This window comes from Bradyrhizobium sp. WSM2793 (assembly GCF_000379585.1).
Taxonomy (GTDB): Bacteria; Pseudomonadota; Alphaproteobacteria; order Rhizobiales; family Xanthobacteraceae; genus Bradyrhizobium.
This window is the reverse complement of sequence record NZ_KB902770.1, coordinates 1-53,530: the sequence shown is the minus strand read 5'-3', so window position 1 is coordinate 53,530 and position 53,530 is coordinate 1. Positions and strand designations below refer to the sequence as shown.

The 53,530-nt window shown below is 65.2% G+C and carries 60 protein-coding genes and 2 tRNA genes (1 of these 62 cut by a window edge); 35 read left to right on the top strand and 27 right to left on the bottom strand.

What is annotated here, in order from left to right:
- The 3 genes from A3AS_RS0105285 to A3AS_RS0105275 all read left to right on the top strand — a co-directional run.
- Positions 1-360: the 3' portion of a hypothetical protein gene (locus A3AS_RS0105285; RefSeq protein WP_018316553.1), read on the top strand. The gene continues 246 nt to the left of window position 1, outside the view; 360 of the gene's 606 nt are visible here — the last part of the coding sequence; the start codon falls outside the window, past its left edge; the stop codon is at positions 358-360.
- 131 nt (positions 361-491) lie between these two features.
- On the top strand, positions 492-1,232 hold the full coding sequence (locus A3AS_RS0105280; RefSeq protein ID WP_018316552.1) for a metallophosphoesterase: 741 nt from the start codon (positions 492-494) through the stop codon (positions 1,230-1,232).
- A gap of 6 nt (positions 1,233-1,238) precedes the next feature.
- Positions 1,239-2,678 (top strand): bifunctional serine/threonine-protein kinase/universal stress protein, encoded by a 1,440-nt coding sequence (locus tag A3AS_RS0105275; RefSeq protein ID WP_018316551.1) that lies wholly within the window; start codon positions 1,239-1,241, stop codon positions 2,676-2,678.
- A 24-nt stretch (positions 2,679-2,702) separates the two neighbouring features.
- Here the strand turns inward: A3AS_RS0105275 and A3AS_RS0105270 are convergent, their stop codons facing one another.
- The 4 genes from A3AS_RS0105270 to rpe form a co-directional block, all read right to left on the bottom strand.
- The gene (locus A3AS_RS0105270; RefSeq protein ID WP_018316550.1) at positions 2,703-2,894 is read right to left on the bottom strand and encodes a hypothetical protein; all 192 of its coding nucleotides are present in this window, start codon (positions 2,892-2,894) and stop codon (positions 2,703-2,705) included.
- 209 nt (positions 2,895-3,103) lie between these two features.
- A complete protein-coding gene (locus A3AS_RS48155; protein ID WP_177237224.1) occupies positions 3,104-3,244 on the bottom strand; it encodes a hypothetical protein in 141 nt (46 codons plus the stop codon).
- A 90-nt stretch (positions 3,245-3,334) separates the two neighbouring features.
- On the bottom strand, positions 3,335-3,922 hold the full coding sequence (locus tag A3AS_RS0105260; RefSeq protein ID WP_018316547.1) for a hypothetical protein: 588 nt from the start codon (positions 3,920-3,922) through the stop codon (positions 3,335-3,337).
- Positions 3,923-3,969: 47 nt separating this feature from the next.
- Complete coding sequence (gene rpe, locus A3AS_RS0105255) at positions 3,970-4,671, bottom strand: ribulose-phosphate 3-epimerase (RefSeq protein ID WP_018316546.1); 702 nt, start codon at positions 4,669-4,671, stop codon at positions 3,970-3,972.
- Positions 4,672-4,926: 255 nt separating this feature from the next.
- Between rpe and A3AS_RS0105250 the strand changes: the two genes are divergently transcribed.
- Entirely contained in the window at positions 4,927-5,700 is a 774-nt protein-coding gene (locus tag A3AS_RS0105250) for an EF-hand domain-containing protein (RefSeq protein WP_018316545.1), read from the top strand.
- A 12-nt stretch (positions 5,701-5,712) separates the two neighbouring features.
- Here the strand turns inward: A3AS_RS0105250 and A3AS_RS0105245 are convergent, their stop codons facing one another.
- Genes A3AS_RS0105245 through A3AS_RS0105235 form a run of 3 tightly spaced genes read right to left on the bottom strand, consistent with a single transcriptional unit; the run spans position 5,713 to position 9,837 of the window.
- On the bottom strand, positions 5,713-5,925 hold the full coding sequence (locus A3AS_RS0105245; RefSeq protein ID WP_018316544.1) for a KTSC domain-containing protein: 213 nt from the start codon (positions 5,923-5,925) through the stop codon (positions 5,713-5,715).
- Between the two features lie 50 nt (positions 5,926-5,975).
- Positions 5,976-6,971, bottom strand: coding sequence for a P1 family peptidase (locus A3AS_RS0105240; RefSeq protein ID WP_018316543.1), 996 nt, complete (start codon positions 6,969-6,971; stop codon positions 5,976-5,978).
- 58 nt (positions 6,972-7,029) lie between these two features.
- Complete coding sequence (locus A3AS_RS0105235; protein ID WP_018316542.1) at positions 7,030-9,837, bottom strand: PAS domain S-box protein; 2,808 nt, start codon at positions 9,835-9,837, stop codon at positions 7,030-7,032.
- Between the two features lie 244 nt (positions 9,838-10,081).
- Here A3AS_RS0105235 and A3AS_RS0105230 point away from each other — a divergent pair, with 244 nt between their 5' ends.
- Positions 10,082-10,468, top strand: coding sequence for a response regulator (locus A3AS_RS0105230; RefSeq protein WP_018316541.1), 387 nt, complete (start codon positions 10,082-10,084; stop codon positions 10,466-10,468).
- An 81-nt stretch (positions 10,469-10,549) separates the two neighbouring features.
- Here A3AS_RS0105230 and A3AS_RS0105225 read toward each other — a convergent pair whose 3' ends face one another.
- From A3AS_RS0105225 to A3AS_RS0105205, 5 genes are all read right to left on the bottom strand, one after another.
- The gene (locus tag A3AS_RS0105225) at positions 10,550-11,668 is read right to left on the bottom strand and encodes a branched-chain amino acid ABC transporter substrate-binding protein (RefSeq protein ID WP_018316540.1); all 1,119 of its coding nucleotides are present in this window, start codon (positions 11,666-11,668) and stop codon (positions 10,550-10,552) included.
- A gap of 161 nt (positions 11,669-11,829) precedes the next feature.
- A complete protein-coding gene (locus A3AS_RS0105220; RefSeq protein WP_026201689.1) occupies positions 11,830-12,573 on the bottom strand; it encodes an ABC transporter ATP-binding protein in 744 nt (247 codons plus the stop codon).
- Positions 12,570-13,403: an ABC transporter ATP-binding protein gene (locus A3AS_RS0105215; protein WP_018316538.1), complete on the bottom strand. Its 834-nt coding sequence runs from the start codon at positions 13,401-13,403 to the stop codon at positions 12,570-12,572. Before A3AS_RS0105215 ends, A3AS_RS0105220 begins: the two co-directional genes overlap by 4 nt.
- A complete protein-coding gene (gene livM / locus A3AS_RS0105210; protein WP_018316537.1) occupies positions 13,400-14,719 on the bottom strand; it encodes a high-affinity branched-chain amino acid ABC transporter permease LivM in 1,320 nt (439 codons plus the stop codon). Before livM ends, A3AS_RS0105215 begins: the two co-directional genes overlap by 4 nt.
- A gap of 9 nt (positions 14,720-14,728) precedes the next feature.
- Complete coding sequence (locus A3AS_RS0105205; RefSeq protein ID WP_018316536.1) at positions 14,729-15,646, bottom strand: branched-chain amino acid ABC transporter permease; 918 nt, start codon at positions 15,644-15,646, stop codon at positions 14,729-14,731.
- Between the two features lie 275 nt (positions 15,647-15,921).
- Between A3AS_RS0105205 and A3AS_RS48150 the strand changes: the two genes are divergently transcribed.
- Together A3AS_RS48150 and A3AS_RS0105195 are read left to right on the top strand one after the other, a co-directional pair.
- Entirely contained in the window at positions 15,922-16,104 is a 183-nt protein-coding gene (locus tag A3AS_RS48150; protein ID WP_018316535.1) for a hypothetical protein, read from the top strand.
- Positions 16,105-16,406: 302 nt separating this feature from the next.
- Entirely contained in the window at positions 16,407-16,943 is a 537-nt protein-coding gene (locus A3AS_RS0105195; protein ID WP_026201688.1) for a hypothetical protein, read from the top strand.
- Here A3AS_RS0105195 and A3AS_RS0105190 read toward each other — a convergent pair.
- Genes A3AS_RS0105190 through A3AS_RS0105180 form a run of 3 tightly spaced genes read right to left on the bottom strand, consistent with a single transcriptional unit; the run spans position 16,905 to position 19,484 of the window.
- Positions 16,905-17,297, bottom strand: coding sequence for a carboxymuconolactone decarboxylase family protein (locus A3AS_RS0105190; RefSeq protein ID WP_018316533.1), 393 nt, complete (start codon positions 17,295-17,297; stop codon positions 16,905-16,907). The two genes, A3AS_RS0105195 and A3AS_RS0105190, sit on opposite strands and share 39 nt — an antisense overlap.
- Positions 17,298-17,317: 20 nt before the next feature.
- Positions 17,318-18,100, bottom strand: coding sequence for a 3-oxoadipate enol-lactonase (gene pcaD, locus A3AS_RS0105185; RefSeq protein ID WP_018316532.1), 783 nt, complete (start codon positions 18,098-18,100; stop codon positions 17,318-17,320).
- A gap of 28 nt (positions 18,101-18,128) precedes the next feature.
- Complete coding sequence (locus A3AS_RS0105180) at positions 18,129-19,484, bottom strand: 3-carboxy-cis,cis-muconate cycloisomerase (RefSeq protein ID WP_018316531.1); 1,356 nt, start codon at positions 19,482-19,484, stop codon at positions 18,129-18,131.
- Between the two features lie 172 nt (positions 19,485-19,656).
- Here A3AS_RS0105180 and A3AS_RS0105175 point away from each other — a divergent pair, with 172 nt between their 5' ends.
- The 11 genes from A3AS_RS0105175 to adhP all read left to right on the top strand — a co-directional run bounded on the left by A3AS_RS0105175 (position 19,657) and on the right by adhP (position 28,822).
- On the top strand, positions 19,657-20,103 hold the full coding sequence (locus A3AS_RS0105175) for a carbon monoxide dehydrogenase subunit G (RefSeq protein ID WP_018316530.1): 447 nt from the start codon (positions 19,657-19,659) through the stop codon (positions 20,101-20,103).
- A 134-nt stretch (positions 20,104-20,237) separates the two neighbouring features.
- Positions 20,238-20,723 (top strand): (2Fe-2S)-binding protein, encoded by a 486-nt coding sequence (locus A3AS_RS0105170; protein WP_026201687.1) that lies wholly within the window; start codon positions 20,238-20,240, stop codon positions 20,721-20,723.
- 27 nt (positions 20,724-20,750) lie between these two features.
- Positions 20,751-21,557: a xanthine dehydrogenase family protein subunit M gene (locus A3AS_RS0105165; protein WP_018316528.1), complete on the top strand. Its 807-nt coding sequence runs from the start codon at positions 20,751-20,753 to the stop codon at positions 21,555-21,557.
- Positions 21,558-21,617: 60 nt separating this feature from the next.
- Positions 21,618-22,541: a MoxR family ATPase gene (locus tag A3AS_RS0105160; RefSeq protein WP_018316527.1), complete on the top strand. Its 924-nt coding sequence runs from the start codon at positions 21,618-21,620 to the stop codon at positions 22,539-22,541.
- Positions 22,542-22,687: 146 nt separating this feature from the next.
- Positions 22,688-23,890, top strand: coding sequence for a VWA domain-containing protein (locus tag A3AS_RS0105155; protein ID WP_018316526.1), 1,203 nt, complete (start codon positions 22,688-22,690; stop codon positions 23,888-23,890).
- Positions 23,891-23,900: 10 nt separating this feature from the next.
- Positions 23,901-24,224: an XdhC family protein gene (locus A3AS_RS0105150; RefSeq protein WP_007602422.1), complete on the top strand. Its 324-nt coding sequence runs from the start codon at positions 23,901-23,903 to the stop codon at positions 24,222-24,224.
- Positions 24,225-24,226: 2 nt separating this feature from the next.
- Positions 24,227-24,928, top strand: coding sequence for an XdhC family protein (locus tag A3AS_RS0105145; RefSeq protein WP_018316525.1), 702 nt, complete (start codon positions 24,227-24,229; stop codon positions 24,926-24,928).
- Positions 24,925-26,529: an NTP transferase domain-containing protein gene (locus tag A3AS_RS0105140; protein ID WP_018316524.1), complete on the top strand. Its 1,605-nt coding sequence runs from the start codon at positions 24,925-24,927 to the stop codon at positions 26,527-26,529. The genes A3AS_RS0105145 and A3AS_RS0105140 overlap by 4 nt, the downstream gene beginning before the upstream one ends.
- A gap of 248 nt (positions 26,530-26,777) precedes the next feature.
- Positions 26,778-27,167, top strand: a complete 390-nt coding sequence (locus A3AS_RS0105135) for a DUF4189 domain-containing protein (protein WP_018316523.1) — start codon at positions 26,778-26,780, stop codon at positions 27,165-27,167.
- An 82-nt stretch (positions 27,168-27,249) separates the two neighbouring features.
- Positions 27,250-27,660 carry a DUF2000 family protein gene (locus A3AS_RS0105130; RefSeq protein WP_018316522.1) on the top strand — a complete coding sequence of 137 codons (411 nt, stop codon included), beginning with the start codon at positions 27,250-27,252 and terminating at the stop codon, positions 27,658-27,660.
- Positions 27,661-27,796: 136 nt separating this feature from the next.
- Positions 27,797-28,822, top strand: a complete 1,026-nt coding sequence (gene adhP, locus A3AS_RS0105125) for an alcohol dehydrogenase AdhP (protein ID WP_018316521.1) — start codon at positions 27,797-27,799, stop codon at positions 28,820-28,822.
- 4 nt (positions 28,823-28,826) lie between these two features.
- Here adhP and A3AS_RS0105120 read toward each other — a convergent pair whose 3' ends face one another.
- Genes A3AS_RS0105120 through A3AS_RS0105110 form a run of 3 tightly spaced genes read right to left on the bottom strand, consistent with a single transcriptional unit; the run spans position 28,827 to position 30,058 of the window.
- Entirely contained in the window at positions 28,827-29,240 is a 414-nt protein-coding gene (locus A3AS_RS0105120; protein ID WP_018316520.1) for a GFA family protein, read from the bottom strand.
- 12 nt (positions 29,241-29,252) lie between these two features.
- Positions 29,253-29,726, bottom strand: a complete 474-nt coding sequence (locus A3AS_RS0105115) for an SRPBCC domain-containing protein (protein ID WP_018316519.1) — start codon at positions 29,724-29,726, stop codon at positions 29,253-29,255.
- Positions 29,723-30,058: a helix-turn-helix transcriptional regulator gene (locus A3AS_RS0105110; RefSeq protein WP_018316518.1), complete on the bottom strand. Its 336-nt coding sequence runs from the start codon at positions 30,056-30,058 to the stop codon at positions 29,723-29,725. Before A3AS_RS0105110 ends, A3AS_RS0105115 begins: the two co-directional genes overlap by 4 nt.
- 98 nt (positions 30,059-30,156) lie before the next feature.
- Here A3AS_RS0105110 and A3AS_RS0105105 point away from each other — a divergent pair, with 98 nt between their 5' ends.
- From A3AS_RS0105105 to A3AS_RS0105080, 7 genes are all read left to right on the top strand, one after another.
- Complete coding sequence (locus A3AS_RS0105105; protein ID WP_018316517.1) at positions 30,157-30,840, top strand: TetR/AcrR family transcriptional regulator; 684 nt, start codon at positions 30,157-30,159, stop codon at positions 30,838-30,840.
- Positions 30,837-31,625 carry an HlyD family secretion protein gene (locus A3AS_RS0105100; RefSeq protein ID WP_018316516.1) on the top strand — a complete coding sequence of 263 codons (789 nt, stop codon included), beginning with the start codon at positions 30,837-30,839 and terminating at the stop codon, positions 31,623-31,625. The genes A3AS_RS0105105 and A3AS_RS0105100 overlap by 4 nt, the downstream gene beginning before the upstream one ends.
- The gene (locus tag A3AS_RS0105095; protein ID WP_018316515.1) at positions 31,622-32,554 is read left to right on the top strand and encodes an ABC transporter ATP-binding protein; all 933 of its coding nucleotides are present in this window, start codon (positions 31,622-31,624) and stop codon (positions 32,552-32,554) included. Before A3AS_RS0105100 ends, A3AS_RS0105095 begins: the two co-directional genes overlap by 4 nt.
- Complete coding sequence (locus tag A3AS_RS0105090; RefSeq protein ID WP_018316514.1) at positions 32,551-33,714, top strand: ABC transporter permease; 1,164 nt, start codon at positions 32,551-32,553, stop codon at positions 33,712-33,714. Before A3AS_RS0105095 ends, A3AS_RS0105090 begins: the two co-directional genes overlap by 4 nt.
- Positions 33,715-33,744: 30 nt before the next feature.
- Entirely contained in the window at positions 33,745-35,052 is a 1,308-nt protein-coding gene (locus A3AS_RS0105085; protein ID WP_018316513.1) for an adenylate/guanylate cyclase domain-containing protein, read from the top strand.
- A gap of 145 nt (positions 35,053-35,197) precedes the next feature.
- Positions 35,198-35,413 carry a hypothetical protein gene (locus A3AS_RS44750; RefSeq protein ID WP_018316512.1) on the top strand — a complete coding sequence of 72 codons (216 nt, stop codon included), beginning with the start codon at positions 35,198-35,200 and terminating at the stop codon, positions 35,411-35,413.
- 194 nt (positions 35,414-35,607) lie between these two features.
- Entirely contained in the window at positions 35,608-36,522 is a 915-nt protein-coding gene (locus A3AS_RS0105080; RefSeq protein ID WP_018316511.1) for a PhzF family phenazine biosynthesis protein, read from the top strand.
- Positions 36,523-36,730: 208 nt separating this feature from the next.
- On the opposite strand, the gene A3AS_RS0105075 is transcribed toward A3AS_RS0105080, so the two are convergent.
- The 3 genes from A3AS_RS0105075 to A3AS_RS49765 are packed head-to-tail and all read right to left on the bottom strand — an operon-like array spanning position 36,731 to position 38,192.
- The gene (locus A3AS_RS0105075) at positions 36,731-37,192 is read right to left on the bottom strand and encodes a DUF488 family protein (RefSeq protein WP_018316510.1); all 462 of its coding nucleotides are present in this window, start codon (positions 37,190-37,192) and stop codon (positions 36,731-36,733) included.
- 8 nt (positions 37,193-37,200) lie between these two features.
- Entirely contained in the window at positions 37,201-38,037 is an 837-nt protein-coding gene (locus A3AS_RS0105070) for a DUF72 domain-containing protein (protein ID WP_018316509.1), read from the bottom strand.
- 23 nt (positions 38,038-38,060) lie between these two features.
- Positions 38,061-38,192, bottom strand: coding sequence for a hypothetical protein (locus tag A3AS_RS49765; RefSeq protein ID WP_256375077.1), 132 nt, complete (start codon positions 38,190-38,192; stop codon positions 38,061-38,063).
- On the opposite strand from A3AS_RS49765, the gene A3AS_RS0105065 reads away from it, so the two are divergent.
- The 4 genes from A3AS_RS0105065 to A3AS_RS0105050 all read left to right on the top strand — a co-directional run bounded on the left by A3AS_RS0105065 (position 38,140) and on the right by A3AS_RS0105050 (position 41,775).
- Positions 38,140-38,520, top strand: coding sequence for a hypothetical protein (locus A3AS_RS0105065; RefSeq protein ID WP_018316508.1), 381 nt, complete (start codon positions 38,140-38,142; stop codon positions 38,518-38,520). The two genes, A3AS_RS49765 and A3AS_RS0105065, sit on opposite strands and share 53 nt — an antisense overlap.
- A gap of 139 nt (positions 38,521-38,659) precedes the next feature.
- Positions 38,660-38,863, top strand: a complete 204-nt coding sequence (locus A3AS_RS0105060; protein WP_018316507.1) for a hypothetical protein — start codon at positions 38,660-38,662, stop codon at positions 38,861-38,863.
- Positions 38,864-39,132: 269 nt separating this feature from the next.
- The gene (locus A3AS_RS0105055) at positions 39,133-40,266 is read left to right on the top strand and encodes a glycosyltransferase family 2 protein (RefSeq protein ID WP_018316506.1); all 1,134 of its coding nucleotides are present in this window, start codon (positions 39,133-39,135) and stop codon (positions 40,264-40,266) included.
- A gap of 6 nt (positions 40,267-40,272) precedes the next feature.
- Positions 40,273-41,775, top strand: coding sequence for a glycosyltransferase family 39 protein (locus tag A3AS_RS0105050; RefSeq protein WP_018316505.1), 1,503 nt, complete (start codon positions 40,273-40,275; stop codon positions 41,773-41,775).
- A gap of 174 nt (positions 41,776-41,949) precedes the next feature.
- Here the strand turns inward: A3AS_RS0105050 and A3AS_RS0105045 are convergent, their stop codons facing one another.
- The gene (locus A3AS_RS0105045) at positions 41,950-43,836 is read right to left on the bottom strand and encodes a CHASE2 domain-containing protein (protein ID WP_018316504.1); all 1,887 of its coding nucleotides are present in this window, start codon (positions 43,834-43,836) and stop codon (positions 41,950-41,952) included.
- 76 nt (positions 43,837-43,912) lie between these two features.
- Positions 43,913-44,431 carry a FecR domain-containing protein gene (locus tag A3AS_RS0105040; RefSeq protein ID WP_018316503.1) on the bottom strand — a complete coding sequence of 173 codons (519 nt, stop codon included), beginning with the start codon at positions 44,429-44,431 and terminating at the stop codon, positions 43,913-43,915.
- A 663-nt stretch (positions 44,432-45,094) separates the two neighbouring features.
- Between A3AS_RS0105040 and A3AS_RS0105035 the strand changes: the two genes are divergently transcribed.
- The gene (locus A3AS_RS0105035) at positions 45,095-46,186 is read left to right on the top strand and encodes a DUF2778 domain-containing protein (protein ID WP_018316502.1); all 1,092 of its coding nucleotides are present in this window, start codon (positions 45,095-45,097) and stop codon (positions 46,184-46,186) included.
- A 30-nt stretch (positions 46,187-46,216) separates the two neighbouring features.
- Here the strand turns inward: A3AS_RS0105035 and A3AS_RS0105030 are convergent, their stop codons facing one another.
- The 3 genes from A3AS_RS0105030 to A3AS_RS0105020 all read right to left on the bottom strand — a co-directional run bounded on the left by A3AS_RS0105030 (position 46,217) and on the right by A3AS_RS0105020 (position 48,912).
- Positions 46,217-47,566, bottom strand: a complete 1,350-nt coding sequence (locus A3AS_RS0105030) for a caspase family protein (RefSeq protein WP_026201684.1) — start codon at positions 47,564-47,566, stop codon at positions 46,217-46,219.
- A gap of 111 nt (positions 47,567-47,677) precedes the next feature.
- The gene (locus A3AS_RS0105025) at positions 47,678-48,307 is read right to left on the bottom strand and encodes a glutathione S-transferase N-terminal domain-containing protein (RefSeq protein WP_018316500.1); all 630 of its coding nucleotides are present in this window, start codon (positions 48,305-48,307) and stop codon (positions 47,678-47,680) included.
- 11 nt (positions 48,308-48,318) lie between these two features.
- Positions 48,319-48,912, bottom strand: a complete 594-nt coding sequence (locus A3AS_RS0105020; RefSeq protein WP_018316499.1) for a cysteine hydrolase family protein — start codon at positions 48,910-48,912, stop codon at positions 48,319-48,321.
- A gap of 130 nt (positions 48,913-49,042) precedes the next feature.
- Here A3AS_RS0105020 and A3AS_RS0105015 point away from each other — a divergent pair, with 130 nt between their 5' ends.
- The 5 genes from A3AS_RS0105015 (at position 49,043) to lepB (ending at position 52,621) form a co-directional block, all read left to right on the top strand.
- Positions 49,043-49,882 carry a LysR family transcriptional regulator gene (locus A3AS_RS0105015; protein ID WP_018316498.1) on the top strand — a complete coding sequence of 280 codons (840 nt, stop codon included), beginning with the start codon at positions 49,043-49,045 and terminating at the stop codon, positions 49,880-49,882.
- Between the two features lie 188 nt (positions 49,883-50,070).
- Positions 50,071-50,142, top strand: a tRNA-Leu gene (locus A3AS_RS0105010).
- A 7-nt stretch (positions 50,143-50,149) separates the two neighbouring features.
- Positions 50,150-50,215 (top strand) — tRNA-Lys (locus A3AS_RS0105005).
- A gap of 331 nt (positions 50,216-50,546) precedes the next feature.
- Positions 50,547-51,710, top strand: coding sequence for a slipin family protein (locus A3AS_RS0105000; RefSeq protein WP_049814795.1), 1,164 nt, complete (start codon positions 50,547-50,549; stop codon positions 51,708-51,710).
- A gap of 161 nt (positions 51,711-51,871) precedes the next feature.
- Positions 51,872-52,621, top strand: coding sequence for a signal peptidase I (gene lepB, locus A3AS_RS0104995; protein ID WP_026201682.1), 750 nt, complete (start codon positions 51,872-51,874; stop codon positions 52,619-52,621).
- A 198-nt stretch (positions 52,622-52,819) separates the two neighbouring features.
- Here lepB and A3AS_RS0104990 read toward each other — a convergent pair.
- Positions 52,820-53,530: TCP-1/cpn60 chaperonin family protein (locus tag A3AS_RS0104990; RefSeq protein WP_018316496.1), on the bottom strand; the 711-nt coding region annotated here is incomplete at its 5' end.

Genomic DNA, 53,530 nt, shown 5'->3' with positions numbered 1-53,530 from the left:
CTTCAGGGTGACCCCGGCTCGATCTATCTGTGGGTCGAGCAGCTGGACGAGGACAATCGCCCGAGCGGCATTCCGCGCGCCTTCCGCGTCCCCTACGACGACAGGCTCGCCGACAAGACCCATGCCGCGGAGAACGAGATCGCTCTGGGACATCCGCAAGGCGGCCGCGCCGCCGATTTCGGCGGCGGCGATGGCAGCCTCATCGATATGGTCCGCGAATATGTGACGCCGAAGACCATTTTGGAGACCACCGGCGGCGATTCCTCGACCGGCGAATTCCTTGCCCCGCCGGCCGGCGCGCAAGGCGCCGTGTTCACGCCGATACCGCCGCCCCGGATGCCGCCAAAGGACGAGCAATAGGCCCTTCGTCATCGCCGCAGGATCATCACCGCAAGGCTGCGCTGGTAAACGGCGCGGCGCTGGCGCATGGTTTTGACCTCCCTCAATTTGGCCTTACCGGCCTTCAATACGAATTGGAGGGTGGAGGGTGCGTGCTCCTAGCTGTCTTTTCGGATATCCATGGCAACAGACAGGCCTTCGAGGCCTGCCTGAAGGCCGCCCGCGCGAGGGGCGCGGAGCGGTTCGTCCTGCTTGGCGATTTCGTCGGCTATGGCGCCGATCCGGAATGGGTGGTGGATACCGCGATGGAGCTCGTTGCCCAGGGTGCGATCGCCGTCCGCGGCAATCACGACCAGGCGGTCAATTCCTCGACGGAGACCATGAACGCCGAGGCGCAAATCGCGATCGAATGGACCCGCGGCCGGCTTGATACCGCGCAGCGGCGGTTCCTGACCGAACTGCCGATGCTGGTGGAGGATAGCGATCGTCTCTTCGTGCATTCGGAAGCCTCCAGCCCCCAGCGCTGGCACTATGTCCGCTCGACGGTGGACGCCGCCAAGAGCCTGATCGCGACGCCCGCTCATGTTACGTTTTGCGGCCACATCCATCGTCCCGCGCTCTATTCGATGTCGGTGACGGCCAAGATGACGAGCTTCGTGCCGAAGACCGACGTTCCGGTGCAGCTTCTGCGCGGCCGGCAATGGCTCGCCGTGCTCGGCTCGGTCGGCCAGCCCCGCGACGGCGATCCGTCGGCAGCCTTCGTCTTGTTCGACACCGAGACGTGCCAGATCACCTACTGCCGCGCGCCCTATGACATCGGGACCGCGGCGGACAGGATTCGCGACAACGGCCTGCCGCACTGGCTCGCCGATCGGCTCTCGCAGGGGCGCTAGAGGCCGATGCCGAAGCCCCTGGTCAAATCCGGTGCGGTGATCGATGGTTACACCATCGGTGAATGCGTTCATGCCGGCGGCATGGCGACGTTGTGGACGGTCACCCATCCCGGCATCGACATGCCTTTGCTGATGAAGATCCCGCGGGTGTCGGAGGGCGAGGACCCTGCCGCGATCGTCTCCTTCGAGATGGAGATGATGATCCTGCCGCGGCTGGCGGGTCCGCACGTCCCGGCCTGTTTCGGCACCGGCGATTTCGCGCACCAGGCCTATGTCGTGATCGAGCGCATCGGCGGCACCACGCTCTACAAGCGGCTGCCTGACCTGCCGTTGCCCTACGACGAAGCGCGGCAGCTCGTCGCCAAGATCGCGACCGCGCTTGCCGATCTCCACCGCCAGAACGTGATCCATCACGACATCAAGCCGAGCAGCATCATGTTCCGCGAAACCGGCGAGGCGGTGCTGATCGACTACGGCCTGTCGCATCACAACCACCTGCCGGATCTTCTGCAGGAGGAATTCCGCCTGCCTTACGGCACCGCGCCCTACATGGCGCCCGAGCGGCTGTCAGGGGTGCGCGACGATCCGCGCAGTGATCTGTTTTCGCTCGGCGTGCTGCTCTATTTCTTCACGACTGGCGAACGGCCGTTCGGCGAGGGCGAGACGATGGGCGCGATGCGGCGCCGGCTGTGGCGCGATCCGTATCCGCCGCGAAGCTTGCGCACCGACTACCCGCTCTGGCTTCAGGAAATAGTGTTGCGGTGTCTCGAGATCGAGCCGGTATGGCGCTATCCGACGGCATCCCAACTCGCCTTCGATCTCGTCCATCCGGACCAGGTCAAGCTCACCGCGCGCTCGGAGCGGGTGAAACGCGACCCAATCGGCGTCGCATGGCGTCGCCGCTTCAACCAGGGTGTCATGGCGCCGCGCGCGAAATCGGATGTCGCCGCCCAGATCGCATCGAGCCCCATCCTCGCCGTCGCGCTCGACACCGTGGAAGGCGCACCGGAGCTGAACGAGGCGCTGCGCGTGACCACCGAGCGCATCCTTGCCACCTTGCCGTCAGCACGGCTTGCCTGCGTCAACGTGCTCAAGCTGAACCGGATCGCGATCGACCGTACCCTGGACGAGCAGGGGTCCAACAAGCATATCGACCGCCTGGTCGCGCTCAGGCATTGGGCGACGCCGCTCAAGCTGGATGAGAGCCGGCTGTCGGCTCATGTGCTGGAGGCGGTCGATCCCGCCGCCGCGATCCTGGAGTTCGCCGAGGTCAACCAGGTCGACCACGTCATCATCGGCGCGCGGCAGAGCTCGTTCAGGCGCACGCTGCTCGGCAGCGTCTCGGCCAAGGTGGCTTCGGAAGCGGCCTGCACCGTCACCGTGGTGCGGCCGCCGCGGATGGCTGGGGACGCCGGCGAGCCCAATGCCGGCGAAGTGCCGGGATAGGCCGCCTGTCGACTTGAGGCTGGATCAGGCCGCGTGGACGGAGTGAACGGTGCGCTTGCGGCGGATCGGCCAACAGAATTGCGGGCCGGGCTCGCCGTGATCCGGACTGCCGCCGAAATATTGGATGATCTCGCGGCAGGGCTCGCAATTGAACAGGTTACGCGACGCGGATGCCTTGGTCATTTCCTTGAGGCAGTTCGGGCAGTGCGGTTTCATGGGAGGTGGTCCGGAAAAGAGTGTCTCAGTGTCGGCGCCGCGAAGGAAACGAATGATCGAGGTCCGAACAGTCGAACCCGGCATCGTCGTCTAGCCCGCCATCGGCTCGCTCGAGGCGGCCGAAGAATAGTCGAGGCCCGGATGCGGGCGGCGCGGGATCCGGCACCTGCGCTTCGGCTGGCGCTTCACGAGTGCGATCTGCATGGACGTCAGCCCCTGTCGCGGGCGCGACGGATGTTGCGGGCCGAACGGGCCGGAGCCTCGACCGGGCCGGCCGACGGACCGAGCACGACAAACGCACTGAAACCAATCCACAACGCCACGCCAGTCCAAACCAGGGTCGTCGTCATGATGTGCTCCCGCGAAAACAGGCAGGAATCACTTGCAGTGATTTGCACGAATCAGTGAAGTCCGGATGAGTACGGACGAAGGCTACAATTTTAAGCTTTACCCGTAGAAGCCGCAATTCTTTCCAGGTGCGACCGGCTTACTTTGCCGGTGCGCGCATGATCGAGGATATCCCGGATGCGCCGTGCGTCTCGAACGCAGCGAAACCCATAGCGCCCGGTGTAGTCGGTATCGGGCGAACGGGTCGAGCGCCCTGACGCAAAGTTGAGGTGGCCGACGCCGCCGCCGATGTCGAGGATTTCGAACACTGCATCCATGGCGTCGAACGAAGTAGCCGTCACGCTGCGTCTGCTCCAGGCCGTGCGCACGATCAGCGCGCGGTGGTCGGTGATCACATAAAGCGTCTGCAGGTCTTGCAGCAGCATCACGAACGGAGCTGCAACAATCCCAACTCCAAGCATCGCGAGAGGTTGGGTCGCTTGGTCGATCCAATCGTTCCTGACGGCGATGACGGTCAGCAACAACCAGGGAAATCCGATACACCAGAGAAATCGCCACATTGCCGCGCGGGCGATGCCGTCGGGCTGCCCCTGCCAGACAACTTGCTCTCCATCCTGAAGGGACTCGGCGAGAAGACGAAGCAGGCCGGCAGAAAACGGAGTGGCGCGGAGTTCATCCATCCCCGTTGGTCGCAGCGGCAGCAGCTCCGGTTCGGACAGCGATGGTCTCAGACCGCCTCGCCGCGTGCCCCCAGTGCTGCGTTGCGGATCGCGGCGATGTTGGCTTTGTACGAGTCCAGCGTGCCGCCCTTGAACACGGATGTGCCGGCGACGAAGGCGTTGGCGCCGGCCGCGGCGAGCGCGCCCGCAACTTCGGGGCCGACGCCGCCATCAACCTCGATGTCGATCGGGCGTCCGGCCGTCATCGCGCGGATGTCGCGGATTTTGCCGATCGCGGAAGGGATGAAGGCCTGGCCGCCGAAGCCGGGATTCACCGACATCACCAGTACGAGGTCGACGAGGTCGAGGACATATTCGAGCGTGCTGATCGGCGTGCCGGGATTGAGCGAGACGCCGGCCTTCTTGCCGAGCGCGCGGATCGCCTGGAGCGAGCGGTGCAAATGCGGACCGGCCTCCGCATGCACCGTGATGTGGTCGCAGCCGGCTTTCGCAAAGGCCTCGAGATAGGGGTCACAGGGCGAGATCATCAGGTGCGCGTCGAACACCTTCTTCGTGTGCGGGCGCATCGCCTTGATGACATCGGGGCCGTAGGAGATGTTCGGGACGAAGTGACCGTCCATCACGTCGAGATGGATCCAGTCCGCGCCGGCGGCGTCGACGCTGCGCACCTCCTCGCCGAGCCTGGAGAAGTCCGAGGCCAGGATCGAGGGCGCGATTGCCAGGGGGCGGGGGGCGAAGGCTTGGGTCATGGCGCGGTTTCCCGTGGCGGCCGAAAGAAGATTGGGCCTCGCCTAACATGGGCCTCCGCGGTCGGCAATGCAGGGCAGGTGTGCTTCCTGTGGGCGGAAATTTCTGCCGCGACCGGCATGATTTGCCGGTGTTCCCGGGCCGTCGAAGGTGCGGTGGCGGCGGATTTCATTGAACTTTTTGCGCTGGCACGACGCTTGCTGACGTTACCCGACAGAACATTGGCCGCGGCATGCCGCGTCGGTTGGAGTTGTGCAATGCTGTTAGCCCTTGGCGCCGTGTCCAGCGCGCTCGACGCGATCCAGTCGCTGACGAATTCGAAGTCGTCCTCGTCGACGCAGAAGGCCGGGTCGGCGCAGGGCGCGACCAATCCGTTCGCGATCGATAGCGGCAGCAGCAGCACGACCAGCGGCGCGACCTCGTCGGGCAATGCGGGGAGGTATCCGCAGATTTCGGCGGAGACGATGAACGCGCTGTTCGCGGCGCAGAGCCAATCGGCCGACGGCTCGGCTTCGTCGAACTCGACGTCCTCGACGTCGAAAGGTCGGGAAGCTGCACTGAAAGATCTGTTTTCGCGGATCGACGCGGATGGCGATGGCAAGATCACAAAATCAGAATTTGAGGACGCGCTCGGCGCCGGTGGCACCAATCTGGCGAAGGCCGACGAGGTGTTCTCGAAGATGGATGCGAACGCCGACGACAGCATCAACCTCGGCGAAATGACCAAGGCGCTGACGAGCGGCCGTCACGGCCACCATGCGCATGGCGCGGACGGTGCGGGCGATGCCTCCGGCAGTGGCTCGGGTTCTTCCTCGCCCAGCGGCGGATCGACCACGACCACGACGACCGCTGCCGACGGCTCGACCACGACGACCGTCACCTATGCCGACGGCTTCAAGATGTCGACGACGGTGCCGGGCGCCTCCAGCCCCCGCAATTCGGCTTACGATCTGTTCGCGCAGTTGATGCAGCAGCAAGGCGGGCAAGGCTCTTCGGCGGCTGCCGGTTCGTCGATGTCGATGAGCGTGTGAGCGGCATCCGAGTCAGCCGGCATATTCGTGCGTGATGTCACGATAGGCGTACCGGTCGCGGATCTCGTGGTTGAAGAACGCCCCCTTTAAGCGCGTTTCCCTGAACGCCGCGGCGACCTCGGGCGGAACATCCTCGTAGACATAGAGGCGTCCGCTAACGAAAGTCACCTTCAGCTCGCGCGTTTCCGGCGCATAGCGGAAGAAGCGGATCACGGACGACGGCATGGCGGTACACCTTGGCCCGCCAGGACAACGCCGTATCCGCCGTTTCGTTGCTAGCCGAACCGGTCCATCCAGGCCGGCTGCGCTCCCGGGAACGGTAGCCCGGCTGCGCTATAGACGCCGCGGGCGATTGCGCGCGCGACCACGTTGGCCGCGACGGTGCCGAGCTCGGTGAGGCCGACCAGCGGATCGATCGGCTTCTCACCGGTGGCGGCCGCAAACAGCACGTCGCCATCCGTCGGTGCATGCACCGGGTAGATCGCGCGGGCAAAGCCGGTGTGTGCGATCATCGCGAGCCGCTTGGCCTGGGGCTTGGTCAGCACCGCGTCGGTGACGACCGCGCCAATGGTAGTGTTCTCGCGCGCGTTCGCGGCAGGGCCGCCCTTGATGCGCATGCGGAGCATGTCGTCTGTGAATTTGTCCGGCAGGCCGCGTCCGCCGAACTCGCCGTTCACCTCGAACGGCGCCGCCCAGAACCAAGGTCCGTTGCCGACGGTGACGCTTCCCACCGCGTTGACGGCGACGATCGCGGCGACCTTGACGCCATCGGGCGTCACCGCCGAGGCCGAGCCGAGCCCGCCCTTGAGCGTTGCGGTGGTGGCACCGAGGCCGGCGCCGACGCTGCCGATCGCGAAGTCGGTGCCGGCGGCGGCCGCCGCGGCGTAGCCGAGGTCGCGATAGGGCGAGAACCGTCCCCAGGCCTTGTCGCCCCCATTGAGCAGATCGAACAGGATCGCGCCCGGCACGATCGGGATCAGTGCTTCCCGAACCCGGTGGCCGCGGCCTTGCTCGGCGAGCCAGGCCTGCACCCCGCCCCCGGTATCGAGGCCAAACGCGGAACCGCCGGACAGTGCGATCGCGTCGACGCGCTCGACGGTGTTGGCGAGATCGAGCAGTGCATCTTCGCGCGTGCCGGGTCCGCCGCCGCGGACGTCGATCGCCGCGACCGCCGGCTGGTCGAAGATGATCGCGGTCGTGCCGGAGGCCACTTTCGTATCTTCGGCATGGCCAACGCGGACGCCGGCAATATCGGTGAGCAGATTTTTCAAGGCGGCCTCATCGTTGAGTGCAATTCGCGATCTGCGATAGCGCAGAGAGGACGCAGGCTCAACTGGCGAGTGCCGTCCTGAGCATCTTGGCAAGCTCGGACTTGCGGTAGGGCTTTGCCAGCAGCAGCACGCCGGAATCGAGCCGGCCGTGGTGGACGATGGCGTTCTCGGTGTAGCCCGAGGTGAACAATGTCTTCAGGTCCGGACGGCGGCGGGCGGCTTCATCGGCAAGCTGGCGACCGTTCATGTTGCCCGGCATGATGATGTCGGTGAAGAGCAGGTCGATGGTCTTGTCGTTGTCGATGATGGTCAGGGCCTCCGCGCCGTTGGCGGCCTCGAGCGCGGTGTAGCCGAGGCTCTTGACCTGGGTCACCACATATTGCCGCACCAGTGCGTCGTCCTCGACGATCAGGATCTTCTCGTCGCCGCCGGTGACGGGCGCGTTCTGGAGTACTTCGATCTCGGTCTCCTGCACGCCGCTCGAGCGCGGCAGGTAGATCTTGACGCTCGTGCCATGGCCTTCCTCGCTGTAGATCTTGACGTGGCCACCGGACTGCTTGACGAAGCCGAACACCATGCTGAGCCCGAGCCCGGTGCCCTTGCCAACCTCCTTGGTGGTGAAGAAGGGGTCGAACACCCGGTCAATCAACTCCGGCGGAATTCCGGAGCCGGTGTCGCTGACCGCGATCATCACGTAACTGCCGGCGACCATGTCGGCATTCATGCTGGCATAGCCGTCGTCGAGGAAGACGTTGCGGGTTTCCAGCACCAGGGTGCCGCCATCGGGCATCGCGTCACGCGCGTTCAGCGCGAGGTTGAGGATCGCCGTGGAAAGCTGGCCGGGGTCGACCAGAGCCGGCCATGCATCCTCGGTGAGCTGCGGCATGATGGTGATCTGCTCGCCGAGGGTGGGGTGCAACAGCTTGGCGGCTTCCAGCGCCAGCGCATTGACGTCGATCTCGCGGGGCTGGAGCGGCTGCTTGCGGGCGAAGGCTAGTAGATGCTTGGTCAGCTGCGCGCCGCGCTCGGCGGCGTCGTCGATCAGCTTGGTGATCGCAGCCAGCTCGGGCCGGTCGGCGACCGCGTCCGACAAGATGCCGATCGTGCCGGTGATGACGGTCAGCACGTTGTTGAAGTCGTGGGCGACACCGCCGGTCAGCTGACCGATGGAATCCATTTTCTGGACCTGCCGGAACTGGGCTTCGGCGGCCTGCTTCTCGGTGAGATCCCGGCCGATGAAGAAGTGACGCTTCACCGGCTCGGACCAGGTGCCCATCCAGTTCAGCGTGACCTCGTGACCGTCGTAGTGATAGTAGCGCGCCTCGAAGCTGCGTTTGACCGCACCGCGCCGCGCCGCGCGCATCTCCTCCCGGGTTCTATCGAGGTCGTCGGGGTGGATGAACTCGGTGGCGCTGTGCCCGATCAGATCTTCCGGGTTGAAGCCGAGGATGTCCTTCACGCTGGGGCTGACCTGGATGAAATTGCCGAAACCGTCGGTGACCAGGATCAGGTCCTGCGAGGTCTCGAAGATGCGCTGGCGCTCCTCGATCTCGCGGCGAAGCTTTTCCCTGCTTTGCTTCTCCTCGGTGATGTCGTGAGCGATCTTGGAGGCGCCGATGATCTCGCCGCTCTCCGCCCGAAGTGGCGAGACGTTGAGGACGACGTCGAGCGCGCGACCATCCTTCCTGAGACGGACGGTCTCGTGCTGGGCAATCGACTCGTTGCTGCTGATGCGATTGAGAATGCTCCTGACTTCCGGCTTGCGGTCCTCAGGCACGATGATGTCGATCGGCTTGCCGACGGCCTCTGCGGCGGAATAGCCGAACAGGTGCTCGGCCGCACGGTTCCAGCCGGTGATGGCGCCGTTGAGCGACTGGGTGATGATGGCGTCGTTGGAGGATTCGACGACGGCGCCATACAGCGCGAGGCGCTTGCCATAGAAGTCGCGATCCGACGCCGATTGCTCGCGCAGCCTGCCGACGAGACCCACCGTCCGGGCCTGAAGGCGAACATTCTCGATCAGCAACACCGCCAGCACGAAGCTCGACGCGCAGAGGCCATAGAGACGGCCGGCGTAGAAACCGAGATCGAAGCGCACGACGTTGACGATCGCAGACAGCGCGATGTCGAACAGCCATGCGCACATCACGACCATGAGCCATATGTCGATCACCGAATGCGGGCGCCGGAACCACAGCGAAACGAGCGCGGCGAAGCTCAGCGACCAAACAAAAGACACGACCCCGATCATGGTCGGTGTGTATCGGCTGTCGCGGAGCAGGACCGGCAACAGATCGTGCTGGGCGGTGACGATCCAGGTGAAGGCAGCCATGGCCACGATGACGCCGAGCACGATGGCGTAGATCACGTTGCTTGTCGTGCCCCGGATCGTGGGGCCGCCGTCCTTTTCCTTCAGCCAGGCATAGCCCAGCACGAACAGCGGGAAGGCGCCGTGCCAGACCATGTAGAGCCAGACCGTGGTCTGACTGCCGGCGCCAAACAGCCCGGTCGGCGCGAACAGGCCCGGGAAGGTGAGGGCATGGACCAGCGCTGCCGCGGCGGTGAACAGGTAGCCGGTCGACAGCCACAACAGGGCGCGGGTCCGCAGCACCGAAAACTGCGACAGCAACAGCACTGCCGTGATGATGTCGCTCACCGCCAGGGCGGATTGATAGCTCGCAACGAAGGCCGGAACCGGCGACAGCTGGATACCTGCGAACGGAACGGCCAGGGCGAACAGGATCGAGGAGACGCCGACGATCCACATTGCCGCGGTCCGGTCGGCCGGTGCGGCCGGCAGCGTTGAAAGAAATGTGCTTCGGTCGATCGTAGGCACGTTCATCTCATGCAGACCCGTTTTGAGCATCTCCGCAGTTCCAAGATACGGCAGTCTTGATCTCCACGGTCCCCACGGTAGCCCGTTCTGGCGCGTGTCGTGAACTGTTGCAGTGACGACTCAACCGAAGGTTACAGCTTACTTAATTTTGGTGGGAGCGCGGAATAGGGATGGGTAAGATGCGCTTTACTGGGCGGTGTCATAATGCCCTGCCGCCGCGGCGGGTTCCAGGCTTGAATCATACGATTTGGATCAATCTGTGGGGGTTGTTCCCATGCCTCGTATTCTCATCATCGACGACCAGAAGGACGTGCGCGCGATGGTCGCGATCGTGCTTCGGGTCAACCGTTACGAGGTTGCCGAGGCCGACAGCGGTGCGGCGGGGCTGAAAACCTTCGCGGAAGGCTCCTTTGACGCGGCAATCGTCGATATCTTCCTTGGTGACACCAGCGGCGTCGACGTCATCGCGAGCCTGCGCGAGCGTGCGCCGGGACTTCCCATCATTGCGGTGTCCGGGATGACGACGCTCGATTTCCTGGACCAAGCGCCTCACCTCGCCAACGTGGTCTGCCTGCAAAAGCCGTTTCGGCCGAACGACCTCCTGCAAGCACTGCGGAAGGCCCAGGCTGCGGCCAGCGGCGAACTGCCTGCGGCCGTCTGAACCGCCCGCGAAAAGAAACGCCCCGGGCGAGCCGGGGCGTGGTGACGATCGTATGGCGGCCCGAGGGCGCGTCAAGCGGGCTTAGGTGCCGTTGCCCTTGATCTCGGCATAGTTGCCCTTCGCGTCCCATTTGTAGACGACGTAGTCGATCTGCTTGATATCGCCCTTGGCGTCATACTCGATCGGACCGATCACGGTGTCCCACTTGCCGGCCTTCATCGCCTCCATGACCTTCTTGGCGTCGGTGGTGCCGGCCTTCTTCGCCGCCTGCGACCACACCTGCATCGCCGCGTAGGTGTAGAGGGTGTAGCCCTCGGGGTCGATATTCTTGGCCTTGAAAGCCTCCACGATCTTCTTCGCGGTCGGCTTGTTGCGCGGATCGGGGCCGAAGGTGAACAACGTGCCTTCGCCGGCCGGGCCGGTGATGGAGGCGTACTCCTTGTCGGCGAGCGCGTCGCCGGCCATCAGCACGGTCTTGAGGCCCTGGTCGCGCATCTGACGCAGGATCAGGCCGCTCTCCTGATGGTACCCGCCGACATAGACGAGGTCGATGTTGTCACGCTTCAAGCGCGAGACGATCGCGTTGAAGTCCTTGTCGCCCTTGTTGTAGGACTCGTACATCTTCTCGGTGACGCCGGCTTTGTTGAGCGCCTTCTTGGTCTCGTCGGCAAGACCCTTGCCGTAGGTGGTCTTGTCGTTGAGGATCGCGATGTTCTTGCCCTTGTAGTTCTTGGCGATGTACTGCGCCGCGATCAGGCCCTGCTGATCGTCACGACCGCAGACGCGCGCCACGTTCCAGAGCTTGCGCTCGGTGAACAGCGGATTGGTCGAGGCCGGCGTGATCTGCAGCACGTTGCCGTCGGCATAGGCTTCGGAAGCCGGGATCGACGACGACGAGCAATAGTGCCCGGCCACGAACGGGATTTTCGCGCCGGCGATCTTTTCGGCGATCGAGCGCGCCTGCTTCGGGTCGCAGGCATCGTCCTCGACGGAAAGCGCGAGCTTCTTGCCGTTGACGCCGCCTGCGGCATTGATATCGGCCACGGCCATTTCGGCGCCGTTCTTCATCTGGCGGCCGAAGGCGGATTCGCCGCCGGTCATCGGGCCTGCGACTGCGACGGTGACATCCTGCGCGAACGCCGCGCTCGAAAGCGCGATCGACGCGCCGAATGCCAGACCGATGAGCTTCAGTGACTTCATGAGATACCTCGCGGGTGGTCGCCTGTGGAAGTTGCCGGGCGTGCCCGGTTCAAACCGGCGCCATTCTCGAATGAATTTACCGAGAAGTCACCGGCAAAATACGGGCATCGGCAGAGATATCTCGCCACACGGGGCCGCACGCGGGTCGGGCTGCCGGCCGGTCAGCCGTGCCGGCCGCCTTCCAGGTAGGCCGCGCGAATCTCGGGGCGCTGCAACAATTCGGCGCCGGTACCGGCCAGCGTGATCAGGCCATTGACCATGACATAGCCGCGATGGGCGAGCTTGAGGGCGTGGTTGGCGTTCTGCTCGACGATCAGGACGGTCAAGCCGTCCTGCCGGTTCAGGGTGCGGATCGCATCGAAGATCTGGCGCGCGATCAGCGGCGCAAGGCCAAGCGAGGGCTCGTCGAGCAGGAGCAGGCGGGGACGGCTCATCAAGGCGCGGCCGATCGCCAGCATCTGCTGCTCGCCGCCGGACAGCGTTCCGCCGCGCTGGGCGTAGCGTTCCTTCAGCCGCGGAAACAGCGTGAAGACGCGTTGCAGCGTCGCCTCGCGTTCGCCCTCGGTGCATTCGGTGGCATCCGCCCCCATCTGGAGGTTTTCCGCCACGCTCATGCGCGGGAAGACGCGGCGGCCCTCCGGCGATTGCGCAATGCGCAAATGCGCGATCTCGTGGGTGGGGACGTCGGTGATGTCGCGGCCTTCGTACAGGATCTGGCCGGCGCGGGCGCGCGGCTTGCCGAAGATCGTCATCATCAGCGTCGACTTGCCGGCGCCGTTGGCGCCGATCAGCGCCACGATCTCGCCGGCATTGATCTCGACGTCGACGCCCTTCAGCGCCTCGATCTTGCCGTAGGCGGCGCGCAAGCCCCGGATTGCGAGCAGAGGAGAGGGCGCCGCGGTCACGACCCGCCCTCCATCACGGCTGCCGCCTCTTCCTCGTCGGCGCCGAGATAGGCGGCGATCACCTTGGGATCGTCGCGGACCTCGCGCGGCGTGCCTTCGGCGATCTTGACGCCATGGTCCATCACCACGATGTGGTCGGAGATCTCCATCACCACCGACATGTCATGCTCGATCAGGAGGATCGAGGTGCCGAGCTCGTCGCGGATCGACAGCAGGAGCTCGCTCAAGGCTGCGCTCTCGCGCGCATTGAGGCCGGCAGCGGGCTCGTCCAGGCACAGAAGCGCGGGTTCGGTGCACATGGCGCGCGCGATCTCGAGCCGGCGCTGGTCGCCATAGGCGAAATTGCCGGCGGCATCGTCGGCGCGGTCGAGCAGATTGACCCGCTTGAGCCAGTCCGTGGCGAGATCAATGGCGCGCTTTTCGGCGTCGCGATAGCCGGGAGCGCCGATCAGGCCGAGGAAGGTGAAGCCGGAGGCGCGCATCAGTGCGTTGTGCTGCGCCACCATCAGGTTTTCCAGCGCGGTCATGCCGGGAAACAGCCGGATGTTCTGGAAGGTGCGAGCCACCTTGGCTTGCTTGGCGATGCGGAAATCGTTCAGCCGCTCCAGCGCGATCGTCCTGCCGCCGTCATGGGTGAGGCGAATGGCGCCGCCGCTCGGTTTGTAGAACCCGGTGATGCAGTTGAAGACGGTGGTCTTGCCGGCGCCGTTCGGCCCGATCAGCGCGGTGATCTTCTTCCGCTCGGCGGCGAAAGAAAGGTCCTGCACGGCAACGATGCCGCCGAAACGCATGGCGAGCTGGTCGACGCTGAGAATCTTGTCGCCGCTCATCCGTGCCCTTCCTTGACGAGGTCGGAGGAGATCGCTTGCGCCTTGGTCAGATACACGGTCGGTGCGCGATGACCGATCAGGCCGCGCGGCCGCCAGATCATGATCAGCACCATGGCCATGCCGAACACCAGCATGCGATAGCCCTCCAGACTCCGGAACAGTTCGAAGCCGCCGATCATGGCGAGCGCGGACAGCGCGACACCGAGCTGCGAGCCCATGCCGCCGAGGACGACGATGGCGAGCACCAGCGCCGATTCCTGGAAGGTGAAGGATTCCGGGCTGATGAAGCCCTGCCGGGTGGCGAAGAACGCGCCGGCAAAGCCGCCGAACATCGCACCCGTCGCGAACGCCGTGAGCTTGGTGGTCGTGGTGTTGATGCCGAGCGCGCGGCAGGCGACCTCGTCCTCGCGCAAGGCTTCCCAGGCCCGTCCGATCGGCAGGCGGCGCAGGCGGATCGTCGCCCAGTTGGTGAGCAGCGCCAGCGCCAGGATCAGATAGAACAGGAAGACGATGCGGTGCGTCGGCGAATATTCGATGCCGAGCCTGGCGGCGAGCCCGTCGTCGCTGTTGTCGAGCGGGATGCCGAAGAAGGTGGGGCGGGGAATGCCGGAGACGCCGTTGGGGCCGCCGGTGAGATCCTGCCAGTTGATGATGACGAGGCGGATGATCTCGCCGAAGGCGAGCGTCACGATGGCGAGATAGTCGCCGCGCAGGCGCAGCACGGGGAAGCCGAGCAGCACGCCCCAGAAGGCGGCGAGGATGCCGGCGAGCGGCAGGCAGATCCAGAACGACCAGCCGAAATTGGTGGCGAGCAGTCCGTAGGAATAGGCGCCGACCGCATAGAAGGCGACGTAGCCGAGATCGAGCAGGCCGGCGAGCCCGACCACGACGTTCAATCCCCAGCCCAGCATGACATAGGTCAGCACCAGGATCGCGAGGTCGAGGATGTAGCGCTGGTTATAGAAGATCACCGGCACCAGCAGCGTGAAGATCAGGAGCGCCGGCGCGAGGTAGCGGCCGATGAACGATATGCCGCTCTGCACCGCCGGCGGCACCAGCTTCTCGGCGCCGGTCGGGCCGATCCATTGCCGAAGCAGCTCGATCACGATCGAACCCCCGAATACGGCGGCGACGATGGAGGCGAGGTCGCCGAAGCGGGTCCAATAGGTGAGCTGGCCGGAGGCGCCCGCCTCGGTGCGGATGCCGATCATCAGCGAGAACAGCACCAGCGCGATCAGCGCGTTGATGAAGGCCGTCTTCAGGAGAGCGACGATGCCCGTTGCAGGTTTGGCCGTGTTGATCGAGGGAGCTGTCACGCGCGACCGTCAGACTTTTTCGACTTCGGGACGGCCGAGCAGGCCGGTCGGCATGAAGATCAGCACCACGATCAGGATCGAGAACGCGGCGACATCCTTGTACTCGACCGAGAAATAGGCCGACCAGAACGTCTCGATCAGGCCGATCGCGAGGCCGCCGAGCATGGCGCCGGGCAGCGAGCCGATGCCGCCGAGCACCGCAGCGGTGAACGCCTTGATGCCGGCAACGAAGCCCATGAAGAAATCGACGAGGCCGTAATAGAGCAGGTACATCAGGCCCGCGACCGCGGCGAGCGCGGCACCGATCACGAAGGTCATGGAGATGGTGCGGTCGACGTCGACGCCGAGCAGCGCCGCCATGGTCTGGTCCTGCTCGCAGGCGCGCATGTCGCGTCCGAGCCGGGTGCGCGACACCAGCCAGGTGAAGAGGGCCAGCAGTACGATGGTGGTGATCACCACCATGATCTGGATGTTGGAGAGCTGGATCACGAAGCCGTCCGTGCTCTCATGCAGGGTGTAGCCGCCGGTGATGAAGGGCGGGATCGGCTTGACGCGCGCGCCTTGCGCCACTTGCGAAAAATTGGTCAGCACGAAGGACATGCCGATCGCCGACAGCATCGGGGCGAGGCGGAAGGAGTGGCGAAGCGGCCGGTAGGCGATGCGCTCGATGGTCCAGCCATAGAGCGCGGTGATCGCCATCGAGACCAGCAGCACGACCAGCAGGATCAGCGGGATCGCGGTCAGTCCGAACGAGATCAGGATCAGGAAGGTGATCAGGGCGATGAAGCCGCCGATCATGAAGACGTCGCCATGGGCGAAGTTGATCATGCCGACGATGCCGTAGACCATCGTGTAGCCGATGGCGATCAGGCCGTAGATCGAGCCCAGAACGAGACCGTTGATGAGCTGCTGGGCGAAGTAATCCATGGGCTGCCGTACCAAACCTGACGCGGGCTCAAAGGGAGCTCTTAGGAGAGTGGGTTTCTTGGGCCGTTTCTTGGGCCCCGGCAGCCCCTGGCATTCTTCCGGATTTGTAACAGGAGGGAACTGGCGGCTGCAACAGCTCACGCTCCGGCAAAAGGTCTTGTACAGAACTCATTTGGCCGGCGGTTCCGCAACTGCGAGGAACCCGGTTCCGCGGGCAACCAAAGCTGATGCCGGCCGTTATCTCGCCTCTGACGTCCAACAAGGGAGTTCCCCGAATGACGAAGCAGCAGAACCAGAATCCGGGTCAGCAGAGTCAGAACCCCGGCCAGCAGCGCCCAGGTCAACAGCCGGGCCAGCAGCAGGGCGGCGGCCAGAAACCCGGACAGCAGCAGCAGAACGATCCGATGCGCCAGGGCGATCGGCCCGGCCAGCAGCAGGGCGGCCAGCAGGACAAGTAATTTGGGAGCCCGAGAACGAAGGGTAGTGAGGAGGGCCCCGCCGCAAGGCGGGGTCTTTTTTGGTGGGCAATTGTTTGCCGCGTTATTCCGGGATGGTGCGTTGGCACCAGACCCGGAATCTCGAGATTCTCAGGTGCGCAATTGCGCACCATAGCTCGATGCTGCGCATCGCCCCGGAATGACGAGGGGCAGGGCAGTTAAGGTAAACAAAGGGTTTAAATTGCCGCCACAGTCTGATGCGAGTTAGCTCCCGGCAAAGCCTTCCCAGCGGAAGGCGCGTGGTCGACGAAGCGGGAAGCGGCATGTTCAGGAATTGGCGGATCGGCTCGGTCAACGGCGCGCTGCTGGCGGCCTATTTCATTCCGGCCTGGACCATCGTCGCCTTCAACATCATCGTCGCGCCGGTGCACGGCCTCTACGAGCGGCCGAGCGTTGCCGTCGCACTGTTCCTCAGCGACCATCTCCAGATGGCAGGGATGAGCACGGTGCGCGCGGCCTGGCTGCTTGCGCTGGGCCGGCTCACAGTGGTGGCGTTCTTTGCGATCTATCTCGCTCTGCTCTGCGTGCCCCGAATCCGTAAGTCCGGCGGCAGCGATGAGGCGCTCGGGATCGCGCTGGCGATCGGCAGCCTGATCTCGTTTGCCAGCATGGTGATGGCTTCGAAGGTCGGCGAGATGGCCGCGCTCCGGCTGCATGCCACCGAGCTGCTGCTGCTGCTCGGTGCTGCCATCGTGATCCTGATCGAGCGGCCCGATGCTGCTCCGCAGATCGTCGAGACCCCTGCCGAGATCCCTGCCTCGCTAGGACTCGAGCAGGCCGAGCTCCTGCACAATCGCTGAGGCTTCCTTGACGGCGTGGTTCGCCGCCGGCACGCCGCAATAGATTGCCTGCTGCAGCAGGATTTCCTTGATGTCGTCGGGGGTGAAGCCGCCTTCGGCGAGCGCCGCACGCACGTGCAGGCGAAACTCGTCCCATTGCCCGAGTGCGACCATGGTGCCGATCACCAGCACCCGGCGCGTGCGCTCGTCGAAATGCGGCCGCGTCCAGATTTCGCCCCAGGCGTAGCGGGTGATCATGTCCTGGAAGTCGGTGTTGAAGGCGTTGCGGTTCGCGATCGACTTGTCGACCCAGGCATTGCCCAGCACCTTTCGGCGCACGTTCATGCCGGCATCGCGGCGCTTCTGGTCGTCCATTGTGTTTCTCCGGATAACAACTAGCGCTGCGTCAAAAATCCCACCACCGCATCCGTGAACGCGTGCGGCTGCTCGACGTTGGAAATGTGGGCGGCGTCGATGATGGTCATGCTTGCGCCCGGAATATTCGAGCGGATCAGCTCACCCGCCGAGATCGGCGTCGCCATGTCGTGGCGGCCGGCGATCACCAATGTCGGGCTCTTGATTTTCGGCAGCAGCGCGCGCTGGTCGAGCGTCGACAGCGCCTCGCAGCAGGCGAGGTAGCCTTCGACGGGCGAGGCCAGCAGCATCGACTTCATCTTCGCGGTGATGTCAGGCTCGCGCTCGCGGAAATCCTGCGTCAGCCATCCTGCGATCACGGCATCGGCGACCGCGGCGATGCCGCCCTTCTTCACGGCGTCGATGCGCTCCAGCCATTTGGTCGGCTCGGCATAGTAGCAGGAAGTGTTGGCGAGGATGAGCTTGCCGAAGCGCTCCGGCGCGTTGGCGCCCAGCCATTGCCCGACCATGCCGCCCATCGAGAGGCCGCACCAATGCACCTTCTCGATGTTGAGGTCGTCGAGGATCGCGAGCACGTCGCGGCCGAAGCGCTCCATGGTGTAAGGGCCGGGCGGAACGTTCGACTTGCCGTGGCCGCGGCGGTCGTAGCGGATGACGCGAAATACCTGCGTCAGCGCCTTCATCTGGGGCTCCCACATCTGCAGCGTGCAGCCGAGCGAGTTGGACAGCATCAGCGTCGGCCCGCCGTCGCGGCCCTCGACGGAGACGTTGAGCAGGCAACCGTCGGCATCGATCATGGGCATGCGGCGTCTCCGTCGTATTCTGCGGTCTTTATTTGCGGTCGAGGCTGTCGAGCAGCCGGTCGATCAAGGCTTGGGAAGCCCCTTGATAGGCCATCGGTTCGAACAATGCCGCAATTTTTTCCGGCGAAAGGTGCGCAGTGACCTGCGAATCGGCGGTCAGCACCTCGCGCAGATGCTTCTTCTCGGCGACCGCGCGCTTGCTGGCGGCCTCGATGAGATGATGCGCCTCGCTCTTGCCGATCTTGTCGGCCAGCGCAAAGGTGACCGCTTCCGCCATGATCAGCCCGTGGGTTGCATCGAGATTGCTGCGCATGCGCGCTGCGTCGACGTCGAGGCCCTCGGCGATGTCGACGATGGCGGCCAGCGCCCCCGAGGTGACCAGCATCAATTGCGGCAGCGTCGGCCATTCCGCGTGCCAGGGACCCGCGCTGCGCTCATGATCCTGCACTTGAGCCGCAAATATCGTCGCTGCAAGCTGCGGAGCCATTGTGGCGGCGCCCAGCGCGCTTGCGGCGGAGACCGGGTTGCGCTTGTGCGGCATGGTCGAGGAGCCTCCGCGGCCTTCGCCGGCGGGCTCGAAGGCTTCGCCGACATCGGTCTGCATCATCAGCGAAACGTCGCGCGCAATCTTGCCGCAGGTTCCGGCCAGAATAGCGAAAGCCGAAGCGACCTCCGCGATGCGGTCGCGATGGGTGTGCCAGGGCGCTTCCGGTAGCGGCAGGTTCAGCTCCTGCGCGAGACGCTCTGCCACGGCAAGCCCCTTGTCCCCGAGGGCCGCGAGCGTGCCGGCGGCGCCGCCGAATTGCAGCGCGAGGCCCTCCCGGGACAGCCGCCGCAGGCGGCATCGGGCGCGGGCGAGGCTTGCGGCATATTCGGCGGCCTTGAGCCCGAACGGCATCGGCAGCGCGTGCTGCAGCCAGGTCCGTGCCACCATCGCGGTGTTGCGATGGCTGCGCGCCAGCGCGGCGAATCCCCTGATGGCGCGGCTGAGGTCGGCGTCCAGCGCATCGAGGCCGGCGCGAAGCGTGAGCATGGTCGCGGTGTCGATAACATCCTGGCTGGTTGCGCCCCAATGCACGTAGCGCGCGGCCTCCGTGTCGGCCTTGCCGACATTGGCGGTCAGCATCTTGACCAGGGGAATCGCCAGATTGCCCGATCGCGTCGCGGCCTCCGCCAGCGCCGCCATGTCAAAGGAATCGGCCTTGCATGCGGCCTCGATCGAGACCACCGCAGAGGCCGGAATCACATCCGTGGCGGCCTCCGCGCGTGCCAGGGCTGCCTCGAAATCGAGCATGTTCTGCAGGGTCGACCGGTCATCGCAGACCGCGCGCATGGCGGCGCTCGACAGCATCGGTGCGAGCAGGGGGGAGAGGGATGTGCTCATGTTGCGCGCGACCTAATCATCATGGCCCGGCTGTGCCAATCCCCAAGCGCCCGCACACGTCTTTTTGCAGTTGCGAATATGCATTGCACGTGACCGGGCGCCGCCCTTTCCTTTGCCGCGTCCCTGCGTTACTTGATCAGCACAATAGTTACGCGATCCGGGAGGCACCCTCATGGCCATGACGATGAACGGCGAAGTCCAGCTTGCGGCGTCCCGTGAGGCCGTGTGGGCCAAGCTCAACGATCCCGACGTGCTGAAGGCCTGCATCCCGGGCTGCGAGGAGCTCGAGAGGACCGAGGACGGCGGCTTTCGCGCTACGGCGAAAATGAAGGTCGGCCCGGTGTCGGCACGCTTCAAGGGCAAGGTCACACTCTCTGATCTCGACCCGCCGAACGGCTACAAGATCTCGGGCGAGGGCGAGGGCGGGGTCGCCGGCTTCGCCAAGGGTGGCGCGGTGGTCAAGCTGGCGGAGAAGGACGGCGGCACGCTGCTGTCCTACGATGTCGAGGCGCAGATCGGCGGCAAGTTGGCGCAGCTCGGCCAGCGCCTCATCAACGGCGCCGCCAAGAAACTTGCCGACGAATTTTTCGCGAACTTCGCCAAGGCGGTACAGGGCTGAAGGTCATCGCCTTCGGCATGGCACCTTGCGTCCCGGGCGATGTTGCCCCGGGGCATAATGGCCCATATGATGGGTTGGAATAATTATAAGAACCGCTTCGACGGGACCCGTCGGGGCGCTGATAGAGAGTGCTTATGGCAAAAATCTCCCTCATCGTGAACGGCAATCCAGTCACCGCCAACGTCGATCCCCGCACCCTCCTGGTGCAGTTTCTGCGCGAGAATCTGCGCCTGACCGGCACCCATGTCGGCTGCGACACCTCGCAGTGCGGCGCCTGCGTCGTGCATGTCGACGGCAAGGCCGTGAAATCCTGCACCACGCTTGCGGTGATGGCCGACGGCCACGAGGTCAAGACGATCGAGGGGCTGGCCGCAGACGGCGCGCCGCTGCATCCGATGCAGGAGGCCTTCCGCGAGCACCATGGCCTGCAATGCGGGTTCTGCACGCCGGGCATGATCATGACCGCGATCGACATCGTGCACCGCAAGGGCAACGAGCTCGACGACCATACGATCCGGGAAGAACTAGAAGGCAATCTCTGCCGCTGCACCGGCTATCAGAACATCGTCGCCTCGATCTCCGCCGGCGCCAAGGCGATGGCGAAATCCGACCTCGCGTAACGCGCATCCCGCGATCAGGACATTCAGATGTACGAATTCAAATATCATCGCCCCGGGACCGTTCGGCAGGCCGCCAACCTCCTGGTGAAGAACGAAGACGCCAAGGTGATCGCCGGCGGCCACACGCTGATTCCCGTCATGAAGCAGCGCCTCGCCAGCCCCCCGCATCTGGTCGACCTCTCCCATATCGAGGGGCTCAATACGATAGAGATGAAGGGCCGTTCGCTGGTGATCGGCGCCACCGCCAAGCACGCCGAGGTCGCGACCTCCGCGGTCGTCGGCGAGGCGATCCCGGCGCTCGCGAATCTTGCCGGCGGAATCGGCGATCCCGCCGTACGTCACAAGGGCACGATCGGCGGCTCGCTCGCCAACAACGACCCGACCGCGGACTATCCGGCCGCCGTGCTCGCGCTGGGCGCGACCATCGTTACCAACAAGCGGCGCCTCAAGGCCGAAGAGTATTTCCAGGGCCTGTTCTCGACCGCGCTGGAAGCCGACGAGATCATCACCAAGGTGATGTTCCCGCTGCCGAAGAAGGCGGCCTACATCAAGTTCCGCAATCAGGCCTCGCGCTATGCGCTGGTCGGGGTGTTCGTGGCACGGCGTCCGTCCGACGTGCGGGTTGCCGTCACCGGCGCTGGCTCCGAAGGCGTGTTCCGCGTCACTGCGTTCGAGGAAGCCCTCAAGAAGCGCTTCGCCGCGAAGGCGCTTGACGGCATCGAGGTGCCGGCCGAGGGCCTCAACAGCGATATCCACGGCAGCGCCGAATACCGCGCGCACCTCATCGGCGTGCTGACGCGGCGTGCCCTCGATGCCGCCAATGCCAAGGAGTGAGTGAACCTCACGCCTCGGCCAAACTTGTCCCGGTGAGGGCGTAGCGAGACTGGCTTTTTCATGACTTCAGCGGCCAATACTTCCGGGGCCTTGCCGGCATCGGTCGATGCGATGCTCGAACTCCTGACGTCGCGCGGCTATCTCGCGGAGCGGTCGCTGGCGACGGTGACTTATCTCTCGCTGCGGATGGGCCGGCCGCTGTTCCTGGAAGGCGAGGCCGGCGTCGGCAAGACCGAGATCGCCAAGGTCTTGTCCGCAGCGCTCGGCCGGAAGCTGATCCGCCTGCAGTGCTACGAAGGCCTCGACGTCTCCTCCGCGGTCTACGAGTGGAACAGCGCCGCGCAAATGATCGCGATCCGGATGGCGGAAGCCGCTGGCGACACCGATCGCGACCAGCTCTCGAGCGACATCTTCGCCGACCGCTACATGATCAAGCGGCCGCTGCTCCAGGCGCTGGAGCCCGACGTTGCGGGACCACCGGTGCTGCTGATCGACGAGCTCGATCGCGCCGACGAGGCGTTCGAGGCGTACCTGCTCGAAATCCTCAGCGACTTCCAGGTGACGATCCCCGAATTCGGCACCGTCAAGGCGCCCGCCGCGCCGATCGTCATCATCACCTCCAACCGCACTCGCGAGATCCACGACGCGCTGAAGCGACGCTGTCTCTATCACTGGGTCGATTATCCCGCGGCCGAGCGCGAGCTCGCGATCGTCAAGTCGCGTGTGCCCGGCATCTCCGCAAAGCTGTCGCAGCAGGTCGTGCGCTTCGTGCAGGCTTTGCGCAACCAGGACTTCTACAAGTCGCCGGGCGTCGCCGAGACCATCGACTGGGCCACCGCGCTGTCGGAGTTAGATGCCCGCTCGCTGACCCCGCAAGTGGTCGGCGACACGCTGGGCGCGCTGCTCAAGTACCAGGACGACATTACCCGGATGCAGGGCGACACCCTGCAGAAGGTGCTGAAGGAAGCAACGAGCGAGAATTGACGCGCGTCATTTGAGTTCGTCATTCCGGGGCGCGCGTCAGCGCGAACTCCGGTGCGCAATTGCGCACCTGAGAATCTCGCGCTGCAATCTCTGGATTCCGGGTTCGTCGCTGCGCGACGCCCGGAATGACGGAGCGAGGATAGATCATGGCCATCAACCACCTGGCGCCCGAGCAGACCGAGCAATTCGCCGACAACATCGTCGGCTTCGCCCGCGCGCTGCGCTCTGCGGGCATGCCGGTCGGGCCGGGCGCTGTCATCGACGCCATGAGCGCGCTCCAGGTGATCGACATCGGCAACCGCGCCGACGTCTTCACCACGCTGGAGGCGATCTTCGTCAAGCGCCATGAGCACGCGCTGATCTTCAAGCAGGCCTTCAACCTGTTCTTCCGCGCCTCGGAAGAGTGGAAGCACATGCTGGATTCGGTGCCGCTGCCGGACGAGGCCAAGAAGAAGCCGCAGGCGGGCTCCCGCCGCGTGCAGGAGGCGATGTCGCAGCCGCGCATGACCGAGACGCCGCAGCACCAGGAGCAGGATCTGCGCCTGTCGGTGTCCGACAGGGAGATCCTTCAGAAGAAGGATTTTGCGCAGATGAGTGCGGCGGAGATCGCCGAGGCGCTGCGTGCCGTCGAGCGGATGCATCTGCCGCAGGCCGAGCTTCTGACCCGCCGGCAGCGGCCTGATGCGCGCGGGCTTCGCCTTGACCTCCGCCGCACGCTGCGCGCCTCCTTGCGCACCGGCGGCGACATCATCGATATCCATCGCCTTGGGCGGATCGAGAAGCCGGCGCCGATCGTGGCGCTGCTCGATATCTCGGGCTCGATGAACGAGTACACCCGCCTGTTCCTGCATTTCCTCCATGCCATCGGCGATGCGCGCAAGCGCGTCTCGGTGTTCCTGTTCGGTACCCGGCTGACCAACGTCACCCGCGCGCTGCGCCAGCGCGATCCCGACGAGGCGCTGGCGAGCTGCTCGGCCTCGGTCGAGGACTGGGCCGGCGGCACGCGGATCTCGGCCTCGCTGCACAACTTCAACAAATTGTGGGCGCGGCGCGTGTTGAGCCAGGGCGCCATCGTGCTCCTGATCTCCGACGGGCTGGAGCAGGAGGCGGATTCCAGGCTCGCCTTCGAGATGGACCGGCTGCACCGCTCGTGCCGGCGCCTGATCTGGCTCAACCCGCTGCTGCGGTTCGGCGGCTTCGAGGCCAAGGCCCAGGGCATCAAAATGATGCTCCCGCACGTTGACGAATTCCGCCCGGTACATAATTTGAGTTCGATCCAGGAGCTGATCACGACGCTCTCCCGGCCGCTGCCGCCGCATCACCGCAGCCTGATCCGCTCCGCAGCTTGAGAGGCACCCCATGCTCGATCGCGACGAGGATATTCTTAAGGCGGCGGAGGACTGGCAAAAGGCGGGCCGTGGCGTCGCGCTCGCCACCGTGGTGGAGACCTGGGGCTCGGCGCCGCGCCCGGCGGGCTCCAGCCTCGTCATCAACGACGAGGGTACATTCCTGGGCTCGGTCTCCGGCGGCTGCGTCGAGGGCGCCGTGGTCACCGAGGCCATGGACGTGATCCAGAGCGGCAAGCCGAGGATGCTGGAGTTCGGCGTCGCGGATGAGACCGCCTGGAACGTTGGGCTGTCGTGCGGCGGTACCATTCGCGTCTTCGTCGAGAAGGTCGGTTAGCCGTGAAGCTCGAGATCCTGCACGAACTCAATGCCGAGCGGGCCGCGCGCCGGCCGGTGATCGTGGTGACCGACACCGAGAGCGGCGAGCAGCGCCTGGTGAAGGCGAAGGATTTTGCAAAAGATCCGTTGCGCGCCGAACTCGACAAGCAACTCCGCATGGGCAAGAGCGCCAATGTCGAGGCCGGCGGCAAGAAGCTGTTCTTCAACGTCTACGCGCCGACAGCAAAACTCGTCATCGTCGGCGCGGTCCATATCAGCCAGGCCTTGGCGCCGCTGGCGCGCTCGCTCGGCTATGACGTGACCGTCGTGGATCCGCGCACGGCGTTCGCCAGCCCCGAGCGCTTTCCCGACGTTCCGCTGGTGGCCGAATGGCCGGACACGGCGCTGCCGCCGCTCAATGTCGATGCCTACACCGCCTTCGTCGCGGTGACGCACGATCCCAAGATCGACGACCCGGCGCTGCTGCACGCCTTCGAGCGCGGCTGCTTCTATATCGGCGCGCTCGGTTCGCGGAAGACGCACGCCAAGCGCGGCGACCGGCTGCGGGCGCAGGGCGCCAAGGAAAGCGACATCGCGCGCATTCACGCGCCTATTGGCCTTGCGATCGGCGCGGTCTCCCCGTCCGAGATCGCGGTGTCGATCATGGCGGAGATCACGGCGGTGCTCCGCCTGCCTCCCAAGGAAAAAGAAGAAGCGGCATGAAGTTCGGCCCGGCGAGCCCTCAGGATGCCATCGGCGGGGTGACCGTCCACACCCTGCGCCAGGGACCGCTGGTGCTGAAGAAGGGCACGACGATCGGGCCTGCCGAGGTCGAGCAGCTCACGCGGGCCGGCATCAAGGACATCGTCGTGGTGCGCATGGAGGCGGGCGACGTCTCCGAGGACGTTGCGGCCGCCGGCATCGCGCTGGCCGTCGGCGGCGAGGGCATTCATGTCGAGCGCGCCTTCACCGGCCGCGCCAATCTGTTCGCCGCACGTCCGGGTGTGCTGGTGATCGACCGCGCTGCGGTCGACCGCATCAACAACATCGACGAGGCCATCACCTTTGCGACGCTCACCGCCTACAAGCCGGTGGTCGAGGGCGAGATGGTCGGCACCGTCAAGATCATCCCGTTCGGCGTCGAAGGAAGTTTGCGCGATGCCGCGGTGAAGGCCGCAGGCAAGGACGTGCTGAAGATCGCGCCTTACGTGATCCAGCGCGTCGGCGTGGTCTCGACGCTGCTGCCGGGCTTGTCATCCAAGGTGATCGACAAGACGCTGCGCGTCACGGCCGAACGGTTGGCACCCGCCGGTGCCAGCATCATCGCCGAGCGGCGGGTCCAGCACGACGAAGCTGCCCTGTCAGCCGCGATCAAGGAGTTGCTCGGCCTCGGTGCCGAGCTCGTCATCGTGTTCGGGGCCTCCGCGATCGCCGATCGCCGCGACGTGATTCCGGCGGCGGTCACCAGGATCGGCGGCGAGATCGAGCATTTCGGCATGCCGGTCGATCCCGGCAATCTCTTGCTGATCGCGCGGGCCGGCGACGTTCCGGTGCTGGGCGCACCGGGCTGTGCGCGCTCGCCGGTCGAGAACGGTTTTGATTGGGTCTTGATGCGGCTTCTCGCCGGCATCAAGGTGACGCGGTCCGAACTCATGGGCATGGGCGTCGGGGGCCTCCTGATGGAGATCGTGACGCGGCCGCAGCCGCGCGCGCAGCCCGAGACCGAGGGCAATAGCCAGGTCGCCGCCATCGTGCTCGCTGCGGGCCGTTCGACCCGAATGGGCGGGCCAAACAAGCTTCTCGCCGAACTCGACGGCAAGAAGCTGGTGCGAATCGCGACCGAGCAGGCGCTGGCCTCCAAGGCCTCCGAGGTGATCGTGGTCACCGGCCACCAGACCGAGCTGGTCGAGCAGGCGCTGCAGGGCCTGAAAGTGCGGTTCGTCAGGAATCCGGATTTTGCCGGCGGGATCGCCAGCTCGGTCAAGGCCGGCATCGCTGCCGTCCCCGAAACGTGCGACGGCGCCGTGGTGTGTCTGGGCGACATGCCGCTGATCGATGCTGGCCTGATCGACCGTCTCATCGACGGCTTTGCGCCCGACCGTGGCAATCTCATCGTCGTGCCCGTCAGCGAGGGCCGCCGCGGCAATCCCGTGCTGTGGTCGCGCCGCTTCTTCAAGGAGCTGATGACGCTCGATGGCGACGTCGGCGCGCGCCACCTGATCGCCAAGCACACGGAGGCGGTTGCGGAGGTGCCGGTGGACGGCGAGAGCGCCTTCCTCGACATCGACACGCCGCAGGCGCTGGAAGCTGCGCGAGGCGGATAACGGTGCCGCAAACGACGGTGCAGTAGGGTGGGCAAAGGCGCGGAGCGCCGTGCCCACGGTCTCTTCGTTACGATCGACAATTGGTGGGCACGCTTCCGCCTTCGCTCTTCGAGCTACGGCGGACAAGTCGCTTTGCCCACCCTACGGCACCTCCCCAAGCCTCTTCCGATTTCAACCACCCGTTCACCATCTGGAAACGACCGGCGCTTAGAGTTGCCTCCACCTGCCTTGGGGGGAGGGGATTTTCCATGGCTTCGAACGTCGTCGCGCGCCGTTGCGCGATGTTTTGCTTTGTCTTGTCAGTTGCCGTCACGGGCGCCCGCTATGTCACCGAAGCGCATGCCGCCGGTGCGATTGCAGTCGGCAAATGCGGCGCTTATGGCCAGGCCTTTGATTACGGCCACGAGCACGAGGCGCGTGCCGCGGCGCAGAAGCAGTGCAAGGGCGATTGCACGACGGTGACGATGAAGCGCGCCTGCGCCGCGATGTCGGTCGATATGACCAACCCTTGCGGCGCTTATGGCTACGCCGTCAAGCCGAAGATTTCGGCCTCGCTCAACGCCGCCACGCGCGAATGCTACAAATACGGCGGCAAGGAATGCGTGATCCGCGCCTGGGCCTGCGATGCCAAGGGTTGATTTCGTCGAGCGCTGATTCCTCTTGCTGTCATTCCGGGGCGATGCGTAGCATCGAGCCCGGAATGACAATCGAAGGAACCACATGCAATTCGACACCAAGATCGCGGTCGTGATCCGCACCGATCTTCAGGCCTGGCAGAAGCTCAACGTTGCGTCCTTCCTCACCAGCGGCATCGCTGCGGCCTTTCCCGAATGCATCGGCGAAGCCTATGAGGACGCCTCGGGCACGAAATATCATGCGCTGATCGGTCAGCCGATCCTGATCTATGGCGCCGATGGTCCGGCGTTGTCGCGCGCGCTGGACCGTGCGCTCGCGCGCAACGTCAAGCCGGCGGTCTATACCGAGGACATGTTCAGCACCACGCACGATGCCGCCAACCGTGAGGCGGTGAGGGTGGTTGCGCGCAACGATCTCAATCTCGTCGGCATCGCCATGCGCGCCGAGCGCAAGGTGATCGACAAGATCCTCGACGGCCTCAAGTTCCATAGCTGACACGCCGCATCCGCGCGGCGTCATCGTGGTGTCATGATGGGGCCGGCCCTGCGCAAACTTTGTGCTGTTTGACCCCCGTCAAAGGAGCACCGGACGGCATCGCTATTCTGCTTCGCAAAGCGCAGAGGAGCAGCAGATGCCGACCATGAAGGCCGCAATCGTCAAGCAATTCGGCAAGCCACTGGTGATCGAGGATGTGCCGGTGCCGCAGCCCGGTCCCGGCGAGATTCTGGTCAAGGTGAAGGCCTGCGGCGTCTGTCACACCGATCTGCATGCAGCCTCCGGCGACTGGCCGGTGAAGCCGGTTCCTCCGTTCATTCCCGGCCACGAGGCTGCCGGCACCGTCGCTGCACTCGGGCCCGGCGTGAAGAATTTGAAAGTGGGGGATGCCGTCGGCGTCGCCTGGCTGCACGATGCCTGCATGTCCTGCGAATATTGCGAGACCGGCTGGGAGACCCTGTGCGAGCACCAGCACAACACCGGCTACAGCGTCAACGGCGGCTTCGCCGAATATGTCATCGCCTCGGCCGCCTTCGCCGCAAAGCTGCCGACGACGGTCGATTTCGCCGCCATCGCGCCGATCCTTTGCGCTGGCGTTACCACCTACAAGGGATTGAAGGAGACGGAGGCCAGGCCCGGCGAGTGGGTGGTGATCTCAGGCGTTGGCGGGCTTGGTCACGTCGCGATCCAGTACGCCAAGGCGATGGGGCTGAAAGTTGCCGCGGTCGACATCGCCGAGGACAAGCTCGAGCTGGCGCGCGAAACCGGCGCAGATCTCGCGGTCAACGCACTCGCGGATGGCGCGGTCGACAAAGTTCTTGCGGCAACCGGCGGCGGGGCTCACGGCGTGCTGGTGACGGCGGTCTCGACCGCCGCTTTCGCCCAGGCGCTGAAGATGGTGCGCCGGAAGGGCACCGTCAGCCTCGTCGGCCTGCCGCCGGGCGAATTCCCGACGCCGATCTTCGACGTCGTCCTCAAGCGCATCACGGTGCGCGGCTCCATCGTCGGCACGCGGCGCGATCTCGACGAAGCCGTCGCATTCGCTGCGGACGGCAAGGTGAAGGCCGAAGTGACGAAGGTGCCCCTGGCGCAAATCAACGACGTCTTCGAGCGGATGAAGGCCGGCAAGATCGACGGCCGCATGGTGCTGGATTTCGGCTAGCGTCTCATCCAGGCGGCATGCCTTCGAACTTGACCAGGCTGGGATCGAGGCGATCCCAGTCATGGCCGCGCGCGGCGAAAGTGACCGCCTGCGGCTTGTAGCGGGCTGGCTCGTCGAGGCTCGCTGCGCGAATTGTGAAGACGTCGGGCTGTGCCGCGAAGGTCATGTATACAGGCACGCCGCATTGCGTGCAGAAGCCGCGCGTCTTCACGTTGCCGCTGTCGGCGACCATGTCCCAATGCTTCGCCTCGCCGGTTAGCGTCACGCCGGCACGCGCGAACGTCGCGTATGAGCCATGTGCACTGCCGCTTTCGCGCTGGCAGTCGCGGCACTGGCAGTGATTGCTGAACAGGGGCTCGCCGACAATCGAATAGCGGATCGCGCCGCAGGCGCAGCCGCCGGTATAGGGCTTGTCCATCGCGATGCTTTCCTACTTGTCTTCGCCGGAGATGGCATCGAGCCGCTGCAGCACCTTGACCCAGCCGTCGCTCATGTTGCGATAAGCGGTGTCGTTCGTCGGCGTCACGAAGCCCGAATGCACCACGCGCACGCGCGTCCCGGCTTCGACCGGCGTGAGGGACCAGGTGACGACGGTGTCGAGCGCCGAGCCGTAACCGGTGTTACCCTCGTCGCCACCCTTCCAGGCAAAGGCGAAGCGTTGGTTCGGCACGACCTCCAGAACGCGGCAACGGATCGTGCCATCCCACGCGCCGGCCGGGTTGGTCTTGAACGTGAAGGTGTTGCCTTCGACGGCCTCGAAACCGGTCGGTGGCATCAGCCAGCGTGCAATCAACTGTGCGCTGGTCAGCGCCTTCCAGATCGTTGCGACGGCGTGAGGGAAGACCTCGTCGATGACGATGTCTTTGGTCTGGTGTTGGGCTTGAGCTTTGGAAGCAGCACTCACGGATCGATCTCCTTCAAGAGGTCACGCAGGTTCTGGAAGCGCTCGCGCCAGAACACGCCGTAATGGTCCATCCAGGTGACCAGCGGTTCGAGCCCTTGCGGTGCGGCGCGGTAATAGACGTTGCGGCCCTCGGCGCGCTCGGCGACGAGTCCGGCCTGCTTCAGGGACTTCAGGTGCTGCGAGATCGCGCCCTGGGTCACGCCGCTGCCGCGCGTCAGTTCGGCGACGCTGATCTCCCTGCTCTCGAACACGCGCTCGAACACCGCTCGGCGCGTCGGGTCGGCGAGGGCGCGCATCACGGTGGTGACGGGGTTTGGAGCAGTTTCGATCATGACATTCAATTAGCCAGGGCTAATTCATTAGTCAATGCTAATCCTTCTGCTTGTATCGCGGTATTGACTGTGACTGACTGGTCAGTCATATATATCTGATGATGAAGAAGTCGACCAAGCTCGCCAACAAGTCGGCCTTGAGCGCAGAGCCTGCGTCAGCCCGCGGAGAGGTGCCTGCATCGAATCGCGCTGCGCGCGCGCAGGAGCGGCGCGCAGCGATCGTGGAGGCCGCGATGGAGGAGTTCATCGCCCGCGGTTTCGCCGCAACGCGACTCGACGACATTGCCAAACGCGCCGGCGTCGCCAAGGGCACGATCTACCTGCACTTCAAGGACAAGGAATCAATGTTCGAGGAGCTGGTGCGCATCGTGATCGTTCCTGTCGTGGCTCGGCTGACCGCGCTGCCGCCGCCGACTGGCTCGGTGCGCGACCTCATCGAGGCGTTTGCCAGCAATTTCCTGAAAGAGGTCATCGGCACCAGGCGTGGCGATCTGGTGCGGCTGATCGTGGCGGAGGGGCCGCGCTTTCCGGCCGTCGCCGACTTCTACTACCGCGAGGTCGTCTCACGCGGGATCGCCGCCATGCGCGCGCTGATCGAGCTCGGCATCGCCCGGGGCGAGATCCGCGAGAAGGACCTCGCGCGCTATCCGCAGATCCTGGTCGCGCCCGCAATGATCGCGGTGATCTGGCAGAGCCTGTTTGCGCGGCACGCGCCGCTCGATGCGCAGGACATGCTGCGCGTTCATCTCGATTTGATTTTTGGCGAACGGAGGACGACATGAGGTCGTCGCAAACAATTTTCAGCATTGCATTGGTGATGGCGCTCGCAGCCTCGCTCGCCGGCTGCCAGGAAAAGCGCGATCCCGGTTTCCAGGGCTGGGTCGAGGCCGACATGATCTTCGTCAGCCCCGACGAAGCCGGGCGGGTCACCAAGCTGAACGTCCGCGAAGGCGACGAGGTCAAGGTCGGCGATCACCTCTATTCCGTCGATGACGATCTCCAGCTTGCCGACCTCAACCAGCAGAAGGCGACGCTCGCGAACGCGCAGCAGACCTATGATCGTGCGGCCTCGTTGAACAAGACCGGTTCGGGCACGCAGGCCAATCTCGATTCCGCCGTGTCCGCCTTGCGCGTCGCGGAGGCGCGGGTGGCGACCTCGGAGACACGGATGGCGCGTCGCAAGGGCTTTGCGCCGGTTGCCGGCACCATCCAGCAGATCTATTTCCGCGAGGGGGAGATGGTGGCGGCGCAGCGGCCGGTGCTATCGATCATGCCGCCCGGTAACATGAAGCTGCGCTTCTTCGTGCCGGAGACCGAGTTGCCGAAGCTCGCGATCGGCGACACGGTGCGCATCTCGTGCGATAATTGCGCGGCCGACCTCACCGCAAAGATCTACTTTATTGCGACCTCGGCCGAATACACCCCGCCTGTCATCTACAGCCTCGATGAGCGCAACAAGCTGGTCTATCTGATCCAGGCGCGGCCGTCGCGCCCCGACGCGCTGCGGGTCGGACAGCCGATCGACGTCTATCTCAATCCCAAGACCCCGGTGGCGGACAAGCGATGAACGGTGGCAACGGCATCGCGATCGACGTCAAGGGCCTGACCAAATCGTTTGGCGGCCGCGAGGTCGTGCATGATCTGTCGATGCAGGTGAAGCGCGGCTCGATCTACGGCTTCCTCGGGCCCAACGGCTCGGGCAAGACCACGACCATCCGTATCCTCTGCGGCCTCCTTACCCCCGATAGCGGCGAGGGCACCTGTCTCGGCTACGACATCCGCCGCGATGCCGAAAAGATCAAGCGCCAGGTCGGCTACATGACCCAGCGCTTCAGCCTTTATCAGGATCTCTCGGTGCGCGAGAACCTCGAATTCGTGGCGCGGCTCTATGGTCTGGCCGATGCGCGCGGCGCCGCGCGCGACATGATCAAGCGGCTCGGGCTCTCCGGGCGCGAGGAGCAACTTGCGGGCGAACTCTCGGGCGGCTGGAAGCAGCGCTTGGCGCTGGGGGCCTGCACGCTGCCCAATCCGCAATTGCTGCTGCTGGACGAGCCCACCGCCGGCGTCGATCCCAAGGCGCGGCGCGACTTCTGGAACGAGATCCACGCGCTGGCCGCCGAGGGCCTCACCGTCCTGGTCTCGACCCACTACATGGACGAGGCCGAGCGCTGTCACGAGATCGCCTACATCGCATACGGCCATCTGCTGACCCACGGCACGGTGGAGGAGGTGATCGCGAAATCCGCGCTGACGACTTACACCGTAACGGGCGAGGACCTCAACGGGCTCGCGGCCGAGCTCACCGGCAAGGCCGGGATCGACATGGTGGCGCCGTTCGGCACCTCGCTGCACGTGTCGGGGCGTGACGTCGCCGCGCTCGAAGCCAGCGTCGCGCCATGGCGCGAAAGAGACGGCTTGCACTGGCACAAATCGTCGCCGTCGCTGGAAGACGTGTTCATCGAGCTGATGGGGCGCTCCAAGGACAATTTCCAATGAGCGCCGTCGAACATCCCGCACCACGGCACGAGATCCGCGAGCGCTTCGGCTTCCTGCGGCGCTCCTATGCGATGCTGATCAAGGAGTTCATCCAGCTGAGGCGCGACCGCGTCTCGTTCGCGATGATCGTGATGCTGCCGGTGATGCAGCTGATGCTGTTCGGCTATGCCATCAACACCACGCCGCGCCATCTGCCGAGCGCGGTGCTGCTCCAGGAGGATTCCGATCTCGCCCGCTCGATCCTGAAGGCGCTGGAGAACACCGCCTATTTCCGCTTCCTCTATGAGGTGCACGACGTCGACGATTTCGACAACCTCCTGAAATCCGGCAAGGTGCTGTTCGGTGTCGAGATCCCGCGCGGCTTCGAGCGGGCGGTACGGCGTGGCGACAGGCCGGCGCTGCTGGTCGCGGCCGATGCGACCGATCCGGTGGCGGCGAGCTCGGCGATCGGCTCGCTCGGCATGATCGTGCAGACCGCGCTCAAGCACGATCTCTATATCGGCGATCCCCCGGAGATGCCGTTCGAGATCCGTGCGCATGCCCGCTATAATCCGGCCGCGGCCTCCAGCCTCAACATCGTGCCGGGCCTGGTCGGCACCATCCTCACCATGACCATGCTGATCTTCACCGCGCTGTCGGTCACGCGCGAGGTCGAGCGCGGCACCATGGAGAGCCTGCTGTCGATGCCGATCAAGCCGGTCGAGGTGATGTTCGGCAAGATCGTGCCTTACGTGCTGGTCGGCTTCGTGCAGGCGTTCCTCATCATCGGGATCGGCGTCGGTCTGTTCGGCGTCCCCGTGCTCGGCAATCTGTTTCTGCTGGCGCTGCTCTCGACGCTGTTCATCACCACCAACCTGTCGATCGGCTACACCATCTCGACGGTGGTGCAGAACCAGCTCCAGGCCATGCAGATGTCGATGATGTTCTTCCTGCCAAGCATTCTGCTGTCCGGATTCATGTTTCCCTTCGCGGGGATGCCGACCTGGGCCCAATATCTCGGCGAATGCCTGCCCCTGACGCATTACCTTCGCATCGTCCGCGCCATCATGCTGAAGGGCGCGACCATGCAGAATCTGCATTTCGACGCCCTGGCGCTGGCGATCCTGATGGCGCTTGCCATGACCATCGCCGTGACGCGCTTCCGCCGCACGCTGGATTAAGGCACAATGCCCCGGAATCGAGGGGCGGGAATGGTCAGATTTGCGAGCAGGAGGACACGGCAGCACGCCGTGCTATCAGAGGATTTCGAGCGCGAGCTGACACGCGAAGTGCTGCGCACCGAGCTGCTCCGGGTGCGGGCGCTGATCATGACGGGCTGCGTCATGATGGTGCTGCTCACCGCGATCTATTTGATCGACCCCAGTGTGGTGAACCGGGTGTGGCGCGGAACGGAAGGGCTTGTAGAGGTCTACGGCCTGCTCGGCGGCTTCATCCTGTTCGAGGTTTGGGTCCACACCCAGATCAGGAAGAATCTCCGCCTCGATCGCGACCTGCCGGTGATCCGACGCTATATCGGCACGCTGATCGAGACGTCGCTGCCCACGGTGATCCTGATCCTGCAAACCCGGACCATGGGCGCGAGCCAGGCTCTCGGTTTCGCCGTGCCGCTGATGTACTTCATTTTCGTCATCCTCTCGACCTTGCGGCTCGACTTCTGGCTCTCTGCGTTTACAGGCTTCGTCGCCGCAGCCGGGCTTCTGTCCGTCGCGCTGCTCTACAACGCGGCCGACGAGGCCGGCGAACCCCTGATCTATTTCCACGCTGTGCGCAGCATCGTCATCCTGATCTGTGGCGCGCTGGCGGGCGCGGTCGGCGCTCAGCTGCGCCGCCAGTTCGCCGCGAGCATCGCGGCTGCGACCGCGCGTGACCGGGTGACGAACCTGTTCGGCCAGCACGTCTCTCCACAGGTGGTGGAGCGGCTGATGGCGGCGGGAACCAGCGGTGGCGGGGATCTCCGCCGCGTCGCGGTGATGTTCGTCGATTTCCGCGGCTTCACGGCGGGCGCGCAGTCGCGCACGCCACAGGAGGTGGTCGACCGGCTCGACGGCGCCTTTGCGGTGCTGGTCGACATCCTCGATCGCCACGGCGGCATCGTGAACAAGTTTCTCGGCGATGGCTTTCTCGCGCTGTTCGGCGCGCCGCTGGAAGCCTCCGACGCCGCGCATCGCGCGGTTGCCGCGGGCCGCGAGATGCTGAGTGCGATGGACCACATCAACGCACAGACGAGCTGGCCGCTGCGCATCGGCATCGGCATCCATTTCGGCGAGGTCGTCGCCGGCAATATCGGCTCGCCCCGGCGCAAGGAATACACCGTCATCGGCGACACCGTGAACTTCGCCTCGCGGCTGGAGGCTTTGAACAAGGAGTTCGGCTCGCAGCTCCTGATTTCGGAGACCGTGCGCGAGGCGCTCGGCAACGATGGTGACGATGCTGTTGCGCTCGGCGAGGTCGAAGTGCGCGGCTATGAGCGGAAGGTCGCGGTGTTTCAATTGGGGTAACGGCTCTTCAAGCGCGAGTCGCGTTTGGTTGAAGCGGAGTCGCGCTGCCTTGAACGCGCGTGATGAAATATCCCTGCTAGTTTTCGGGTCTTGCATTGTGGAAGCCGAAACGCCTCGGCTTTCACTTCTCACCCGGAGAAAGCCAATGACCCGATTGACCCTTGTTGCCGCCGTCCTGATCGCTGCAGCCGCCACCCAGGCTCAGGCCGCAACGATGCGCCACGCTGCCCCGCCGCGCGCTGCTGTGACTCAGGCTGTGTCCGACTCCTGCGTCAGGGCGCCGGCAGAGGGCGCGTATGCCTCTGCGCCCTACACGCAGCCGCCCTGCCTGCCGAACACGGGCACCTCATACGCTTACTGACAATCGCGCAGACAACGCCGGGTTGGTGAAAGTTTGCCGGCCCGGCGTCGCAAATGCCTGCGGCTTCTTCTTCCAACGCGTCATCGCGATTGCTCCGATTGCTCCGAATTTTGGGGCATGACGAGCGATGTCGCCGGGCTATAGACTTCCGCGATGCGGCCCGTTGCGGTCGCGACTTGCATGAGGGATCGAAGATGCAGCGCCGCTACGTCACCGTCGACGTGTTCACCGACCGCGCCTTCGGCGGCAACCAGCTCGCCGTGGTGCTCGATGCCGGCGGGCTCACGACCGCTCAGATGCAGACGATCGCGACCGAGTTCAACTATTCCGAGACCACCTTCGTGCTGCCGCCGCGCGACAAGGCCAACGACGCGGAGGTGCGCATCTTCACGCCGGTGCAGGAGATTGCCTTCGCGGGCCATCCCAATGTCGGCACCGCCTTCGTGCTCGCCTCGATGGCGAAGGAGCCGAAGCCACGTCTGCTGTTCGAGGAGAAGGCCGGGCTCGTGCCGGTCGACATCGTGACAGAGCAGGGCCGGGTGATCCGAACCGAGCTCACCGCGCCGCAGCCGCTGGAGCGGCTCTCGCGGCTGCCAGCCGCCGAAGCCGCGAGCTGCATCTCGCTCGTTGCAGACGACATCAAGTCCGACAATCACGAGCCTGAGATCGTCACCGTCGGAAACGCGTTTCTGGTGATGGAGCTGCATTCGCGCGAGGCGCTGAAGCGCGCCCGGCCGGATGCGGCAGCCTACGGCAAGGTATTGCCACGCGATGGCGCCCGCTCGGTGTGGTTCTATACGCGCGACGTACCCGCGGCGGAGGCGCCTTGCGAGCGCCAGGCGCGAATGTTCATGCGCGGCGCCAGCGGTCTCGTCGAGGACCCCGCCACCGGCAGCGCCACGGTTGCCGCGGCCGCACTGTTCGCTGATCTCGATCCGATGCGCGATGGCGAGCTCAAGCTCACGGTCGGCCAGGGTTTTGACATGGGCCGGCCGAGCATCCTCTCGACTCGCGTGCGCAAGCAGGACGGCAAGATCGTCTCCGCCCATGTCGGCGGCAGCTGTGTGCAGATGATGGAGGGGACGTTCAAGCTGGCGGGGGAGGGCTAGGCGTCATTCCAAGCTCGTGCTGGGTCCCACCGTCGTCCCGAGAGCCTGACCGAAAAGTTTTGAGTCAGGCTCTGAGGTGCGAGCTTTTGCGAGCCTCGAAGGATGCACGGCCGAGGTGCAGCCTCGGGGCATGCCGTCGTCCTCGGAGGGCCGCTGGAGAAGCGGCCACCTCAGGATGAGCTACGGCTAACACCAGCGCCCACGACGATCAGACCAGCCGCCCCGCCAGATTCGTCACCGCAACCCCATCGCGTTCCTCGATGATCTCCGCGATCATCTGGCGGTGGCAATGGGTGTGGTCGCGCTCGTAGCAGAGCAGGCACACCGGGCCGGCCTTCTTCACCAGCGCCGAGAGCTCGTCCATCGCCTCCCTGGCCTCGGGCGCCTTCAGGTGCTTTGAGAAGATCTTCTCGAGCACATCGTACTGACCGCTGCGTGCGGCGAGGCGGCCCTCCTTCGGCGTGCCGAGCGCGGCGAGGTGGACATAGGCGATGCCGCGCTCGTCGAGACCCGCGGCAAGCTGCTTCTTGGAAAAGCCAGGCCGGCGCGAGGATGTCACCGCGCGCACGTCGACCACGAGCTTGACGCCGGCCTCTACCAGCTCATCCAGCACCGCCTTGGGCTGCGTCTGCTCATAGCCGATGGTGAACAGCTTCCTGGCCTTTGCCATGGCTCACCTCAACTCACCCTTGCGATCAGTTCCATGGCGCCGGCGGGTGCGCGTACCTTGCCCTCGTGGATGACGTAGGCGAACACGTCGCGCGGCTCCTTCTTCGGCTTGGCCTTGTCGACCTTCGGCAGGTCGTCCGGTTCACCGCCCAAAGCCCAGGCCTGAAGGCGCTCGGCCCAGGCATCGAGCTGCTTGGGCGGGTAGCAGGTCTTGATCTCGTCATTGCCCTTCTGCAGCCGGGCATAAACGAAATCACCGGCGACGTCGGCGATGGCTGGATATTTGCCGTGCTCGGCGAACACGACGGGCGTCTCGAACTCGCGGATCAGCGCCACGAAGTCCGGCGCGCAGAAACTGTCGTGTCGGACCTCGACGACGTGGCGCAGCGCGCGTCCCTCGAGCTTGCGCGGCAACAGTTCGAGGAACTTGCCGAAATCGGCGCCGTCGAATTTCTTCGTCGGCGCGAACTGCCACAACACCGGCCCGAGACGGTCACCGAGTTCCAGCACGCCGGAATCATAGAACCGCTTGATGGAATCGCCGGCTTCCGCCAGCACCCGGCGGTTGGTGGCGAATCGCGGTCCCTTTACTGAGAACACGAAACCGTCGGGCACCTCGCTCGCCCATTTGCGAAAGCTCTCCGGCTTCTGCGAGCCGTAATAGGTGCCGTTGATCTCGATCGAGGTCAGCTTCGAGGCGGCGTAGGACAGCTCCTTCGCCTGCGTCAGCTTCTCCGGATAGAACACGCCGCGCCACGGCTCGAAGGTCCAGCCGCCGATGCCGATGAAGATGTTGCCTGACTTTTTGGACGCAGTTTTTGCTTTGGCCACGGAAGGATCTCGCATCGACGTGAGGGGATGCCGTCATCCTAGTCAAACCAGTTGTGATTGGCCAGTTGCTGCGTCCCGTCTAAGGTCGCGGCAGGATCTGCGAAAAAGGAGAAAAAGATGCGGATGCTGATGGTGGGAGCGGCGCTCGTCATGATGACATCTGCTGCCATGATATCTCCGGTCATGGCGGATGACGACGATGCGAAGGGCGCGCAGAAGCTCGCCATGCAGGGCCGCGACGATTACTGGCATTGTCTGGCGCGGGAATATTCGCGCGATAGCAATCGGGGAATGACGGAACAGGATTTTGGCCGCTCGGTCGCGGGTGCCTGCCCGTCGGAGCGGCAATACTACCGGGTGGCGCTGCTCGACTATCTCACGACGCAATATCCGAACATCGATGCCGGTGCCCATCTCGCGACCGCGAACAGGGCAGTGGAGGCCGCGCAGAAGGACATCGTGACGGCCTTCGTCAAGCAGAGGCCGCCGGTGAAATGAGGGAGTGGCGAATGGCCAATAGCGAATAGGGGAAGAGGCGGCCTTCTCCATTCGCTACTCGCCATTCGCCCCCGGGCCCTTCCGGCTCCGCGCGCATCCGTGATATCACGGGGCGTATCTGGAACAGGGGTGGGTTTCCATGGCGTCTGAGTCGGTAGGGGGCATTTTGGCCGTGATCGTCGCCGCGATCGTGCTTGCAGTCGCCGTCGTGTTCGGGCCGATTGGCCAGTACGGCAAGCCGCCCAAACCGGCGAAAGTCGAGCCGGCCCCGGCTGCGGCACCCGCAGCCCCGGCCGCGCCGGCGCCGCGCGGGCCGATCATCCGGGAAGTGCCCAACCAATAAGGCACGAAAATCGTGGTTTTCGGCCCTTGCGAAGCCGTCTTGTCATTCCTATCTAGCCGTTAACGGCGCCGTTGAGCGAAAAACTCCGGCGTTGGAACGACCTTGGAATAGCTTGGGCTCGCGCCGGATGTACGCGCGGCCCGCCGTTCCGGGGTCGTTGGCATTTTGGGGCCCTTTTGGGCCTTCCCCGGACACCCCCGGCTTCGCAGCATAAAACCTGGCAGCGCAGAACTTGGCAGCGCAGGACGCGGCGGATATACGCTGCCGTCATGAATGAAGCGATCAGACCGGGCTCCGACAATCCGCTGCAGGCCCTAGAAGGGCCGGAACTGTCGGTCATCGTCCCGACCTTCAACGAGCGCGACAATGTCACGGTGTTGTACCGGCGGCTGGAGGCGGTGCTCGCCAACGTCGCCTGGGAAGTCGTGTTCGTCGACGACAATTCGCCTGATGGCACCTGGGACGTCGTGCGCGCGCTGGCGCAGCAGGACAGCCGCGTGCGCTGTATCCGCCGCATCGGCCGCCGCGGCCTTTCGGGCGCCTGCATCGAGGGCATCCTGGCGTCCAGCGCCCCCTATGTGGCCGTGATCGACGCCGATCTCCAGCACGACGAGACGCAACTGCCGAAGATGCTTTTGCTGCTCGCAAGCGACGAGGCCGACCTCGTGGTCGGCAGCCGCTACATCGAGGGCTACAAGAGCGAGGGCTTCAACAAGCAGCGCGCCGGCGCCAGCGCGCTGGCGACCGAGTTCGCCAGGAAGATGCTGCGGGTCGAGATTGCCGATCCCATGAGCGGCTTCTTCATGATCCGCCGCGATCGTTTCGAGCAGCTCGCGCCGAAGCTCTCCGTGCACGGCTTCAAGATCCTGCTCGACGTCGTCGCGACCGCGCATGGCGGCTTGCGGGCGGTCGAGATTCCCTACACTTTCGGCGCCCGTCAGCACGGCGAGAGCAAGCTCGATTCCATGGTCGCGCTCGATTTCCTCGGCCTCGTGCTGGCCAAGCTGAGCAACGACATCGTCTCGCTGCGCTTCATCCTGTTCGCGATGGTCGGCGGCATCGGCCTCGTGGTGCATCTCACCACACTGTTCATCGGGCTTCAGCTGTTCAAGGCGCCGTTCGCGGAGGCGCAGGCCGCCGGCGCCATCGTCGCCATGACCAGCAATTTCATCCTCAACAACTTCCTCACTTATCGCGACCAGCGGCTGAGGGGCTTTGCGCTGCTGCGCGGTCTGATCGCCTTCTACATCGTGTGCAGCGTCGGCCTGCTCGCCAATGTCGGCGTCGCCTTCTCGGTCTACGACCAGGAGCCGATCTGGTGGCTGGCCGGCATGGCCGGCGCGCTGATGGGCGTGGTGTGGAACTACGCGATGTCAGGCCTGTTCGTCTGGCGCAAGAAATAACCCACGATGGACGGGGCTGACGCGCGGATCGTCCGCAATACCGTGCTGCTGATTCTCGCGCTGGTGGCCCTGCGGCTCGTCGCGGCAGCATTCACGCCGATCACCTTCGACGAAGCCTACTACTGGATGTGGTCGATCAACCTCGCCGGGGGCTATTACGACCATCCGCCGATGGTCGCCTATGTCATCCGCGCCGGCACCATGATCGCCGGCGATACCGAGCTCGGCGTCCGCCTCGTCTCGATCCTGCTCGCACTGCCGATGAGCTATGCGGTCTACCGCTCCGCTGCGATCCTGTTCGGCGGCGCGCGCGTGGCGGCGACCAGCGCGGTCCTGCTCAACGTAACCATGATGGCCTCCGTCGGCACGCTGATCGTGACGCCGGATGCGCCGCTTCTGGTCGCATCCAGCTTCGTGCTGTTCTTCCTCGCAAAAGTGCTGGAGACCGGCCGTGGCGTCTGGTGGCTCGCGGTCGGCGCCGCTGTCGGTGCGGCGCTGCTGTCGAAATACACGGCGATGTTCTTTGGCGCCGGGATCCTGATCTGGCTCGCTTGCGTGCCGAAGCTCAGGCGCTGGTTTCTCTCGCCCTGGCCCTATCTCGGCGGTCTCGTCGCGCTGGCGCTGTTCTCGCCGGTGATCCTCTGGAATGCGGACCATCAATGGGTCTCGTTCGCAAAGCAGCTCGGGCGCGCGAAGATCGAGGACTTCCGACCCGTCTTCATCGCCGAGCTGATCCCGACCCAGATCGCGTTCGCAACCCCGCTGGTCTTCATCCTCGGCGCGATGGGTCTGCATGCGCTGACCTGGCGCCGGGCCGGTGCGCTGGCCTCGCGCGTGCTGATCGAGGCGATGTTCTGGACCATCGTCGCCTATTTCGTCTGGCATTCGCTGCACGCCCGCGTCGAGGCCAACTGGTTCGCGCCGGTCTATCCGCCCTTCGTCGTCGCCGCGGCCGCTGCCGCCAACCTCGTGCAATGGAAGCCGCGACAGCGCCGCCTGGTGGATTTTTGCCTGCGCTGGGCCGCGCCTGTCGGCATCGTGATGTTTGCAGCGCTCATCGTGCAAGCCAACACCGGCTGGCTCTCGGGTTATCGCCGCGATGCCACCGTGCGCAGCGTCGGCGTCGGCTGGCGCGAGCTCGCTGCCGAAATCGAAGCCGTGCGCGCGCGCCATGGCGCGACCTGCGTGCTCGCGCAGGACTACGGCACCACGGGCTGGCTGGCCTTTTACTTGCCCCGCGGCACCTGCGTGGTGCAGCAGAACCAGCGCATCCGCTGGGTCAACATGGGCGAGCCAGATCCGAAGTTGCTGGCGGGCAAGCTGCTCTATGTCGACGAGCTGCGCCCGGACGGTCATCCCGTCCTCAACGACCTCTTTGCGAAGGTGACGCAGGTTGCTCAATTGCAGCGCAAGCGCGGCCCGCTCGTGGTCGAGACCTACAGCCTCGATCTGCTGGAGGGCGCCAAGGGCGACGTGCTGGACCGCTCGCCGCCGCCGGAAGCAAGGTAGCTGTCTGTCATCCCCGCGAACGCGGGGATCCATACCGCGTGATCTATCGATGAGCGCAGGTGCTTGTACCGCGCGAAGGCCTGCTCACTACTAGTCTTCGCCAAACTTCTCCCTGGGGTTATGTGTCCCGGCGTTCGCCGGGACGACAGCAGAGTGTTCGGCGGGGCCGACGCCTCAGTCGATCGCCTCGGCCTTGGCCGCGGCCTGCTTGGGCCCGTCCCGGTCGCGCCAGAACCACACGGTCACGACCCCGGAGCGGCCACGGACCTGGGCGAGCAGGGGGCCCGACAGGACGCCGTCGGGAGCGCCTTGGAAGTCGGCCGTATCCAGCAGCGTATTGCTGAGGGCGAGTCGTGCATCGTTCCGGACGGCGACTTCCATCAGCCGGCTCGCGACGTTGACTGTGTCGCCTGTCGCCGTGATGTGCTGGTGGGTTTCGCCGAGGCGGGAGGCGACGATCTCGCCGAAATGCGCGCCGATCTTGAAGCCGAGCTGACCGCCGATCGCTGACGGCAGCGAGGCGATCCAGTGTTCGACACCGCGATGCAGGTCGATCGCGCATTTGAGCGCGCGCGCGGCGTCATCGGGCATCGCGGCCGGCAGACCGAACAGGATCATGGCGCCGTCGCCGAGAAAGCCGGTGATCATGCCGCCGCAATCGACCGCGGCCTTGTCGATCCGCGCGTGAAACGCCTGCAGGATCTCCTGAAGCGCGTCCGGATCGATCCGTTCGCTCAAGGACGTGAAACCGGAGAGATCGATGAAGACGATTGCGGCGTCTTGCCGGACCGGCTTGGACAGGAAATTCGGATCGCGCGCCAGCCATTCCTGCACGGCCGGTGCCTGGAATTGTGCGAGAGACCTGCTCTTGGCGGCGAGATATTGCGTGCGGCGGCCCCCGGCCCACAGCTGCACACCGGCAAAGATCGCAACCGGCGGCACCGCGGCGGCGAGCGTGGTTGCCGCGTTCAGCCAGACGCCATGCGTGAACGCGTACGTGTTGAGGCCGGCCCAGGCGATCATCACCGCGGCCGCCGCCATGATGCCGAGCGCGCTGCGCCGCCAGGCCAGCAGGCCGACCAGCAGCATCGGCAGCAGGATCGCAGCGAGCGCGTCGGCGATATGGACCCTGTGGTCGCGCACGATGCCGTCGCCGGCAACGAGATGGGTAATCGCTGTCGAGACCACCTCGACGCCGGGCATCAGGGAATCGAACGGTGTCGGGTAGAAGTCGCCGCCGCCGGCGACCGAGGCGCCGATCACGACGATCCGGTTCTCGATCGCGGCGCGATTGAGCGTGCCGTCGAAAATGCTCTGCGCGCTCACGGTGCGGATGGTGCGGCGCGGACCGTAATAGGTGATCGGCAGCGCGAAGTCGGAATCGGTCGGCACGGCGCGGTCGCCGAGCATGAGTTGATCCGGTGCGACCGTCAGCGGCTTGTCGAGCGCGCGCGTCGCGACGCGCAACGGGAACGACAGCTCGACCTTGTCGCGGGTCCGAAACAGCATCGGCACCGAGAGCGGCGAGCCCGATTGGCCCGTCGCGACATTGACGATGCCGACCTCGGCGTGGTCGGCGAACGCAGGCAGCGGCAGCAGGAAACGTTCGGCTTGCGGCAGCACGGCGAGGGGACCTGCGCTGCCGGGCGCCACGTTTTCGCTGGCGGAAGGGAAGATCGCAGCGGCGGCGAGCACCATGGGCCCGGTGGCGAGCGTGTTTGCCAGCGTGGCGTCGCCGATCGCAGCGCTGCGGTCGACCAGCAGGAGATCGATCGCGACGACCTTCGGCTTGAACTGCACGATGGTGTCGACAACGCGGGCGAGATCGGCGCGCGGCAGCGGATAGCTGCCGCCGCGCTTCACCACGGTGTCGTCGATCGCGACGATGGTGACGAGATCGGGCGGACGCTGCACCCCGCGGACCTGGGTTCGCCAATCGGTCAGCGTTGCTTCGAGGCGGTCGAGAAAGCGCAGATGGCCGCCGGCGTGCGCGGCAAAGATGCCCGCGCCCCACAGCGCGGTGAGGGCGAGTGCCACCAGGATTTGAACGCGTCTCGTCATTGCGTCGTACTGCAATCTTCTTTTTCTTCGGGGCCTGTGGGCCGAGGTCTATTGACCAAGTCTTATTGACCAAGTCTCATTGACCAAGCCTTGCCATGAGAGCGTCGATGCGCGGCTGGCCCCACTGCTTCACCGTCAAAGGTCCGGTCGCTTCCACGTCGACGCCTTGGCCGGGGCCAAGCACGACGCCGCGCCCACGAGCCCTGCGGCTGACGCCGACACGGCCGTCGGCGACGAAGACGGAGGTCTTGGCCTCAGCGACATCGACGGCCCATCTGGTGCCGCGCACCGCGGCAATCGCCTGCGGCGTCAGCACCTTGAAGGGATTGCCGCCCGGCTTCCTGGGCACTTCGACCAGCAGGGCTTTGCTGCTCAACTCAACGGAGTCAATATGTCCGTCGCGGTTGGCGTCCTTTAGTTCAAATCTGGCGCCACTTTCCGCAACGATGGTGATGCCGTTGTCGCAGCGCCAGGTCTGCGTGCCCGCGGCCGAGGCCGACGATGTGCAAGCTATGTTGGCAGGCTGCGCGGCTGCGCATCCCATCAACAACGACGACGCCAGAGCAAGATACCCGGCGCGCGCGAACCCTCTCATGCCAGCCTCCGTTTGCATGCCCGGCACAATTCAAGGCGATGTTGATACGGTACCGTATCACACGCAGAGGCTGCTGAAAAGTGCCGCTCTACCAGCTATTTTCTTGGCTCGGCCTTTTCCAGAGCGGTGCGATCAACTTTCGGTCAGGGCGTGGTCGCCGTGTGAGCGGTCCGAACTCGCTGTGTGAGGTGCGTGATTTTGCCCGCCGTTATTGTGTCACCCACGTGCCGGCGGGAAGGCCAGTGGGACCAGCCCCGCGCAACGTTTCCCCGCTATCTTCCGGGTATCGAAAGCCACGAAAACGACTTGGTTGGGTGGCCCTAGAGAGGCGGCCGGAGAGGTCCGCTGAATGCGCCGAACCGGCCGAGAATTATGGTTAACAGACGCGCCTAAGTCCGTAGTTCTGCGGGCTTTTTTCTCAGAATGAGACAGCTTTAACGAGTCGCCGCACATCTGCCCGAACTTAATCCGCATTTAACTAAAAGTCGCCTTAATGACGCTCCGACCCTCTGCGAGATGCTGGTCCCGGATCGTGACCAGCGGCACTTTGAAGGGGGACTGAGTGACACCGTCCTGGACGCAAGGCGAATGAGTACGAGTATCGCTGCGCATAGTAACGCGGCACGGAAGTCCAAGAATTCTCTTCGGAAGTCTTCCCGGAAAATGACCACGACCAATTGGCTTGGCGCCGCGGCTATCGGCTGCGTCGTGATGGGCGCCGGCTGGACCATCTACAGCAACGTCTTCGGCGCGAGCGTCTATCCGACCGTCGGCGGCATTGGCTACGACGAGCCGGTGATCAAGCGTGCGCCCAAGGTAGCGCTGCGCGAGGCTGGCGACGCCATCAAGGAAGCTTTTGCGCTCCTGCCCGACCGGTTGCAGGTCGCCGCCCCGATCTCCCGCGAGATGTTCAACGAGCGCTTTGCTGCCGCTGCGACCCAAGGCGTGGCATCGAACGCGGCCAGCGCGGCGCCGGCGACCCAGGTTGCGGTGGCCAAGGACGCGCCGAAGCAGAGCGTGATCGCGAAGGTCGCGGAAGCACTGAAGCCGTCGGCCCCGGCCAAAATTGCTGAGAAGACCGCTGACAAGACCGGGGACAAGGCCAAGCGCGCGCCGGATGCCCAGATGCAGCTCGCCTCGGCCGATCCGGCCCAGATCGTGCCGGCACCGGAAGCGAAGAAGTCGTTCGCCGATCGCGCCAAGGCCGCGGTGATGTCGATCACCGGTCCGCGGCAGTCGATGGTCGAAAAACTCTGGGGCAAGCGCGAGCCGTCCGGCGGGCTGCTGGCCTACGCCTCGGCCGATGCCAGCGTGACCGCCTCCATCGCGCCGAAGGAGCAGAACCCGATGTTCGGCGGCGCGCCGCCCTATGAGCGTGACACCGCGGTCTACGACATCACTGCCAAGACGGTGTATCTGCCCGACGGCACCAAGCTCGAGGCGCATTCCGGCCTCGGCTCCAGTCTCGACGATCCGCGCTCGCAGCGCACCCGCATGCGCGGCGTGACGCCGCCGCACATCTACACGCTGAAACCGCGCGAGGCGCTGTTCCACGGCGTGCCCGCGCTGCGCCTGACCCCGATCGGCGGCGAGAGCGCGATCTACGGCCGCGACGGTTTGCTCGCGCACACTTACATGCTCGGACCGAACGGCGATTCCAACGGCTGCGTGTCGTTCAAGGACTATTACGCGTTCCTCGACGCCTACCGCAACAAGGGCATCCGCAAGCTCGCGGTGCTGGCGCGGGTGGAGTGAGGCGCAGCGCGTCTCACGCTTTCTGCACGATCAGCGTTTGACGAAAACCAGGTTGCAGGCGCGCGCCTCGTTGCGCTTGCCGCTGCCGCGGGTGCCATCGAACTGCGCGTCGACCGTAAAGGCGTAAGGCAAGCCGGGCGCAAGGTTGTTGAGGGTGTACGCGCTTGCCCCTGTTGTGCCGCGCGCGCTCAACGTCGTCTTGCCGTCGGCCGGGATCTGGCCGTCGATCTCCAGGCGGTTGACGCCGTCCTTGCTCTGGGCCTCGGCGTGAAACACACCGTTGGTCACGGTGCCGGCGAGGGGCCTGGTGAAGCCCTGCGCCTTGCCGGAAGCCGGGCAGTTCAGCGTCACGTCCCAGCTGCCGTCGAAGTCCTTGCTGCCGCCGGCGCGGGTGTTGGTCGCAGGCGCCAGCGCCACCTTTTGCTTCAGGCCCTCGATCCGCGCCTTGGCGAGACTGGCGAAGCTGCAACTGGAAAATCGCGTCAGATGGTCCTCGAAGGCGCTGGCGGTGCCGATGGTGTCGGCAGCCTTCCAGTGCGCCTCCGCGGATGCGCAAGGGTCGGCCCGCGGCGCGACTTGCGGAGCCCCTGGTGCGATCGTGACCGAGACCGGCCCGTTCAGGTAGAACTTGCCGATGATCGACAGCGACAGCTCCGGAAGCTGCGTCTTGCCGCTGGCATCATAGACGTCGCTGCTGATGTCGCGAAACACATCGCCGATCTCCTGCGGCTCTTCGATGTGCTTGAGGAACGCGGTCGTGTAGGGGCTGTTGCGGCCGACGCCGTCCGCCGCGGTCTGGCCCGATTGCGTCGAGAACGACACGATCGTGCCGCGCGGCGCTTCGACCTTCGACAGGCCGCGCCCGATCGAGGCGGCCCGCGTCGCTGAGCGTTTGAGAGTTTCCGCCAGCGGATTGTCGCGGCAGGAATCGAGCACCAGGATGCGCAGGTTCTTGGCTTGCTGCAGGTCGTTCACGATGTCGTCGACCCGCACGAAACGCTTGAGGTCGGCCTCATCGGTCAGCGTGGCGTCGACAGGCATCAGATAGTTCACGCCGTTGTACTGCATCGCATGGCCGCTGTAATAGAATATGGCGACGTCAGCTCTGCTCGCGGCGCGCGCGAAGCGGATGGTCAGATCCTGCATGTCGGCTTGGCGCAGGTCGATGCCCTGGATCACCTCGAAGCCGCTCCGCTTGAGCGAGGCTGCGACGTCCTCGGCATCGTGTGACGGGTTGGGCAGCTGCGCCGTCGATGTATAGGCGCCGTTGCCGATCACCAGTGCCACCCGCGTGTCCGCCGAGGCAGTATCGGGAGACAGCCAGCCGGCGAGGAGGCCCAGGCAAAATAAAGATGAGCACAATCTGGAAAGAGCACGCATAAATGCCTTCCAAGAAAATATCGAAAAATATCCCTCCAGACTAGCGCATGCCGCGCCGACTTCAATGCCCTCGCCGGGAAAACGCTCAGATTTCGCGACCGTGACGTCCGGTCACGCTGCCATCGCCTTGCGCAGGGCCATCTCGGTCGCAATCGCTTCACGCACGGCCGGCCGCGCCTGCATGCGCCCGAGATAGGCTGACAAGGGCGGCCATTGCGCGATGTCGACGCCGGCGGGACGGAGCAGCAGCAAGGCCCAGGTGAGGTGGGCATCCGCGACGGTGAAGCTGTCACCGACGAGGAATTCGCGCTCCGCCAGATGCGCCGACGGCACCGACAATGTCTGCGCGATTCTGGCGCGCGGCTTGGCGAGCGAGCCGTCGTCCTTGTACCAGAAGGTCGGAAACAGGAACCCCTTGTGGATCTCGGCGCCGATGAAGCTCAGCCATTCCTGCAGGCGATAGCGATCAACGTCGCCAGGCCGCGGCGCAAGGCCGCGCTCGGGCTTCGCGTCGGCGATGTATTGCAGCACCGCCGCGCTCTCGGTCAGCCGTTCACCGTTCTCCAGCATCAGGACCGGCACCGCGCCCTTCGGCGACACGCCGAGGAAATCGCTGCCGTCGTCCACGACCTGCTTGGTCCAGATATGGGCAAGGTGATACTGCGCCTCGATACCGGCCTCCATCAGCGCGATGCGACTCGAGAGCGAGCAGGCCATCGGAAAGAAATAGAGTTGCAGCATCGGATGCTCCGTCAAATCAGCGCATCGCTGCGCGCGATGATCGCGAAGCGGTCCGAGAGCTCGGCCAGCGCGACCTCGTGAATCGTCCGGGCGTCCAGTGTGCCGCCGCGGCCGTCCGGCAGGTCGCGAGTGGCGCAGGCATCGGCCGCGATCGTCGTTCGCAGGCCGAGATCGAGCGCGGCGCGGGCGGTCGAGGAGATGCACATGTGGGTCATGAAGCCGGCCAGCACGATGTTCTTGCGTCCGGTCGCGGCAAGCCGGGCTTGCAGATCGGTGCCGGCGAATGAGTTCGGCAGCGCTTTCTCGACCACGGGCTCGCCTGCTTGCGGCGTCAGGCGATCGACGATCGCGCCGCGCGCCGCCTCGCGGTCGAACAGGCCGCCGGCGCGGCCCTTGTGCGCGACATGAATGATCGCAGCGCCGCTCTCCCGTGCCCGCGCCAGCAGACGCGCCGCCGCGGCGATCGCCGGCTGTGCATCGGGAAGGGCCAACGGGCCGGCGCAATATTCGTTCTGGATGTCGATCAGCACGAGGCAGGCCTCGTTGAGCTTCGGCGGATTGAGATCGGCGCCGGCGAGTTCGAGCAGGGTCTTGGGGGCGGTCATGCTGGTCAGGCCTTCTGGGGAGATCGGATGGCGTCACATTAGCGCAGCATGGGCCTGCCATTGTGCAGGACTATTGCAGCTTACGGCTGCAGATTTGCAGGGCACGGCATCGCCTGCTAGGCTTGCCCGGATGAACTGGGACGATCTGCGCATCATTGCCGCGGTGAGGGACGAGGGCACCTATGCCGGCGCCAGCGCGCGGCTGCGCATCGACGAGACCACCGTCGGCCGCCGGCTCGCACGCATTCAGCGCGATCTCGGGGTGCTGCTGTTCGATGCCGTGGACGGCCAGCGCCGTCCGACGCGCCATTGCGAGGCGGTGCTCGAGCATGTCGGCGCGATGGCCGCCCATGTCGCGACGATCGATCGCATCAAGGAGAGCCAGCCCGGCCCGGTCGGCCGCCTGCGCATCGCCTCGACCAACGCGGTCGCCGAAGAGTTGTTGGCGCCGCATGCGAGCGGCTTCCTGCGCGATCATCCCGGCCTGACCCTGCAATTCCTGACGTCCAGCGGCAACGTCAAATTCTCGCGCTGGCAGGCCGACCTCGCCATTCGCCTGCGCAAGCCGGAGAAGGGCGACTTCACCATCTCCAAGCTCGGCGATGTCAGGCTGTATTTCATCGAACCCGCCGACCGCGCCGGCGGCGAGCCGGTCGCCTGCATCTATCCCGATGAGCTCGACACCATTCCCGAACAGCAGTTCTTGCGCGCGAAGCGGCTGACGAACGTTCGCTGCATCACCGACAACGTCCGCATCATCAGGACCATGATCCAGTCGCATCAGGCCGTCGGCGTGTTGCCCGAACACAGCTGCGAAGGCCTGTTCGCCGACCGCAGCCTGCGCGCGACGCTGCTGCCGAGGCGGCGCGACGTCTGGCTGCTGGTGCAGAACCACCTCAAGCGCGATCCGGCGACACGCGTGACGATCGACTGGGTGAGGGCGTGTTTCCAGGACATCGCGCGCCCCTGACGTCACGACGCGCTGTGATCATCGCGTCGCAGTGCGCATGGTGCGACGAAAAATCCTGAACTGCCCCCTTGCAACCCGAACGTGCCTCGTCTATTAGCCCGCTCCTTCGCTAGGCCATGTGTCCGGGCTCTCTGAGATCCCGGCTGGCGCGATCCGGTCTCCGGTCTCGTGTTCCGCCGAATGAAGACGCAGGATGTAGCTCATGGAGAGCACCGGAGTAAAATCCGGAGGCATCGGTTCGATTCCGATTTCTTGTACCAACCAAAGGATAGCTCAGTGGTAGAGCAGATGACGTTTAATCATCGTGACGCGGGTTCGAATCCCGCTCCAGCGCTACGGGTCAGCCTGAAAAACTGACACCTCTGACGAGGACCGGACGCGCGCTTCAGTCGCAGTCCGGCCGTTTTGCCGCAAGGCTTTCCGTCCGAACCTAGACACTGTGAGACCGGCTTTGCGCCGCGGGTAGATACCGCTTGCGTTGATGCCGGGTGGCTCCGCTCGGCCGCGCGACATCCGTCGCGCGATCGCGCGGGTGCGCCCGTCGTCATGCGAGCTCAAGCCTCGGCCCGTCGATCTCTCAGGAAGCGTCGTCCGCGTCCTCAAATCCTTCAAACGAAACCTGTTGTCCGGCATCCGGCCGGACGCAAAACGATGGAGGCGTGCCATGACTTCGAACAAGGGCTGGCATTTGCTGATGCTGAACGTGACGGTCAAGGATGGCGAGCGGGCGTTGCTGACGCGCAACGGGCAGCTCGTGCGCGTGCTCGCGCCCGGCAGGCACCGTCTGTTCGATCCCCTGCACGAGCTCAAGGCCGAGGTGCTCGATGTGGTCCGCAGCGAATTCTCTGCGGATCGCTACGCGGTGCTGAAGGCCGCACGGCCTGATCTGGCCGCCGAGCTGTTCGAGGCGGTCGAGACCAGGGCGGACGAGATCGCCATCGTCAGCCTCGACGGCCGGCCCGTGCATCTGATGACGCCCTGGCAGGTGCGCGTCTACTGGAAGGTCGCAACGAGCGTCGATGTCGAGCGCATCGACGTGTCCAGCGATGTTAGGGTTGGCGCGCGCCATCTGGCCATGATCGAGCGTAACCGCTCGGCCGTGACGTCGGAGACGGTGGTCGAGAACCACGAGGCGGGCCTGCTCTATGTCGAGGGCCGGCTCGTGGAGCGGCTCGTGCCCGGCCGGCACGCCTTCTGGACCGTCGGCCGCAAGATCGAGGTGAAGCGCCTCGACCTGCGGCCCCAGGCGGTCGAGATCACCGCGCAGGAGATGCTGACCAAGGATCGCATCGCGCTGCGGGTGACGCTGACGGCGTTCCGTAAGGTGGTCGAGCCCGAGCGGACGGTTGCGACCGTGCCCGACGTGGATGCGTGGCTGTACCGCCTGGTGCAGTTCGCGATCCGGGAGGCGGTTGCGGGCCGGACGCTGGACGAGGTGCTGTCTGCGAAGGCGGCGCTGGATGCGGAGCTGCGCGACTATGTGCGCGCACGCGTCGCGGAGTCCGGTGTCGAGGTGACCGAGCTCGGCGTCAAGGACGTGATCCTGCCCGGCGAGATCCGGGAGCTGGTGAACAAGGTGGTGGAGGCGGAGCGGGTCGCCAAGGCGAACCTGATCCGCCGGCAGGAAGAGACCGCGGCGACGCGTTCGCTTCTGAACACCGCCCGCCTGATGGAGGAGAACCCCCTGCTGCTGCGGCTCAAGGAGCTGGAGTCGCTGGAGCGGCTGGTCGAGAAGGTCGGCCGCATCGACCTCCACGCCGGCAACGGCGAGGGCCTCGATGCTCTCCTGACCCGGCTCGTGCGCCTCAAGGCGCCCGAGAGTGCGTAAAACCGAAGGGCCGCCCACGGGCGGCCCTTCACATATCCGTCGTCGTCGCTTGCAATGAACGCGGAGTCGCGCCTGTGCGACCAAAATCACGGAAGTGGGATTGCACGCGCGCGAAGGTTGCGTAATCTCGCGATGACTATGGGTTTGATCAGGGCAGGCGCATGACGATTCTTCAGGACACCATCCGGCCGCCGACGGCGCGATCGCGGGAGTGGAAGGTGATCGTCATCCTGATCCTGCTGGTCCCGGTGCTGTGGTCCCCGCTGATCCTGTTTCGCTTCGTCCTCTATCAGCCGTTCAGCATCCCCTCCAATTCGATGGCGCCGACGCTGATGGTCGGTGACTACGTCTTCGCCGCGAAATATGCCTATGGCTACGGCCGCTACTCCTTTCCCTTCGCGCCATCCTGGATCTCGGGCCGCATCTTCGCCGCCGACCCGGAATACGGCGACATCGTCGTGTTTCGTACGCCGAAGGATACCTCGGCCGACTACGTCAAACGCGTGGTCGGGCTGCCCGGCGACCGCATCCAGATGCGGCAGGGCCAGCTCATCCTCAACGACCGGCCAGTAACGCGCGTCGCGCTCGAGGACGGGCTCGCCGACAACGCCTGCGGTGGGGATGGCGGCGTCAGGGTCAAGCGTTGGCACGAGACGCTGCCGAGCGGCGCGTCCTATGTCACCAACGACTGCCTCGACAACGCTTTCCTCGACAACACCAACGTCTTCACGGTGCCGCCGGGCCATTTCTTCGTGCTCGGCGACAACCGCGACAACTCCACCGACAGCCGCATGATGTCGGCGTTCGGTTTCGTGCCGATGGACAATCTCGTCGGCAAGGTGACGCGCATCTTCTGGTCGCTCGACGAAGATGGCGAGCCGCGCATGGAGCGGTTGGGGAAGGTGGAGTGAGGCTCGGAATGACGGAGGTTCGTAGCCCGGATGGAGCGCAAGCGTAATCCGGGAAGGCTGCCTGCGTCGCACGAGATGTCCCGGATTGCGCTTCGCTCCATCCGGGCTACGAGCCGCCGTTCCGCGAGAACGTCCGTCCCAAACAAAAACCCCGGCATCGCTGCCGGGGTTTCGTAGTTCTTAAAAGGTGGTTGGACCTTAGAAGTCCATGCCGCCCATGCCGCCGCCCGGGGGCATCGCGGGGCCGGCGCCGCCCTTCTTGGGCAGCTCGGCGACCATGGCTTCCGTGGTGATCAGGAGCGCGGCCACCGAGGCAGCGTTCTGGATCGCGGTACGGACCACCTTGGTCGGGTCGATGATGCCCTTCTTGACGAGGTCGGCATATTCGCCGGTCTGGGAGTCGAAGCCGTAATTGTAGGCCTTGTTCTCCAGGATCTTGCCGACGATCACCGAGCCGTCTTCACCGGCGTTGATCGCGATCTGGCGAGCGGGAGCCGACAGCGCCTTGCGCACGATCTCGACGCCGGTCTTCTGGTCGTCGTTCTTGGTGCGCAGGCCCTTGAGCTGCTCGGAGGCACGGAGCAGAGCGACGCCGCCGCCCGGAACGATGCCTTCTTCCACAGCCGCGCGGGTCGCGTGCATCGCGTCATCAACGCGATCCTTGCGCTCCTTCACCTCGACCTCGGTCGCGCCGCCGACGCGGATCACCGCGACGCCGCCCGCGAGCTTGGCGAGACGCTCCTGGAGCTTCTCACGGTCGTAGTCCGAGGTGGTCTCCTCGATCTGCGCCTTGATCTGGGCCACGCGCGCCTCGATGTCGGCCTTCTTGCCGGCGCCGTTGACGATCGTGGTGTTCTCCTTGTCGATCATCACCTTCTTGGCGCGACCGAGCATGTTGAGCGTGACGTT

Excerpts from the sequence above, each read along its gene's own strand:
- A3AS_RS44750 (WP_018316512.1), top strand. The coding sequence starts at position 35,198 with ATGACCCGATTGACCCTTGTTGCCGCCGTCCTGATCGCTGCAGCCGCC.
- pcaD (WP_018316532.1), bottom strand. The coding sequence starts at position 18,100 with ATGCCCATGATCGATGCCGACGGTTGCCTGCTCAACGTCTCCGTCGAG.
- adhP (WP_018316521.1), top strand. The coding sequence starts at position 27,797 with ATGCCGACCATGAAGGCCGCAATCGTCAAGCAATTCGGCAAGCCACTG.
- A3AS_RS0105055 (WP_018316506.1), top strand. The coding sequence starts at position 39,133 with ATGAATGAAGCGATCAGACCGGGCTCCGACAATCCGCTGCAGGCCCTA.
- A3AS_RS0105000 (WP_049814795.1), top strand. The coding sequence starts at position 50,547 with ATGACTTCGAACAAGGGCTGGCATTTGCTGATGCTGAACGTGACGGTC.
- A3AS_RS0105045 (WP_018316504.1), bottom strand. The coding sequence starts at position 43,836 with ATGACGAGACGCGTTCAAATCCTGGTGGCACTCGCCCTCACCGCGCTG.
- A3AS_RS0105225 (WP_018316540.1), bottom strand. The coding sequence starts at position 11,668 with ATGAAGTCACTGAAGCTCATCGGTCTGGCATTCGGCGCGTCGATCGCG.
- A3AS_RS0105085 (WP_018316513.1), top strand. The coding sequence starts at position 33,745 with ATGGTCAGATTTGCGAGCAGGAGGACACGGCAGCACGCCGTGCTATCA.
- A3AS_RS0105090 (WP_018316514.1), top strand. The coding sequence starts at position 32,551 with ATGAGCGCCGTCGAACATCCCGCACCACGGCACGAGATCCGCGAGCGC.
- A3AS_RS0105110 (WP_018316518.1), bottom strand. The coding sequence starts at position 30,058 with ATGATCGAAACTGCTCCAAACCCCGTCACCACCGTGATGCGCGCCCTC.
- A3AS_RS0105130 (WP_018316522.1), top strand. The coding sequence starts at position 27,250 with ATGCAATTCGACACCAAGATCGCGGTCGTGATCCGCACCGATCTTCAG.
- A3AS_RS0105095 (WP_018316515.1), top strand. The coding sequence starts at position 31,622 with ATGAACGGTGGCAACGGCATCGCGATCGACGTCAAGGGCCTGACCAAA.
- A3AS_RS0105015 (WP_018316498.1), top strand. The coding sequence starts at position 49,043 with ATGAACTGGGACGATCTGCGCATCATTGCCGCGGTGAGGGACGAGGGC.
- A3AS_RS0105070 (WP_018316509.1), bottom strand. The coding sequence starts at position 38,037 with ATGCGAGATCCTTCCGTGGCCAAAGCAAAAACTGCGTCCAAAAAGTCA.
- lepB (WP_026201682.1), top strand. The coding sequence starts at position 51,872 with ATGACGATTCTTCAGGACACCATCCGGCCGCCGACGGCGCGATCGCGG.
- A3AS_RS0105100 (WP_018316516.1), top strand. The coding sequence starts at position 30,837 with ATGAGGTCGTCGCAAACAATTTTCAGCATTGCATTGGTGATGGCGCTC.
- A3AS_RS0105230 (WP_018316541.1), top strand. The coding sequence starts at position 10,082 with ATGCCTCGTATTCTCATCATCGACGACCAGAAGGACGTGCGCGCGATG.
- A3AS_RS0105150 (WP_007602422.1), top strand. The coding sequence starts at position 23,901 with ATGCTCGATCGCGACGAGGATATTCTTAAGGCGGCGGAGGACTGGCAA.
- A3AS_RS0105035 (WP_018316502.1), top strand. The coding sequence starts at position 45,095 with ATGACCACGACCAATTGGCTTGGCGCCGCGGCTATCGGCTGCGTCGTG.
- A3AS_RS0105030 (WP_026201684.1), bottom strand. The coding sequence starts at position 47,566 with ATGCGTGCTCTTTCCAGATTGTGCTCATCTTTATTTTGCCTGGGCCTC.
- A3AS_RS0105075 (WP_018316510.1), bottom strand. The coding sequence starts at position 37,192 with ATGGCAAAGGCCAGGAAGCTGTTCACCATCGGCTATGAGCAGACGCAG.
- A3AS_RS0105170 (WP_026201687.1), top strand. The coding sequence starts at position 20,238 with ATGGCAAAAATCTCCCTCATCGTGAACGGCAATCCAGTCACCGCCAAC.
- A3AS_RS0105180 (WP_018316531.1), bottom strand. The coding sequence starts at position 19,484 with ATGAGCACATCCCTCTCCCCCCTGCTCGCACCGATGCTGTCGAGCGCC.
- A3AS_RS0105270 (WP_018316550.1), bottom strand. The coding sequence starts at position 2,894 with ATGAAACCGCACTGCCCGAACTGCCTCAAGGAAATGACCAAGGCATCC.
- A3AS_RS0105190 (WP_018316533.1), bottom strand. The coding sequence starts at position 17,297 with ATGGACGACCAGAAGCGCCGCGATGCCGGCATGAACGTGCGCCGAAAG.
- A3AS_RS0105250 (WP_018316545.1), top strand. The coding sequence starts at position 4,927 with ATGCTGTTAGCCCTTGGCGCCGTGTCCAGCGCGCTCGACGCGATCCAG.
- A3AS_RS0105155 (WP_018316526.1), top strand. The coding sequence starts at position 22,688 with ATGGCCATCAACCACCTGGCGCCCGAGCAGACCGAGCAATTCGCCGAC.
- A3AS_RS0105245 (WP_018316544.1), bottom strand. The coding sequence starts at position 5,925 with ATGCCGTCGTCCGTGATCCGCTTCTTCCGCTATGCGCCGGAAACGCGC.
- A3AS_RS0105165 (WP_018316528.1), top strand. The coding sequence starts at position 20,751 with ATGTACGAATTCAAATATCATCGCCCCGGGACCGTTCGGCAGGCCGCC.
- A3AS_RS0105105 (WP_018316517.1), top strand. The coding sequence starts at position 30,157 with ATGATGAAGAAGTCGACCAAGCTCGCCAACAAGTCGGCCTTGAGCGCA.
- A3AS_RS48150 (WP_018316535.1), top strand. The coding sequence starts at position 15,922 with ATGACGAAGCAGCAGAACCAGAATCCGGGTCAGCAGAGTCAGAACCCC.
- A3AS_RS0105175 (WP_018316530.1), top strand. The coding sequence starts at position 19,657 with ATGGCCATGACGATGAACGGCGAAGTCCAGCTTGCGGCGTCCCGTGAG.
- A3AS_RS0105235 (WP_018316542.1), bottom strand. The coding sequence starts at position 9,837 with ATGCTCAAAACGGGTCTGCATGAGATGAACGTGCCTACGATCGACCGA.
- A3AS_RS0105050 (WP_018316505.1), top strand. The coding sequence starts at position 40,273 with ATGGACGGGGCTGACGCGCGGATCGTCCGCAATACCGTGCTGCTGATT.
- A3AS_RS0105215 (WP_018316538.1), bottom strand. The coding sequence starts at position 13,403 with ATGAGCGGCGACAAGATTCTCAGCGTCGACCAGCTCGCCATGCGTTTC.
- A3AS_RS49765 (WP_256375077.1), bottom strand. The coding sequence starts at position 38,192 with ATGGCAGCAGATGTCATCATGACGAGCGCCGCTCCCACCATCAGCATC.
- A3AS_RS0105060 (WP_018316507.1), top strand. The coding sequence starts at position 38,660 with ATGGCGTCTGAGTCGGTAGGGGGCATTTTGGCCGTGATCGTCGCCGCG.
- A3AS_RS0105195 (WP_026201688.1), top strand. The coding sequence starts at position 16,407 with ATGTTCAGGAATTGGCGGATCGGCTCGGTCAACGGCGCGCTGCTGGCG.
- A3AS_RS0105140 (WP_018316524.1), top strand. The coding sequence starts at position 24,925 with ATGAAGTTCGGCCCGGCGAGCCCTCAGGATGCCATCGGCGGGGTGACC.
- A3AS_RS0105260 (WP_018316547.1), bottom strand. The coding sequence starts at position 3,922 with ATGGATGAACTCCGCGCCACTCCGTTTTCTGCCGGCCTGCTTCGTCTT.
- A3AS_RS0105135 (WP_018316523.1), top strand. The coding sequence starts at position 26,778 with ATGGCTTCGAACGTCGTCGCGCGCCGTTGCGCGATGTTTTGCTTTGTC.
- A3AS_RS0105040 (WP_018316503.1), bottom strand. The coding sequence starts at position 44,431 with ATGAGAGGGTTCGCGCGCGCCGGGTATCTTGCTCTGGCGTCGTCGTTG.
- A3AS_RS0105160 (WP_018316527.1), top strand. The coding sequence starts at position 21,618 with ATGACTTCAGCGGCCAATACTTCCGGGGCCTTGCCGGCATCGGTCGAT.
- A3AS_RS0105020 (WP_018316499.1), bottom strand. The coding sequence starts at position 48,912 with ATGACCGCCCCCAAGACCCTGCTCGAACTCGCCGGCGCCGATCTCAAT.
- A3AS_RS0105275 (WP_018316551.1), top strand. The coding sequence starts at position 1,239 with ATGCCGAAGCCCCTGGTCAAATCCGGTGCGGTGATCGATGGTTACACC.
- A3AS_RS0105080 (WP_018316511.1), top strand. The coding sequence starts at position 35,608 with ATGCAGCGCCGCTACGTCACCGTCGACGTGTTCACCGACCGCGCCTTC.
- A3AS_RS0105205 (WP_018316536.1), bottom strand. The coding sequence starts at position 15,646 with ATGGATTACTTCGCCCAGCAGCTCATCAACGGTCTCGTTCTGGGCTCG.
- A3AS_RS0105025 (WP_018316500.1), bottom strand. The coding sequence starts at position 48,307 with ATGCTGCAACTCTATTTCTTTCCGATGGCCTGCTCGCTCTCGAGTCGC.
- A3AS_RS0105065 (WP_018316508.1), top strand. The coding sequence starts at position 38,140 with ATGCGGATGCTGATGGTGGGAGCGGCGCTCGTCATGATGACATCTGCT.
- A3AS_RS48155 (WP_177237224.1), bottom strand. The coding sequence starts at position 3,244 with ATGACGACGACCCTGGTTTGGACTGGCGTGGCGTTGTGGATTGGTTTC.
- rpe (WP_018316546.1), bottom strand. The coding sequence starts at position 4,671 with ATGACCCAAGCCTTCGCCCCCCGCCCCCTGGCAATCGCGCCCTCGATC.
- A3AS_RS0105120 (WP_018316520.1), bottom strand. The coding sequence starts at position 29,240 with ATGGACAAGCCCTATACCGGCGGCTGCGCCTGCGGCGCGATCCGCTAT.